59 protein-coding genes and 1 pseudogene (1 of these 60 cut by a window edge) are annotated in these 55,024 nt (G+C 56.7%); 29 read left to right on the forward strand and 31 right to left on the reverse strand.

Features of this window, described 5'->3' with window-relative positions; genetic code table 11:
• On the forward strand, positions 1-649 hold a 649-nt coding region (locus tag RTP97_RS04230), incomplete at its 5' end, for an NAD(P)(+) transhydrogenase (Re/Si-specific) subunit beta (RefSeq protein ID WP_312411205.1).
• Between the two features lie 56 nt (positions 650-705).
• Here the strand turns inward: RTP97_RS04230 and uspE are convergent.
• The 3 genes from uspE to ogt all read right to left on the reverse strand — a co-directional run bounded on the left by uspE (position 706) and on the right by ogt (position 3,262).
• Positions 706-1,656: a universal stress protein UspE gene (gene uspE, locus RTP97_RS04235; RefSeq protein WP_312411206.1), complete on the reverse strand. Its 951-nt coding sequence runs from the start codon at positions 1,654-1,656 to the stop codon at positions 706-708.
• 143 nt (positions 1,657-1,799) lie between these two features.
• Positions 1,800-2,552, reverse strand: a complete 753-nt coding sequence (gene fnr, locus RTP97_RS04240) for a fumarate/nitrate reduction transcriptional regulator Fnr (protein ID WP_312411457.1) — start codon at positions 2,550-2,552, stop codon at positions 1,800-1,802.
• A 194-nt stretch (positions 2,553-2,746) separates the two neighbouring features.
• Complete coding sequence (ogt, locus tag RTP97_RS04245) at positions 2,747-3,262, reverse strand: methylated-DNA--[protein]-cysteine S-methyltransferase (RefSeq protein WP_312411207.1); 516 nt, start codon at positions 3,260-3,262, stop codon at positions 2,747-2,749.
• A gap of 410 nt (positions 3,263-3,672) precedes the next feature.
• Here ogt and smrA point away from each other — a divergent pair, with 410 nt between their 5' ends.
• Positions 3,673-4,236 carry a DNA endonuclease SmrA gene (smrA, locus tag RTP97_RS04250; RefSeq protein WP_312411209.1) on the forward strand — a complete coding sequence of 188 codons (564 nt, stop codon included), beginning with the start codon at positions 3,673-3,675 and terminating at the stop codon, positions 4,234-4,236.
• Positions 4,237-4,435: 199 nt separating this feature from the next.
• Here the strand turns inward: smrA and RTP97_RS04255 are convergent, their stop codons facing one another.
• The 3 genes from RTP97_RS04255 to RTP97_RS04265 all read right to left on the reverse strand — a co-directional run bounded on the left by RTP97_RS04255 (position 4,436) and on the right by RTP97_RS04265 (position 7,818).
• Positions 4,436-4,948, reverse strand: coding sequence for a DUF892 family protein (locus RTP97_RS04255; RefSeq protein WP_312213512.1), 513 nt, complete (start codon positions 4,946-4,948; stop codon positions 4,436-4,438).
• 99 nt (positions 4,949-5,047) lie between these two features.
• On the reverse strand, positions 5,048-6,883 hold the full coding sequence (locus RTP97_RS04260) for a glycoside hydrolase family 15 protein (RefSeq protein ID WP_312411211.1): 1,836 nt from the start codon (positions 6,881-6,883) through the stop codon (positions 5,048-5,050).
• 50 nt (positions 6,884-6,933) lie between these two features.
• Complete coding sequence (locus tag RTP97_RS04265) at positions 6,934-7,818, reverse strand: SDR family oxidoreductase (RefSeq protein ID WP_312411214.1); 885 nt, start codon at positions 7,816-7,818, stop codon at positions 6,934-6,936.
• A gap of 429 nt (positions 7,819-8,247) precedes the next feature.
• Between RTP97_RS04265 and RTP97_RS04270 the strand changes: the two genes are divergently transcribed.
• From RTP97_RS04270 to RTP97_RS04295, 6 genes and pseudogenes are all read left to right on the forward strand, one after another.
• Positions 8,248-8,487 carry a hypothetical protein gene (locus tag RTP97_RS04270; RefSeq protein WP_312411217.1) on the forward strand — a complete coding sequence of 80 codons (240 nt, stop codon included), beginning with the start codon at positions 8,248-8,250 and terminating at the stop codon, positions 8,485-8,487.
• 172 nt (positions 8,488-8,659) lie between these two features.
• Positions 8,660-9,091, forward strand: a complete 432-nt coding sequence (locus RTP97_RS04275) for a hypothetical protein (protein WP_312411219.1) — start codon at positions 8,660-8,662, stop codon at positions 9,089-9,091.
• Between the two features lie 64 nt (positions 9,092-9,155).
• Positions 9,156-9,293, forward strand: coding sequence for a hypothetical protein (locus tag RTP97_RS04280; protein WP_312213520.1), 138 nt, complete (start codon positions 9,156-9,158; stop codon positions 9,291-9,293).
• Positions 9,294-9,607: 314 nt separating this feature from the next.
• The gene (locus RTP97_RS04285) at positions 9,608-9,850 is read left to right on the forward strand and encodes a TA system antitoxin ParD family protein (RefSeq protein WP_312411221.1); all 243 of its coding nucleotides are present in this window, start codon (positions 9,608-9,610) and stop codon (positions 9,848-9,850) included.
• Complete coding sequence (locus RTP97_RS04290) at positions 9,813-10,148, forward strand: type II toxin-antitoxin system RelE/ParE family toxin (RefSeq protein WP_312411223.1); 336 nt, start codon at positions 9,813-9,815, stop codon at positions 10,146-10,148. The genes RTP97_RS04285 and RTP97_RS04290 overlap by 38 nt, the downstream gene beginning before the upstream one ends.
• Positions 10,149-10,323: 175 nt before the next feature.
• Positions 10,324-10,473: pseudogene (locus RTP97_RS04295) on the forward strand (EAL domain-containing protein); the annotation flags it as partial.
• Here the strand turns inward: RTP97_RS04295 and RTP97_RS04300 are convergent.
• The 6 genes from RTP97_RS04300 to RTP97_RS04325 form a co-directional block, all read right to left on the reverse strand.
• A complete protein-coding gene (locus RTP97_RS04300; protein ID WP_312411225.1) occupies positions 10,474-11,289 on the reverse strand; it encodes a serine protease in 816 nt (271 codons plus the stop codon).
• Positions 11,290-11,521: 232 nt separating this feature from the next.
• Positions 11,522-11,860 carry an acid resistance repetitive basic protein Asr gene (gene asr / locus RTP97_RS04305; RefSeq protein WP_312411227.1) on the reverse strand — a complete coding sequence of 113 codons (339 nt, stop codon included), beginning with the start codon at positions 11,858-11,860 and terminating at the stop codon, positions 11,522-11,524.
• 165 nt (positions 11,861-12,025) lie between these two features.
• A complete protein-coding gene (locus RTP97_RS04310) occupies positions 12,026-12,427 on the reverse strand; it encodes a type II TA system antitoxin MqsA family protein (protein WP_312411229.1) in 402 nt (133 codons plus the stop codon).
• A gap of 1 nt (position 12,428) precedes the next feature.
• A complete protein-coding gene (locus RTP97_RS04315) occupies positions 12,429-12,728 on the reverse strand; it encodes a type II toxin-antitoxin system MqsR family toxin (RefSeq protein ID WP_312411231.1) in 300 nt (99 codons plus the stop codon).
• Positions 12,729-12,827: 99 nt separating this feature from the next.
• Positions 12,828-14,312, reverse strand: coding sequence for a carboxypeptidase M32 (locus RTP97_RS04320; RefSeq protein WP_312411233.1), 1,485 nt, complete (start codon positions 14,310-14,312; stop codon positions 12,828-12,830).
• Between the two features lie 214 nt (positions 14,313-14,526).
• Positions 14,527-15,783 (reverse strand): MFS transporter, encoded by a 1,257-nt coding sequence (locus RTP97_RS04325; RefSeq protein WP_312411235.1) that lies wholly within the window; start codon positions 15,781-15,783, stop codon positions 14,527-14,529.
• A 109-nt stretch (positions 15,784-15,892) separates the two neighbouring features.
• Between RTP97_RS04325 and RTP97_RS04330 the strand changes: the two genes are divergently transcribed.
• From RTP97_RS04330 to bioD, 3 genes are all read left to right on the forward strand, one after another.
• Positions 15,893-16,813, forward strand: a complete 921-nt coding sequence (locus RTP97_RS04330; protein WP_312411238.1) for a LysR family transcriptional regulator — start codon at positions 15,893-15,895, stop codon at positions 16,811-16,813.
• A 107-nt stretch (positions 16,814-16,920) separates the two neighbouring features.
• Complete coding sequence (gene mlc / locus RTP97_RS04335; RefSeq protein ID WP_312411241.1) at positions 16,921-18,141, forward strand: sugar metabolism global transcriptional regulator Mlc; 1,221 nt, start codon at positions 16,921-16,923, stop codon at positions 18,139-18,141.
• Between the two features lie 125 nt (positions 18,142-18,266).
• Entirely contained in the window at positions 18,267-18,962 is a 696-nt protein-coding gene (gene bioD / locus RTP97_RS04340; RefSeq protein WP_312411244.1) for a dethiobiotin synthase, read from the forward strand.
• A gap of 4 nt (positions 18,963-18,966) precedes the next feature.
• On the opposite strand, the gene RTP97_RS04345 is transcribed toward bioD, so the two are convergent.
• From RTP97_RS04345 to atzF, 9 genes are all read right to left on the reverse strand, one after another.
• Positions 18,967-19,266 (reverse strand): DUF1161 domain-containing protein, encoded by a 300-nt coding sequence (locus tag RTP97_RS04345; RefSeq protein ID WP_312411247.1) that lies wholly within the window; start codon positions 19,264-19,266, stop codon positions 18,967-18,969.
• Positions 19,267-19,327: 61 nt separating this feature from the next.
• The gene (gene urtE, locus RTP97_RS04350; protein ID WP_312411250.1) at positions 19,328-20,026 is read right to left on the reverse strand and encodes an urea ABC transporter ATP-binding subunit UrtE; all 699 of its coding nucleotides are present in this window, start codon (positions 20,024-20,026) and stop codon (positions 19,328-19,330) included.
• A gap of 1 nt (position 20,027) precedes the next feature.
• The gene (urtD, locus tag RTP97_RS04355) at positions 20,028-20,819 is read right to left on the reverse strand and encodes an urea ABC transporter ATP-binding protein UrtD (RefSeq protein WP_312213553.1); all 792 of its coding nucleotides are present in this window, start codon (positions 20,817-20,819) and stop codon (positions 20,028-20,030) included.
• The gene (gene urtC, locus RTP97_RS04360; RefSeq protein WP_312411252.1) at positions 20,812-21,888 is read right to left on the reverse strand and encodes an urea ABC transporter permease subunit UrtC; all 1,077 of its coding nucleotides are present in this window, start codon (positions 21,886-21,888) and stop codon (positions 20,812-20,814) included. The genes urtD and urtC overlap by 8 nt, the downstream gene beginning before the upstream one ends.
• Positions 21,888-23,462, reverse strand: a complete 1,575-nt coding sequence (gene urtB, locus RTP97_RS04365; protein WP_312411254.1) for an urea ABC transporter permease subunit UrtB — start codon at positions 23,460-23,462, stop codon at positions 21,888-21,890. Before urtB ends, urtC begins: the two co-directional genes overlap by 1 nt.
• 59 nt (positions 23,463-23,521) lie before the next feature.
• A complete protein-coding gene (urtA, locus tag RTP97_RS04370) occupies positions 23,522-24,793 on the reverse strand; it encodes an urea ABC transporter substrate-binding protein (protein WP_312411255.1) in 1,272 nt (423 codons plus the stop codon).
• 34 nt (positions 24,794-24,827) lie between these two features.
• On the reverse strand, positions 24,828-25,514 hold the full coding sequence (locus tag RTP97_RS04375; protein WP_312411256.1) for a GntR family transcriptional regulator: 687 nt from the start codon (positions 25,512-25,514) through the stop codon (positions 24,828-24,830).
• Positions 25,515-25,516: 2 nt separating this feature from the next.
• Entirely contained in the window at positions 25,517-29,137 is a 3,621-nt protein-coding gene (gene uca, locus RTP97_RS04380; protein WP_312411258.1) for an urea carboxylase, read from the reverse strand.
• On the reverse strand, positions 29,130-30,932 hold the full coding sequence (gene atzF / locus RTP97_RS04385; RefSeq protein ID WP_312411261.1) for an allophanate hydrolase: 1,803 nt from the start codon (positions 30,930-30,932) through the stop codon (positions 29,130-29,132). The genes uca and atzF overlap by 8 nt, the downstream gene beginning before the upstream one ends.
• Before the next feature lie 258 nt (positions 30,933-31,190).
• Between atzF and RTP97_RS04390 the strand changes: the two genes are divergently transcribed.
• The gene (locus RTP97_RS04390; protein WP_312411264.1) at positions 31,191-31,901 is read left to right on the forward strand and encodes a YnfC family lipoprotein; all 711 of its coding nucleotides are present in this window, start codon (positions 31,191-31,193) and stop codon (positions 31,899-31,901) included.
• A gap of 2 nt (positions 31,902-31,903) precedes the next feature.
• Here the strand turns inward: RTP97_RS04390 and RTP97_RS04395 are convergent, their stop codons facing one another.
• A complete protein-coding gene (locus tag RTP97_RS04395; RefSeq protein WP_312411267.1) occupies positions 31,904-32,245 on the reverse strand; it encodes a DUF1283 family protein in 342 nt (113 codons plus the stop codon).
• A 91-nt stretch (positions 32,246-32,336) separates the two neighbouring features.
• Here RTP97_RS04395 and RTP97_RS04400 point away from each other — a divergent pair, with 91 nt between their 5' ends.
• The 5 genes from RTP97_RS04400 (at position 32,337) to RTP97_RS04420 (ending at position 38,110) form a co-directional block, all read left to right on the forward strand.
• Entirely contained in the window at positions 32,337-32,678 is a 342-nt protein-coding gene (locus RTP97_RS04400) for a YnfA family protein (protein WP_312411269.1), read from the forward strand.
• Positions 32,679-32,786: 108 nt separating this feature from the next.
• Entirely contained in the window at positions 32,787-34,001 is a 1,215-nt protein-coding gene (gene rspA, locus RTP97_RS04405) for a starvation-sensing protein RspA (protein WP_312411271.1), read from the forward strand.
• Positions 34,002-34,014: 13 nt separating this feature from the next.
• Positions 34,015-35,034 carry a Zn-dependent oxidoreductase gene (locus RTP97_RS04410; protein WP_312411273.1) on the forward strand — a complete coding sequence of 340 codons (1,020 nt, stop codon included), beginning with the start codon at positions 34,015-34,017 and terminating at the stop codon, positions 35,032-35,034.
• Positions 35,035-35,083: 49 nt separating this feature from the next.
• On the forward strand, positions 35,084-36,481 hold the full coding sequence (locus RTP97_RS04415; RefSeq protein WP_312210087.1) for an MFS transporter: 1,398 nt from the start codon (positions 35,084-35,086) through the stop codon (positions 36,479-36,481).
• A gap of 168 nt (positions 36,482-36,649) precedes the next feature.
• Positions 36,650-38,110 carry a mannitol dehydrogenase family protein gene (locus RTP97_RS04420; RefSeq protein ID WP_312411275.1) on the forward strand — a complete coding sequence of 487 codons (1,461 nt, stop codon included), beginning with the start codon at positions 36,650-36,652 and terminating at the stop codon, positions 38,108-38,110.
• A gap of 60 nt (positions 38,111-38,170) precedes the next feature.
• On the opposite strand, the gene RTP97_RS04425 is transcribed toward RTP97_RS04420, so the two are convergent.
• Both RTP97_RS04425 and ydfG read right to left on the reverse strand, forming a co-directional pair.
• Entirely contained in the window at positions 38,171-38,857 is a 687-nt protein-coding gene (locus RTP97_RS04425) for a GntR family transcriptional regulator (RefSeq protein ID WP_312210084.1), read from the reverse strand.
• 90 nt (positions 38,858-38,947) lie between these two features.
• On the reverse strand, positions 38,948-39,694 hold the full coding sequence (gene ydfG, locus RTP97_RS04430; protein ID WP_312411278.1) for a bifunctional NADP-dependent 3-hydroxy acid dehydrogenase/3-hydroxypropionate dehydrogenase YdfG: 747 nt from the start codon (positions 39,692-39,694) through the stop codon (positions 38,948-38,950).
• An 86-nt stretch (positions 39,695-39,780) separates the two neighbouring features.
• On the opposite strand from ydfG, the gene dcp reads away from it, so the two are divergent.
• A complete protein-coding gene (gene dcp / locus RTP97_RS04435) occupies positions 39,781-41,826 on the forward strand; it encodes a peptidyl-dipeptidase Dcp (protein WP_312411281.1) in 2,046 nt (681 codons plus the stop codon).
• 74 nt (positions 41,827-41,900) lie between these two features.
• On the opposite strand, the gene RTP97_RS04440 is transcribed toward dcp, so the two are convergent.
• Complete coding sequence (locus tag RTP97_RS04440) at positions 41,901-42,398, reverse strand: DUF6790 family protein (RefSeq protein ID WP_312411284.1); 498 nt, start codon at positions 42,396-42,398, stop codon at positions 41,901-41,903.
• 338 nt (positions 42,399-42,736) lie between these two features.
• On the opposite strand from RTP97_RS04440, the gene RTP97_RS04445 reads away from it, so the two are divergent.
• From RTP97_RS04445 to RTP97_RS04475, 7 genes are all read left to right on the forward strand, one after another.
• Positions 42,737-43,210 carry a hypothetical protein gene (locus RTP97_RS04445; RefSeq protein ID WP_312411286.1) on the forward strand — a complete coding sequence of 158 codons (474 nt, stop codon included), beginning with the start codon at positions 42,737-42,739 and terminating at the stop codon, positions 43,208-43,210.
• A gap of 123 nt (positions 43,211-43,333) precedes the next feature.
• Positions 43,334-43,891, forward strand: a complete 558-nt coding sequence (locus RTP97_RS04450; RefSeq protein WP_312411288.1) for a histidine phosphatase family protein — start codon at positions 43,334-43,336, stop codon at positions 43,889-43,891.
• Positions 43,892-43,980: 89 nt separating this feature from the next.
• Positions 43,981-44,319: a cupin domain-containing protein gene (locus RTP97_RS04455; protein ID WP_312411289.1), complete on the forward strand. Its 339-nt coding sequence runs from the start codon at positions 43,981-43,983 to the stop codon at positions 44,317-44,319.
• Positions 44,320-44,450: 131 nt separating this feature from the next.
• Entirely contained in the window at positions 44,451-44,894 is a 444-nt protein-coding gene (locus tag RTP97_RS04460) for an acetyltransferase (RefSeq protein ID WP_312411290.1), read from the forward strand.
• Positions 44,895-45,710: 816 nt separating this feature from the next.
• A complete protein-coding gene (locus RTP97_RS04465) occupies positions 45,711-45,887 on the forward strand; it encodes a hypothetical protein (RefSeq protein WP_312210075.1) in 177 nt (58 codons plus the stop codon).
• Positions 45,888-46,007: 120 nt separating this feature from the next.
• A complete protein-coding gene (locus tag RTP97_RS04470; RefSeq protein WP_312411293.1) occupies positions 46,008-46,415 on the forward strand; it encodes a hypothetical protein in 408 nt (135 codons plus the stop codon).
• 186 nt (positions 46,416-46,601) lie between these two features.
• Positions 46,602-46,892: a hypothetical protein gene (locus RTP97_RS04475; protein ID WP_409455922.1), complete on the forward strand. Its 291-nt coding sequence runs from the start codon at positions 46,602-46,604 to the stop codon at positions 46,890-46,892.
• A gap of 239 nt (positions 46,893-47,131) precedes the next feature.
• Here RTP97_RS04475 and ftrA read toward each other — a convergent pair whose 3' ends face one another.
• On the reverse strand, positions 47,132-48,118 hold the full coding sequence (gene ftrA / locus RTP97_RS04480; RefSeq protein WP_312411296.1) for a transcriptional regulator FtrA: 987 nt from the start codon (positions 48,116-48,118) through the stop codon (positions 47,132-47,134).
• 79 nt (positions 48,119-48,197) lie between these two features.
• Here ftrA and RTP97_RS04485 point away from each other — a divergent pair, with 79 nt between their 5' ends.
• Positions 48,198-48,596, forward strand: coding sequence for a rhodanese-like domain-containing protein (locus RTP97_RS04485; protein WP_312411299.1), 399 nt, complete (start codon positions 48,198-48,200; stop codon positions 48,594-48,596).
• 162 nt (positions 48,597-48,758) lie between these two features.
• Complete coding sequence (locus RTP97_RS04490) at positions 48,759-49,862, forward strand: cobalamin-independent methionine synthase II family protein (protein ID WP_312411301.1); 1,104 nt, start codon at positions 48,759-48,761, stop codon at positions 49,860-49,862.
• 33 nt (positions 49,863-49,895) lie between these two features.
• On the opposite strand, the gene ydeE is transcribed toward RTP97_RS04490, so the two are convergent.
• Entirely contained in the window at positions 49,896-51,092 is a 1,197-nt protein-coding gene (gene ydeE / locus RTP97_RS04495; protein WP_312411304.1) for an efflux MFS transporter YdeE, read from the reverse strand.
• Positions 51,093-51,282: 190 nt separating this feature from the next.
• Here ydeE and eamA point away from each other — a divergent pair, with 190 nt between their 5' ends.
• Positions 51,283-52,179, forward strand: coding sequence for an O-acetylserine/cysteine exporter (eamA, locus tag RTP97_RS04500; RefSeq protein ID WP_312411307.1), 897 nt, complete (start codon positions 51,283-51,285; stop codon positions 52,177-52,179).
• 43 nt (positions 52,180-52,222) lie between these two features.
• Here the strand turns inward: eamA and marB are convergent, their stop codons facing one another.
• From marB to marR, 3 genes are read right to left on the reverse strand one after another with little or no spacing between them, the layout of a single operon-like run.
• Positions 52,223-52,426: a multiple antibiotic resistance protein MarB gene (gene marB / locus RTP97_RS04505; protein WP_312411310.1), complete on the reverse strand. Its 204-nt coding sequence runs from the start codon at positions 52,424-52,426 to the stop codon at positions 52,223-52,225.
• 30 nt (positions 52,427-52,456) lie between these two features.
• A complete protein-coding gene (gene marA, locus RTP97_RS04510) occupies positions 52,457-52,840 on the reverse strand; it encodes an MDR efflux pump AcrAB transcriptional activator MarA (protein WP_312210134.1) in 384 nt (127 codons plus the stop codon).
• Between the two features lie 17 nt (positions 52,841-52,857).
• Positions 52,858-53,292, reverse strand: a complete 435-nt coding sequence (gene marR / locus RTP97_RS04515; protein ID WP_312411313.1) for a multiple antibiotic resistance transcriptional regulator MarR — start codon at positions 53,290-53,292, stop codon at positions 52,858-52,860.
• Between the two features lie 242 nt (positions 53,293-53,534).
• Here marR and RTP97_RS04520 point away from each other — a divergent pair, with 242 nt between their 5' ends.
• Positions 53,535-54,206, forward strand: coding sequence for a MarC family NAAT transporter (locus RTP97_RS04520; RefSeq protein ID WP_312411315.1), 672 nt, complete (start codon positions 53,535-53,537; stop codon positions 54,204-54,206).
• Between the two features lie 21 nt (positions 54,207-54,227).
• Here the strand turns inward: RTP97_RS04520 and RTP97_RS04525 are convergent, their stop codons facing one another.
• Positions 54,228-55,024: the 3' portion of a sugar transporter gene (locus tag RTP97_RS04525; RefSeq protein ID WP_312411317.1), read on the reverse strand. Its footprint extends 412 nt past the window's final position; the window shows 797 of its 1,209 coding nt (coding positions 413-1,209); its start codon lies beyond the right edge, outside the window; it ends in the stop codon at positions 54,228-54,230.

Genomic DNA, 55,024 nt, shown 5'->3' on the forward strand with positions numbered 1-55,024 from the left:
GGTGGGGTCGAGCGGTGCCATCCTCTCGTACATCATGTGTAAGGCGATGAACCGTTCGTTTGTTAGCGTGATCGCCGGTGGTTTTGGTACCGACGGCTCCTCAACCGGTGAAGAGGACGAGGTGGGCGAGCACCGTGAGATCAACGCAGAAGATACTGCTGACCTGCTGAAGAATTCACACTCGGTCATCATTACCCCTGGCTACGGCATGGCGGTGGCGCAGGCGCAGTATCCGGTTGCCGAGATCACCGAGAAGCTGCGCGCTCGTGGCATCAAGGTGCGCTTCGGTATTCACCCGGTTGCTGGACGTCTGCCGGGCCACATGAACGTGCTGCTGGCGGAGGCGAAGGTGCCGTACGACATCGTGCTGGAGATGGATGAGATCAACGATGATTTCGCCGATACCGATACGGTGCTGGTCATTGGTGCCAACGACACCGTCAACCCGGCGGCGCTGGACGATCCGCGTAGCCCGATTGCCGGAATGCCGGTTCTGGAAGTGTGGAAGGCGCAGAACGTGATTGTGTTTAAGCGCTCAATGAACACCGGCTACGCTGGCGTGCAGAACCCGCTGTTCTTCAAAGAGAACACCCAAATGCTGTTTGGCGATGCCAAGCAGAGCGTGGATGCGATCCTCAAAGCGTTATAAGAGACGCATTTAACAAAAAACCGCCGTAATGGCGGTTTTTTTATGCAATTAACGACTCAATCGTCTTCGTCATCGTCAATTTCAACCGGCGACCGGTAGTCATCGGGTTTGATAACCAGCAGGTCGCAGCGCAGGTGATCGATAACCTGCTCGGCGGTATTGCCCAGAAACGCGGCGGAGAGGCCGGTACGTCCGACCGTTCCCAGCACCACCACGCCTGCCTGCAGATGCTCTGTCAGGTCAGGGATCACCTCTTCAGGCAACCCTTTTTCGACGTGGGTCAGCTTCTCTGAAATACCAAACTTCTGCCGCAGAGCTTTCATCGCCAGCAGGTGTTGACCGCGGATGGCATCGTTGTAGACGGTAGGATCAAACTCCGGCAGCTCGATAGCAATATTAATCGGGGTCACAGGGTAAGCGCCGATCAGATGGACTTCCGTATGGTTTACCTGTTCGGCCAGCTGGATAGTTTCACGCACCAGCTTCTCGTTCAGCGCATTATGGTACGGCTCTTCGCTGGCCAGATTGACCGCCACCAGCGCTTTGCCGCCTTCGGGCCACGGCTGGTCTTTTACCATCCAGACCGGGCAGGGGCACTTACGCAGCAGATGCCAGTCTGTAGGGGTAAAGATCACCGATTCCAGCTTGTCGTGCTGGTGGGTCATCTTCAATACCAGATCGTGATGCCCGGTTAACACTTCCTGAATAATGGCTTCGAAGGGGCGGTTATGCCAGATCACCTTGATATCAATAGGCACCCCGGCATCGAGGTAGAATTTTGCCTGCTCGCGGATCCAGGCGCTCCGCTGGCTGATGACGCCCTGACGCATGGCGGTCCGTTCGTCGGGCGACAGAAGGGTGGTCATCTCGTATGAGAAGTCATAGATCGGCAGAAAAGCTTTAATGCGGCCGCCAATCTTCTGATGCAAATATACAGCGCGCCGTAGCGCAGGCTGGTCATCCTGATTGGGATCGATGGCAACCAGCATATTTTGATACATGGCCATACAGGGTCTCCTTACATCTGTCACCGCAGTCTGTAATTAAAAGAGTAACCTATATGTGCAGAATGAAACAGAGGCGAACCTTTGCCAGATCAACAAATCGGACTATTTTGCTGTCTGGCAAGGGCTTAATGGTGACGTAAACGTCAGGCGACGTTACGTGCGTGGCCGGCAAGCTCGGCAAGAATATCGCCGTTTTCGATGGTGATGTACTTACCTTTTACCGCCAGCATGCCGCTTTTCTGGAAACGTCCCAGCAGGCGGCTGATGGTCTCTACCGTCAGGCCCAGGTAGTTACCGATATCGCCACGGGTCATGGTCAGGCGGAACTCACGAGGTGAAAAACCGCGCTGGGCAAAACGGCGGGAGAGGTTATAGATAAAGGCCGCCAGGCGCTCTTCCGCATTTTTCTTGGACAGCAGCAGGATCATATCCTGATCGCCTTTGATTTCGCCGCTCATCAGACGCATCATCTGCTGGCGCAGGTTGGGCATCTTACCGGAGAGATCGTCCAGGGTCTCAAACGGAATTTCGCAGACCATTGAGGTCTCAAGCGCCTGAGCAAAGCTCGGATGTTGACCGGTACCGATAGCGTCGAAGCCTACCAGGTCACCCGCCAGATGGAAACCGGTGATCTGCTCATCGCCCTGTTCGGTAATGGTGTAGCTCTTAATGGTACCGGAGCGGATCGCATAGAGCGATTTCAGTTCGTCGCCCGCTTTAAACAGCGTTTGTCCTTTCTGAATCGGTTTTTTGCGCTCGATGATGTTATCAAGCTGGTCCAGCTCATGTTCATTGAGAGTAAACGGGATACAAAGCTGGCTGATGCTGCAATCCTGGCAATGGATAGCACAACCGCCAGATTGAATGCGTCGTATAATTCGCTTTTCCGGGATCATAAGTCTGCTCAGGCCGTAATTGATATTGGTCAATTTTAACATCTTTTTGCTGACCACGTAAGCCTGGTTAAACGTCAAACAGCGATTATTGGAATCATTGGAAAATCAATAAGTTTAACTCATTGAAATTCCTTAGTTTGATTAGGGGTTTAGCGAATAATCGCCCGTAAAAAGGCACAAAACGGCCTCTTTTTTCACAGTAAAAGATAACCCTCATGACGCAAAAGCCACTCTTTGCGCGGCACGCCGCCCGCATAGCCGGTCAGGGTACCGTTGCGCCCGATGACCCGATGGCAGGGGACAACAATGCTTACCGGATTAGAGCCATTTGCTGCGCCGACCGCCCGCGCTGCACCGGCCCGCCCCAGCAGGTCAGCCAGCTGACCGTAGTGAATAACCTGGCCGCAGGGGATCTCACGCAGCGCTTTCCATACCTCGCGCTGAAAAGGGGTGCCTGCGGTTTCGGTCGGCAGGTCCTCTATCACGCTAAGGTTGCCAGCAAAGTAGTCGTGAAGTTTATCGCTTAATCCGCCGGGGTTAGTCGTCGCTACCCGGCGATAGCCTGGCTTACGATAGTGAACGTTAAGCAGCAGCTCCATACGGTCGGCGTGCTCTTCCCACTCGACGGCGCGCAGGCGGTACTGTTCATCGCAGATGACCCAGAGTGGACCAAGGGGGGTATCAATTTTGTCTTCCAGCAGGGTTAACATGGGGGATCCTGAACATGCAGCATGGCAATATAGGATATTATCTTACCGTTTTTGGCGTAAAAAAATAGAGCCTGCCGACATCCGCCAGACTCTACAGTACACACAGCAGTGCATCCTTACCTTATTTTAACGCAACTATTCCTTGTGCGGGTTTATTTTAGTATAGACATCTTTAATACTAATTCCAGTAAAAATGAGTAAGAAGTTTGTCAGCGGATTAAGTTAAATCATTTTGTTTACTGTAATTGTGGTATTAGTTAAGGAGCGGTTAATGTACTTAAACCCGAGTACATTTTGCTGATTACGTCTCCTTTCAGGAATGTTCAAGAAATTAATCAACATCGTTGAGACCTGTCGCACAGGTGGCTATAGTAGCGCCTGTGCTGTCAAACGTTACACGAGGAGCGAGCATGAACCTTGACGACAAATCGCTATTTCTTGACGCCATGGAGGATGTCCAACCCCTGAAACGCTGTGCCGACGTACACTGGCAACCCAGCCGTAATACGCGCACGCCACCGCGTATCGATCTGTTGCAGCAGGAAAATTTTCTGACGACTGATTTCCTTGAGGTCGTGCCGCTGGCAGTGCCGCTTGAGTTTCGTCGTGAGGGGTTACAGAGCGGCGTCCTGGATAAGCTACGCCTCGGCAAGTACAGCCAGCAGGCAAGCCTGAACCTGTTGAAGCAGCCGGTAGAGCAGTGCCGCCAGATGCTGTTTAGTTTCCTGCACCAGGCAAGGCAGGATAACCTGCGCAATTTACTCATTATTCATGGCAAAGGGCGCGAAGATAAATCGCACGCTAATATTGTGCGTAGCTATCTTGCCCGTTGGCTACCCGAGTTTGAGGACGTGCAGGCATTTTGTCAGGCGCTGCCGCATCATGGGGGAAGCGGGGCCTGTTATATTGCGCTACGCAAATCTGCTCAGGCCAAACTGGATAATTGGGAACGGCATGCTAAACGCAGTCGTTAAGCATCAGTAAATATTATTGTAGCTATTTTTACTTATATTTACGTGCGGTAAAATATAAGCGATTTAATTAATTACGCGGCTTAACTAATACAAGTATATTATATTTGATGCCTGCATCAGGCGGCAAAAATTAGCGAAAATGCGCGTAGAAGGGGAAACTGCCCGCTTCAGAGCGAAACGGGCAGGAGGCCGGGCAGGATTAGCGTTTTGCTTCAGTATGCGGCTGAGCCGAGCGTGACAGGAACTGCTCGGTTACATCTGGCAGGTGGGTCTGGCACCAGTCGGCCATCGCAATTTCCTGCTCACGGATCTGGGCAAAAATTGCCGCGCCTTCATGGTCACCAGCCAGCTCGGCTGCGCTGATCAGCGAGGTGTAGCAGGCAATTTCAAAGTGCTCGAAGACGTAGCCGCTGATTGCGCCCTTAACCACTTCATCCGGCGTCATCATGCCGCCGATGGCCTGACCCATCGCAGAGAGTTTACCCATCGCATCTTTCAGCGTTGAGGTAGAGATGTTGTTGCGGGCCAGAACCTGATCAACCAGCTTCTGCTGCTGACGCGTCTCTTCAATATGCTGCACGATACGCGCCCGCAGATCGGGGTAGTGCTCCAGACGGCCTGCCATCTTCTCCAGCATGGACTCGGCCTGTTTCTCCATCGCATGAGCGTCGCGTAACCAGTCATGATAGTGTTCGGTATAGTTAGTCGCCATCGTTAATCACTCCTCGTAAGATCTAATAATTTATTGCTCTCTTCAGTGGATTTAACAGAGCACTTACGCTCTGAAGTATAGAAGCCTTGGTCGAATTCGTCAGACGTGCCACTGTTTTTCACCGTCACGGAAGCGTGACAGCGCGTCGGCAGCGCAGATCAGTGACAGATGGCTCAGTCCCTGTGGGACATTGCCGCGCCACTCGCCGGTGCGCACGTCAAACATCTCGTTAAAGTTCTCGACGTTACCTTTGTCGCACAGGCTGTCGAGAATGGTATCCATATACTCTGAGGCCTTAGCCGTGTCGCCCAGTCGCGCCCATGCCTCAACCAGCCAGAACGAGCAGGCTACAAAGGTGCTCTCCTCTTTCTCGACTTCGCTGTAGCGATAGAGCATCGGTGAATGGTGTCCCAGCTCTTCGTACATGGCGTGATAGGTCGATTTCATGCGTTCCGGGCTAACCTTCTTGCCGTAGTACCAGGCCAGGCACATAGCGGCGTCCAGATGGTCGCTACCCGCATAGAAGGTGTAGGCCTGCTTCTCTTCTGACCAGCAGTGGGTTTCAATCCAGTCGCTGATTCGGTCCCGCTCGCGCGTCCAGCGATTAACCCAGGTTTTTTCAATATGGCCGTCTTCCGCCAGCCGGACGGCAATATCCAGCGTGACCCAGCAGGCCATTTTAGAGTGAGTATAGTGGCGCCGTTCCGGAAGCTCCCAGATACCGCAGTCATCCTGGCGCCAGGTATCCGCACACTCATTCGCCAGCGAGGCCAGCAGACGGGCGGTAGTAAGATCCAGAATATGTCCGGCGTGAACAAACAGCAGGGCAGTATCCAGCATATCGCCATACATACTGAGCTGCTGCTGGCTCTGGGCGTTATTACCCACCCGTACCGGTTTTGACCCCTTATAGCCATCTAGCGGCAAATAGGTTTCATTTGGCACTACGTCGCCATCGAGGGTATAGCAGGCGCGCAGCTTGCCCTCATGACGCACGATGGTATGGGTCAGCCACGAGAACGCCGCTTTACACTCCTCAAGCGCGCCGATAAAGGCAAAAGCACGAATGATCAGGCAGGCATCGCGGATCCAGGCGTAGCGGTAGTCGTAGTTCTTCTCGCCGCCAATTCCCTCCGGAAGAGACGTGGTCGGCGCCGCGGCCAGCGCGCCGGTAGGCGAGTAGAGCAGAAATTTCAGCGCCAGCGCTGAGCGAACTACGTGCTGTTTATGTACGCCTTCATAGCTAAGGTGTTCCGCCCATGACGCCCAGTTTTTATCACTGACGTCGATACGCTCGTCGATTTTCTCCAGCGGCGGCACCGCCAGCGGTTCGTTGTCGCTCACCAGTAGCGCCACCAGCGAACGGGAACCCGCCTTAGCGGTGAAGGTGCCTTCAATCACCTTGTCATCAACAAGGGTAATCTCAATATCAGCGGTAGTGCGCAGCATCGCCATCAGATCGCCCACGTGGACAATCTGGCCGCGTGCTGATTCGCCTATCCAGGAGGAGCGCGTATAGGCGGCAGTGCCAGGCACAAAGACCAGCTTTAGCGTCACCTCGCCCTCTAATCCCTCTATGCGTCGAGCCAGTTCACACCAGGGCAGACGACCCGCATTGTTACTGTTGAGGGACTCGGTAAATCTGACTTTGCCCGTTTTGGTGGTGTAACAGGTCTCCAGCACGTTGCTGTTTTCCCGATACTGCCGCTGCATGCAGTAGTCATCGATCGGCTCGATCTGAAAATAGCCCCCAAACTGCGCATCAAGAATGCGATCGAACAGCGGCGGCGAGTCCATGTTCGGCGCGCACCACCAGTCGATGGCACCATCAGGCGCAATCAACGCTACCGAACGACCATCGCCAATGGCGGCATAGTCGCCAAGGCCAGCATAGCCGTCGATACGTTCGGTTCGGGGTAAAGGCTGATTCTTCATTAATGCTTATCCTGCAAAAATCAGTAAGGCAGGCGGGGCCTGCCTGCACATTACACGGTACCGGTGCCGCCGTCGGAGCACCAAACCTGGCCAGACGAGAAGGAGCTTTCGTCAGAGGCAAACAGGACATAGAGCGGGGCAATCTCGACAGGCTGACCCGGACGGGCAAGCGGAGCCGTTTCACCGAAAGCTTTCACTTTCTCCTGCGGCTGTCCGCCACTCACCTGCAACGGCGTCCAGTAGGGGCCGGGGGCAACGGCGTTGACGCGGATACCCTTCGGACCCAGCTGCTTCGCGAGCGCTTTGGTAAACGCTACGTTACAGGCTTTGGTCTGGGCGTAGTCCAGCAGAATGTCGCTCGGCTGGAAAGCCTGCACGGAGGAGGTATTAATGATTACCGCGCCCTCTTTCAGATGCGGGACAGCTGCCTTGGTGATCCAGAATGGCGCATAGACGTTAGTCTTAAAGGTCTCGTCAAAGGCTTCGGTGGTCAGCGTCTCGATAGATTCGCAGAACTGCTGGTGACCAGCGTTGTTAACCAGAATATCCAATCCGCCGAGTTTATTGATGGCCTCAACCACCAGCTGCTGACAGAAGGTTTCTGAGCGAATATCGCCGGGCAGGGCGACGGCGTTGCGACCTTCTGCCTTAATTAAGGCAATCACCGCTTCGGCATCAGACTCCTCTTCCGGCAGGTAGTTAATCGCGACGTCTGCGCCTTCACGGGCATAGGCAATAGCGACGGCGCGCCCAATACCGGAGTCGCCGCCGGTGATAAGCGCTTTTTTCCCTGCCAGCCGGCCCGAACCGGTATAGCTGGTTTCACCATGATCGGGGATCGGCTTCATTTCTGACGCAAGCCCCGGCACTTTTTGAGTTTGCTCTACAAAAGGAGGGCGTGGATAGTGTGGCAGGTTGTTATCTTGTGTCGTCATAATTATCCGTCTCGTTTGAATGAACCAGTAATAACCGTAGACAGCAATACGCCGATCCGCTATTTTTTTTAAAAATTATGCTGATACTTTAAAAACTTTACCTGGTACGTTATTTTTACGTTGAAATTATGCTACCTGATTGAATTTTGACTATTTCGCGTAATTTTCTGGTATTCAGTTAAGTCTGTGCTAAATAAAATGCGGGAAAGTGCAAATCATACGAAAGTACTGTTAACGTCATGCAGGAAATGCTTCAGAATGCTCCTGGTTACAAGGTTATAGCCCTTAATTCTTAGGGTCGGCTTGTGTCTGCCTGACGGTAAGCTAAACTGAAAATTCCGCTGGTGAGTTTAAGATGAATCTTAAGCCGCGCTGACGAGATTGGCTGCAAAGGTTACATTATGCATCACGTTTATAAGGAGATTTAGGATGAGCAAAGAGCCCGTATTTCCTGCGTTTCCAGTCATTGGCTGGCAGGTAGGCCCGGTGGAGGATCATAACGGTGTGGTGGTTCAATTCGGCTTTAGCGCCTCTCCGCATGCAGCGGGGGCCAGCACGTTTGATTCACAGTTCTTCCAGCTATCACCAGAAATGGTAAAAAGTCTGATTTACGATCTGCAGCTCAGTCTGCGCCAGTGTGAAAGTCCTGTAGCGGAAAAAGTTGCCTAAGCCTGCTCCACTTTCCAGCCGCAGTAGCGCGTATTTCTTTGGCTGCTGCGGAAACCCCCGCCCGATCGTCTCTACTATTTGATAAAACCTGTTTGATAAAAATAGTTGCGGCTGCGTTTTCATTGCTAATCTTGATTTAACGCGGTAGCTAAGAGTGGTCGTAGGGGCATACATGAATTTTGTCTATTTTAAGGCTGAATATCCCAACTACCTGGGATCCCATTCAGTTAATCTGGTTTTGAAAGCATTAACGCTGCTTCGCGATGGTGAAATTATCGCTGACGTAGGTGATTTAAAAATAACCAGCCTGCCGTTTTATTTTTTCAGCACGGCCTCTACCGGCTTTCGTAAAATTGAATACGCCGTCAATGCGCCGCCGATGCGCAGAATACGTTATTCGTGTGGTTATTTACCGAGCGGAAAATATATCGTTAATACCCCTGAGGGCGAGATACAGCTTGCGTTTAATGCATTAACGGGGCTGTGGCAAGGGCAACAGCGGGGTGCAAGGTCTATCGATAACCGTGAGTTTGTTGCGCTGGGCTATACGCTTATTCGTCCGGTACGCGGTAGAGGCGGAAACCGTGCTTCATCGCTGCCTTAGATTCTGTTACCCGGATGATGAATCGTTGACTAAACTTCAGGTGTGGTAATAACAGGAGACCATAATGACGGACAAATACGCTTCCCCCCTGAAAGCTGAAGAGACCAAGCCGGTTAAGGACAACCCTGCCAAGCAGGGCGAGCTTCCCCGTAAACGGGATGACAGTGAGGACGATCATAAAGATCCGTTCAAAGCCAGCTAGCGTCACGCCCATCCGCTGCACCAAAGCCTTTTCGCTGCTAATGATGATGTCGTAGCCCTGGCGAACTAAGCAAGAAAGCAAACAAGAGAGATGGGAAGTATGTTAGAGGCCGCCAGAAATGGCGGTTTTTTATTTGCGCTAAAACGTTGCATATAGCGACAAATTGTCGCATACTTGGATTGGCTTGATTTTTGACGCTTTGACTATTTGCATTCAAGCTGGCGATTGCTACCGATTGGCTTCTACACAAGGCCAAACGTTGCGGGGACGAGCACCACTATAATTAAAGCCCAAAAGGGCAAAGGACATAACCGATGGCTACGAGCATCAGATTAGATGATGACTTCGTGAGCGACGTTAAGGTATACGCAGATGCGGCTAGCCGCAGCATTCCGAAGCAAATCGAGCATTGGGCCAAGATTGGCCGCATTGCTGAAGATAATCCGGATCTGCCGTTTAGCTTCATCCAAGAAATCTTAATAGCGCAAGCAGAAGTCGCTAACAATAAGGTTTCCCGGTATGAACGAAGGACAAGAAGAAAATCAGTCACAGATTGACGTGTACCAGACCCGCAGGTTTGAAAAGGCGCTAGATAAATTGCCTGAAGCACTTCAGGAAGAAGTCGAGGACGAGGTTGACCGCATCATCGCTAACCCGGAGATCGGGGAACGCAAAAAGGGCGATCTGTCTCACCTGTGGGTACATAAGTTCCGCCTCAATGGTCAGCTTACGCTGTTAGGCTATACCTGGATTGAGGTTAAGATAGAGCTTTACTTGCTTAGCGTAGGTTCGCACGAGAACTTTTACGATGAGCAGAAGCAGCACCGTAAAGCCGATTTGAAGTTGATTAGTTGATTAGTTGATAAGAAGCCCGCTTAAGCGGGCTTCTTTATGCCTTTAAAGCAGTTTTTTAACCACTGGCGCGCCCCAATCGACCGGACCATCGCGGTTCTCTCTGGGTTCGCGATGACCTGATACGCAACGAATTTGACGTCTGGTATCAGCCAATTGTTAATGCTCGCAGCCAGCGGGTATGGCGGTGGTTGCTGAAGGGGTCGAGAACGAGAAGCAGATGAAACTCCTGCGCCTCGCCGGTTGCGATCGGCTTCAGGGGTTCTTCTTTAGCGTGCCGATGCCCATTGACGCGCTACGGCAGCACCGTCAGCGCCGCCAGGGTTAGCTACTGCGCCTGCGCCAGGGCGTCGAGCCGATCGCGAAAGCCGGTGATAGCAATGGCCCGGTTATCGGCGCGCCAGCGATCTTTTGCTCCCGGCGCGGAGCTTTGCACGGCAATCAGCCGCCAGCCGTCTTCGGTTTTGAGCATCAGCGGAGAGCCGCTATCGCCAGGCAGCGTATCGCACTGGTGGGAGAGCACGCTATCCTGCGCCCAGCCGGTCACCACGCAGTTTTGATGGCTATAGAGATCGTCCAGATGATCCTGAGGATAGCCGGACTGCGTCACCTTACGGTCGGCAACTTTAAGTGCAGCGGTGAGCGCATCGCGATCGCCTTCAAATAGCGGCAGAGGCGTAATGCCCGACGGGGGATAGCGCAGCACAATCAGACCAAAATCCCACGGTGCGGCGGCGGGCGGCACGATCCACCCCTCACCGTCGGGTTTCAGGCGCTTACCAAGCGTTGACTCAACCCGTCCCTCAATACCGTGTATCTCATAGCGCCAGCTGCCGTTCTGCGCCACAAAGCGCAGCGCTACGGCTTTATCGGCCTTGCCTCGGGGCGGCGTCAGCAGGCAGTGTCCGGCGGTTAACGCCAGATGCGGAGAGATCAGCGTGGCGGTGCAGAGATTGCCGCTGGCGGTCTCCAACTGGCCAATAGCATCCCATGGTGACTGGGTCGGATTACTTACCCGGACCCGGTCATCATGGTTAAAAAACAGCGTCTTGATCTCAGCAGCTGCGGCAGCATCATCATCGGCATGGCTGTAAAAAGAAAGTAAGCAAAACGAACCCAATAGCAGAATACCGAATTTATGCATATCACACTCTGGTGGGGCATTAATGATTATTCAAACCCTAAGCAACAACTATAGACGGGACGGGAGGAAAGGGGGAGTAAAATCAGCGTACTACATTCAGGAAAGATAGAAGCGGAGTGACACCAGCGCGCAGACAATCAGCATAAGCAAAATCAGCTCGAAACGGTAGCGTTGCAGCATGGCTCCCCCTAAAAACAGCGCCCGGGGGCGGGCGCTGTGGCAAACGTAAAACTTAAGCAGCTGGCTGGGCAGCCGGTTTAGCAGCCGTGTGTTTTACTGCTTTTTTGTGGTGTTTTTTTGCAGCCTGGGCTTTCTGGTCAGCAGCGGGTTTGGCTGCGTTCTGGTCAGCGGCCGGTTTAGCGGCTTTTTTGTGGTGCTTTTTAGCAGCCTGCGCTTTCTGAGCAGCGGCTTTCTGGTGTTTTTTGTGGTGCGTGGTTTTAGCAGCCGGAGCAGCGCTCTGAGTCTGAGCGGTGGCTGCTGGCGCAGCGGTGGTCGCAGCGGTATCAGCAGCGAACGCAGCAGAAGAGAGACCCATAGCAGCGGCAACAACCAGAGCTAATACTTTTTTCATTCTGATATCCTCGAATTGGTTTCATCATTCAACCCCACTGCGGGGCCGGTGAAGAGACTATATGCTTCTCAATGCGAGGCTTCCGTGAGTGATTGGTATCGCTGTGTAACGGTATGTACTAAACGCGTAGTTTTTGCCAAAGACGCCCCTGTCCGGGGCGTTTGACTATGCTTGCTTCAGTTCTTCAAAAATTTCAGGGTGCTTATCCAACGCTTTAAACAATAAAATCAAGGGACGTGGAGGCGCTACGCGTCCGGTCTCATAACGACTGAACGCGTTAGCCCCGCCACCGAAAATATCCGCCGCCTGGCGTTGATCTAAATTCAGGCGTTTACGGACGGCGGCAATAAATGCCGGATCGACTTCCTGAGCATTTACTTTTTTGGTAAATGCAGAAATTGCCGCCATATATTTGTCTCCAGCCTCTTTTCCTAATACACCCTCTCCGCACTCACTGCAAAAATCGCCAGCGATGCCCTGAACGATAGTTTTTTGGCCTTTGTACTCATACTCAATATCTCGGATATCGTGCTTCAGTTCTGCACCGCCACAATCTGGACATTTCATTTTACTTCTCCTTAAATGAGACGATGACAACATTGTCTTTTACTAGAAACTTTAGATAAATCCACTGGCCGTTGTATACCGGGCGGTAAACCTCTTGCCAGTAACCAGGATCTTTATTCGCTTCCATAACCTTATAAAAATCTGAAGGTTTTAGAGCGTAAATGACCTCAAAGATCTCATCTTGACACGTAAACCCTAGCTCATTTGCACCATTCAAGGCGCTAATTTTTACAGCAACTTTTCCGTTGCGCACCATACCCTGGACGGTGCTTAAATCAGTAGGTTCTTTTCCTTGTGCCATAGTATTACCCTAAATGCAAAATTATGCAAATAGGGTAATGCTTGCGTTTCGGAAAAACAACAGCAAAAATAAGGGTATTCTCTAAAAGGAATGAGTCAGCTACAGATAACGGGCTGTTAGATGCTGGCGGAAGTAGCGACTGTTCAGCGCTTCGCCGGTTGCGGACTCAATCAGCTGGGCGGTGGTAAAACGGCTGCCGTGCTGCCAGATATTCTGCCGCAGCCACTCAAACAGCGCGCTGAAATCACCTTCGGCAATGGATGCATCAAGATTAGGCAGCGCGGTGCGTGCGGCATGGAACAGCTGCGCGGCGTACATCGCACCCAGGGTGTAGGAGGGGAAATAGCCAAAACCGCCGTCGGTCCAGTGAATGTCCTGCATGCAGCCGTCGCGGTAGTTGCCCAGGGTCGAGATGCCCAGCCAGTGCTGCATCTTCTCATCCCACAGGGCCGGAATATCCTCGACCTCAATCTCACCGTTGATTAAGGCGCGCTCAATCTCATAGCGCAGGATCACATGCGCGGGGTAGCTCACCTCGTCAGCATCGACGCGGATGAGGCCAGGCTGCACCTGCTGGTTCCAGGCGATGAAGTTCTCTTCGGTAAACGCGGGCTGCGCGCCGAAACGTTCGATTACCGCGGGCAGGAGACGCTGTAAAAACGCCTTGCTGCGGCCAAGCTGCATCTCAAAGAACAGACTCTGCGATTCATGCACCGCCATCGAGCGGGCCTCGGCTACCGGCTGTCCCAGCCAGGTGCGGGGCAGGTTCTGCTCGTAGCGGGCGTGGCCGGTTTCATGCACCACGCCAAAGAGGGCACCCAGCAGATCGTTCTCGTCATAGCGCGTGGTGATGCGCACGTCCTCCGGTACGCCGCCGCAGAAGGGGTGGGCGCTGATATCCAGGCGGCCTGCGTCAAAATTAAAGCCGAGGGTACGCATTGCCGTTAAACCCAGCTCGCGCTGCTTCTCCACCGGGAACGGCCCGACCGGGGCGATAAGCTGGCGCTGGGCCTGCTTTGCTACCGCCTGATTCAGCAGGTCCGGGAGCCAGGATTTCAGATCGGCAAACAGCACGTCGAGCTTCGCAGCGGTCATATCCGGCTCATAGAGATCCAGCAGCGCGTCGTAGGGGGTACAGCCCTTAGCCGCCGCACGCAGCGTTGCCTCCTCACGGCTCAGCTTTACCACCTCTTTAAGATTGGCGGAAAAACCGTCCCAGTCATTCGCCGGGCGCTGGCTACGCCAGGCGTGCTCACAGCGGCTGCCCGCCAGTGATTTCGCCTCCACCAGCGATTCCGGCAGCACTGCCGCCTGCTGGTAGTGGCGGGTCATCTCTCGCAGGTTGGCCTGCTCAACGTCGTTCAGATCTTCCTGCGCTGCGGCTTCCAGCCACTGAGCCACTTTTTTATCCGTCAGGATCTGGTGTTTCAGGACGCTGATCTCCGCCAGCGCTTCGCCACGGGCGGCGCTCCCGGCAGAGGGCATCATGGTCATCATGTCCCAGCCGGCAATAGATGAGAGGTGGGAGAAACGGTAAAGACGCTGGAAGGTGCGGGTCAGCTGCTGGTAGTTGCTGGTGTCCATTGTGCCTCGTGTTGTGTTGATATTATTTGCTTACATTTCAAGATAACAGGACGCTTGCGCTGATACCACTGTGAGACATTGCCTGGCACGAGTTGAGCAGCCGGGGTTATCTGTTGCCCGGCGGCGCTACGCTTGCACGGGCCTACGGTAGGGCGCTGTTTGTAGGCTGGGCAAGCGTAGCGCCGCCCGGCATGTTCAGGCAGGATACATTTAGCTATGCCGAAAGACGGCGGTGCAGGCTGCGGCCCACCAGCAGCGCGGCCAGCAGCATCACGGCGATAAAACCGCCGACGCCGTTCCAGCCATAGCTGTGCCAGAACAGGCCGCCTGCCGTCCCTGCCAGGCTCGATCCCAGGTAGTAGCTGAAGAGATAGAGCGAGGAGGCCTGGCCCTTTGCCCGACGCGCCCGCGGCCCGATCCAGCTGCTGGCGACGGAGTGAGCGGCAAAGAAGCCAGCGGAGAAGAGCAGCATCCCGGCAAAGATCAGCCCCAGCGACGAGAAGAGGGTCAGCAGCACGCCCCCCAGCATAATTCCCGTCGAAACGAGCATCACCGGCCCGCGGCCAAAGCGTGCGGTCATCGCCCCGGCTTTAGGTGAACTCCATGTCCCGGTCAGGTAGGCCACCGAGAGCAGGCCCACCACCGCCTGGCTCAGCTGCCACGGGGTCTGCATCAGGCGGTAGCCAATGTAGTTAAACAGGGTGACGAACGATCCCATCAGCAGGAAGCCGGTAACAAACAGCAGCGGCAGGCCACGATCGCGCCAGTGCAGGCGGAAGTTGATCATCAGCGAGCGGGGTCGCAGGGAGGCGGGGCGAAAATGACGCGACTCAGGGAGAATTTTCCAGAACATCAGCGCCGAGGCAAGGGCAAAGCAGCCGATAACCGCCAGGGCGATGCGCCAGCTAAAGAAGTCGGTAAACACGCCGCTGAGCAGGCGACCGCTCATGCCGCCGATAGAGTTACCGCTGATGTAGAGACCCATCGAAAAGGCCACCACGCTGGGGTGGATCTCTTCGCTCAGGTAGGTCATCCCCACCGCCGCCACGCCGCTCAGCGACAGGCCCACCAGCGCACGCATAATTAAAATGCCGTGCCAGCTGGTCATCATCGTGGAGAGCAGCGTACAGCACGAGGCCAGCAGCAGAGCGGTGACCATCACCGGCTTGCGGCCTATGGCATCCGAGAGCGGGCCGGTGAAGAGAAGGCCGACCGCCAGCATGGCGGTAGAGATCGAAAGCGAGACACTGCTGCTGGCGGGCGAAACACCAAACTCATGGGAGAGCACCGGCAGAATCGGCTGCACACAGTAGAGCAGGGCGAAGGTGGCGAGTCCGGCAGAGAAAAGCGCCAGCGTGACGCGCATAAACTGTGGCGTGCCGCGTTTAATATAGGGGGTGGCGGGAATAGCGGTAGTCTGCACGTCGGCATCGCTCGCCGGGGCGATGTCAACGACGGTAGTACGGCTCACGGAGGATCCTTAGTGGTGGGTTGCTGCGATAAAGCGATTACCGACAAGGGTAGGAAATTGTAAATATTCTGTCTAATATATTAATAATCTCAAATAATACATTAAACATATGAATATCGAGCTGCGTCATCTGCGCTACTTTATTGCCGTGGCGGAGGAGCTGCATTTTGGCCACGCGGCGGCCCGGCTGAACATCTCTCAGCCGCCGCTAAGCCAGCAGATCCAGCTGCTGGAGCAGCAGGTTGGCGCCCGACTGCTGGCGCGGACCAACCGCAGCGTAGCCCTGACCCCGGCGGGAAAACAGTTTCTGCTCGACAGCCGCCAGATCCTTACCCAGGTCGATGACGCTGCCGCTCGCGCCGCCCGCCTGCATCAGGGGCAGACCGGTGAACTGCGGGTCGGCTTTACCTCCTCCGCCCCCTTTATCAAAGCGGTTTCGGATACCCTGTCGAGCTTCCGGCGACGTTATCCGGATGTGCATCTGCAAACCCGGGAGATCAATACCCGCGAGCAGATCGCCCCTCTGCATGAGGGGACCCTGGATCTGGGCCTGATGCGCAATACTACGCTGCCGGAGACGCTGGCGTGGGAGGTGATCCTGCGCGAACCGCTGCTGGCGATGGTTCCCCGCGATCACCCCCTGGCGGCGCAGCCTGCGGTGACCCTGAGCCAGCTGGCGAGAGAGCCGTTTGTTTTTTTCGACCCGCATGTCGGAACCGGACTGTACGACGATATCCTTGGCCTGCTGCGCCGCTACGGGCTGGTGCCGCGTATCGCCCAGGAGGTGGGCGAGGCGATGACCATTATTGGCCTGGTGGCGGCGGGACTGGGAGTATCGATCCTGCCCGCGTCGTTTTGCCGGGTGCAGCTGAGCGAGATGCGCTGGCTACCCATCGCCGAAGCCGATGCGGTCTCCCAAATGTGGCTGGTCTGGTCGAGGCACCATGAGCAGGGCGCTGCGGCGCTGCATTTCAAGCAGCAGCTGTTGGAGAGCGTTAAAAGCGACCAGAATGGGCCCCGTAGAGGGTGAAATTGTGCGGTAAATCACAAGGCTAATCAAAAATTTGACGGCCTCAAGGAACTGCTTCACCATAGCCAGAAGTTTATTTCGAAGCGCGAAAATAAAGGGAGCACGAGGTGGTTGCTGATAGTACGCCCGGCCATATTGATCAGATTAAGCAGACCAATGCAGGAGCCGTTTACCGGCTTATCGATCAGCTAGGCCCGGTTTCACGTATCGATCTGTCGCGTCTGGCGCAGCTTGCTCCCGCCAGCATTACTAAGATTGTCCGTGAAATGCTCGAAGCACACCTTGTGCAGGAGACGGAGATCCAGGAGCCGGGCAGTCGTGGGCGTCCCGCCGTAGGGTTAATGGTGGAAACCGAAGCCTGGCACTATCTCTCGTTGCGCATTAGCCGGGGTGAGATCCATCTCGCCCTGCGTGATCTTAGCAGCAAGCTGGTAGTCGAGGAGCAGCGTGAGCTGCCTCTACACTCCCACGCTCCCTTTGTCAGCCGCGTTATTCATCATATCGACCAGTTCTTTATCCGCCACCAGAGCAAGCTCGAGCGCCTGACTGCCATCGCCATTACCCTGCCAGGCATTATCGATACCGAGAACGGCATCGTGCACCGGATGCCGTTCTATGAGGATGTCAAAGATATGGCGCTGGGGGAGGCCCTTGAGCGCCATACCGGCGTGCCGGTCTATATTCAACACGACATCAGCGCGTGGACCATGGCGGAGGCGCTGTTTGGCGCTTCCCGTGGCGCGCGGGACGTTATTCAGGTAGTGATCGACCACAACGTCGGCGCGGGAGTGATCACCGACGGACGCCTGCTGCATGCGGGCAGCAGCAGCCTGGTTGAGATCGGCCATACTCAGGTCGACCCCTATGGCAAGCGCTGCTACTGCGGCAATCACGGCTGTCTCGAAACCATCGCTAGCGTAGAGAGCGTGCTGGAGCTGGCGCAGCAGCGCATGAGCCAGTCGATGAGCTCGCAGCTGCACGGCCAGCCGCTCACCGTGGCCTCGCTCTGCCAGGCCGCGCGGGAGGGGGATAGGCTGGCGACGGATATCATTACCGGCGTAGGCACCAACGTCGGGCGCATCCTGGCGATCATGGTAAACCTGTTCAATCCGCAAAAAATTCTTATTGGCTCCCCCTTGAGCCAGGCCGCAGATATTCTCTTTCCAGCCATCAGCAGCTGCATCCGCCAGCAGTCGCTGCCTGCCTACAGCCGACATATCACCGTAGAGAGCACGCAGTTCTCTAACCAGGGCACGATGGCGGGTGCAGCGCTGGTAAAAGACGCGATGTATAACGGTTCGTTGTTGATTCGACTGTTGCAGGGTTAACAAATTCTCACAGTTGTAGGAAAAATTGCGCTACCTCAAATTGGGCCATGACGACTTAACTTAGACTTTCTCCTCTGAATTATTTTCCTGGTGTATATTTTCGCGGCAAAACGGTGGAGTGAGTGATGCTTAAGCGTTTCTTTATTACGGGTACCGATACGGCTGTCGGGAAGACAGTGGTCTCCCGCGCACTTTTGCAGGCGCTGGCGGCCAGCGGCAGAAGCGTGGCTGGCTATAAGCCGGTGGCGAAGGGGAGTAAAGAGACGCCAGAGGGCCTGCGCAACAGAGATGCGCTGGTGCTGCAAAGCGTCTCGACGTTGGCGCTGCCTTACGAGGCGGTGAATCCTATCGCGCTGAGCGAAGAGGAAAGCAGCGTCGCCCACAGCTGCCCCATCAACTACGGTCTGCTCTCGAAGGGGCTGGCGCATCTTAACGACTGCGTCGACCATGTGGTGGTCGAAGGGACCGGCGGCTGGCGTGGCCTGATGAACGATCTGCGTCCGCTCTCTGAGTGGGTGGTCCAGGAGCAGCTTCCGGTGATCATGGTAGTGGGGATCCAGGAGGGGTGTATCAACCATGCCCTGCTGACCGCCCAGGCCATTGCCAGCGACGGCCTGCCGCTCATCGGCTGGGTCGCTAACCGCATCAATCCCGGCCTTGCCCACTATGCTGAGATCATTAACGTGCTGGGCAAAAAGATCCCCGCGCCGCTGATTGGCGAGCTACCCTATCTGCCGCGCGCCGAGCAGCGCGAGCTGGCCCACTATATCGACATCACCCTGCTGACCCGGACGCTGATCGCCGATCGCGTGCTGGCCTAATCGACTACTGCGGCTCGGTACGGGAGCCGTCCGGCGCAGAACCGGCGGCGGGCACGTTGCCGCTGCTGGTGCGGGTATAGAGGATCTTATAGGTATCGTTAGCGCAGTGGCCAACCACGTGCGTATCAGGCTTATCCGCCTGGTCTGCCGGAACAATATTGAGCGTAAACGCCGTCTCCGGCAGGCCGTTGGCCATAATGCGCTGCTTGATCTCACGTCTGACTTTTTCGCAATACTCCGGCGCGGCCAGCGCCGGGGCGGCGGCAAACAGTACGAGGGTGATGAGCAAACGGGACGCTTTCATACGCGGCTCCTGTTTTCAGGGGTATAGCTCTAGTCTAGCAGCCGCATCCCGGCAGTAAGGGCTAAATCGCTACCAGATTGCGCACGCCGTGACTCTCCATCTCTTCGCCTCTGCCGCGCTGAACGATTGCCCCCCTGGACATCACCAGATAGCTGTCCGCCAGCTCGGCGGCAAAATCATAAAACTGCTCCACCAGCAGGATCGCCATGTCGCCGCGCGCGGCCAGAGTTTTGATCACTACGCCAATCTCTTTGATCACCGAGGGCTGGATCCCCTCCGTTGGCTCATCAAGGATCAGCAGCTGTGGCCGACAGGCCAGCGCCCGGCCTATGGCTAACTGCTGCTGCTGACCGCCGGAGAGATCGCCCCCGCGCCGCTGCTTCATCTCCCGCAGCACCGGGAAGAGGTCGTAGATTTCATCGGGAACCCGCTTCGCCTGCGAACCAGTAAAGCGCGCCAGGCCCATCAGCAGGTTCTCCTCTACCGTCAGCCGGGGAAAGATCTCCCGCCCCTGCGGCACGTAGGCCATGCCGCTGCGCACCCGCTGGTGCGGCTTCTGCTGATTGATGGTCTTTCCTTGCCAGCTAATAGTGCCGGATTTGGCCGGGATCAGCCCCATCAGGCACTTCAGCAGGGTGGTTTTCCCCACCCCGTTGCGCCCCAGTAGACAGGTTACCTCGCCGGGATGCGTCGCAAACGAGAGGCCGCGCAGGATATGGCTGCCGCCGTAGTATTGATGCAGTTCATTCACTTCCAGCATGTTAGCGCCCCAGATAAACGTCTATAACCTGTTCATTCGCCTGCACCTCGCGCAGGGAACCCTCGGCCAGCACCTGGCCCTGATGCAGCACCGTAACGTGGTCGGCAATGGTATCGACAAAGCCCATATCGTGCTCCACCACCATCAGGGAGTGTTTCCCTGCCAGGGTGCGAAACAGCTCGGCGATATACTCGGTCTCGGCGTCCGTCAGTCCGGCGGCAGGCTCGTCGAGCAGCAGCAGGTGCGGCTCCTGCACCAGCAGCATGCCGATCTCCAGAAACTGCTTCTGGCCGTGGGAGAGCAGTCCCGCCTGACGCTGGCTCTGATTTGCCAGCCGCAGCAGCTGAAGGGTCTCATCGATGCGATCCCGCTGTTCGCCGCTGAGCGTCGCACGCAGGCTGGCCCAGACCGATTTATCGGTTTTCAGGGCGATTTCCAGATTCTCCGCCACCGTTAGCGCCTCAAACACCGTCGGCTTCTGAAATTTACGCCCGATGCCCGCCCGGGCAATCTCTACCGGGGAGAGCTGGGTCAGGTCGATATTCTGGTCGTAAACCACGCTGCCGCTGTCCGGGCGGGTCTTGCCGGTGATCACATCCATCAGCGTGGTTTTGCCCGCGCCGTTGGGGCCGATGATGCAGCGCAGTTCGCCCACGCCAATCGCCAGCGTCAGGTCGGTGAGGGCACGGAAGCTGTCGAAGGAGACGTTGATCTTCTCCAGCAGCAGTACCGGATCGGTGGTCTCCCGGAAGCGATCCTGCGGCAGCGGCTGGGTGAAAAGGGTGTCAGTCATGCTTTCTCCGCTTCAGCAAACCAATAACGCCGCGCGGTAAAAACAGCGTGACGAGGATAAACATCAGGCCCAGGAAAAAGAGCCAGTACTCCGGGAAGGCGACGGTGAAAAAGCTCTTCGCCCCGTTAACGATGCCTGCGCCTAGCAGCGGCCCGATCAGCGTCCCGCGCCCGCCCAGCGCTACCCATATGGCGGCCTCGATAGAGTTAGTGGGCGACATCTCGCTCGGGTTGATAATGCCTACCTGCGGCACGTAGAGCGCCCCGGCGAGACCGCACAGCACGGCGGAGAGTGTCCAGACAAAGAGTTTGAACCCCTGCGGATCGTAGCCGCAAAACATCAGCCGGTTCTCGGCGTCGCGCACTGCTGTAAGCACCCGGCCAAACTTGCTGCGCGCCAGCGCCATGCCAATGCCCAGCGCGGCGACCAGCAGCAGCACGGTGGCGATAAACAGGCCGATGCGCGTTCCGGTGGCAGTGACCGGAAAGCCGAGCAGGGTGGTAAAACCGGTGAAGCCGTTGTTACCCCCAAAGCCGGTTTCGTTGCGGAAGAAGAGCAGCATCCCCGCATAGGTCAGCGCCTGGGTCATGATTGAGAAGTAGACGTCTTTGATCCGCGAGCGGAAGGCGAAGTAGCCAAACAGCAGCGCCAGCAGGCCCGGCAGCAGGACGATCAGGCACAGCGCCCACGCAAAGTGCTGCGTACCTGTCCAGAACCACGGCATCTCGCTCCACGAGAGAAAGGTCATAAAGGCCGGGAGGCCGTCGCCCGCTGCCTGACGCATCAGGTACATCCCCATCGCGTAGCCGCCGAGGGCAAAGAACAGACCGTGCCCCAGCGACAGCAGGCCAGCGTAGCCCCAGACCAGATCCAGCGCGACGGCGACGATGGCGTAGCAGAGGATCTTGCCCACCAGCGTCAGGGTATAGGCGGACATCGCCAGAGGGTGATCCTGGGGCAATAGGGCCAGAAACGGCAGGGCCAGCAGCAGGGCGATAACGCCCAGCGTCAGGGTGCGTGTCAGACGGGGCGCACGCTGCGCCAGCGTCAGGGTTATAGGTTGGCTCATCAGTCGATCACTCGCCCCTTAAATGCGAACAGCCCCTGCGGCCGTTTCTGGATAAACAGCACGATCAGCACCAGAATGGCGATTTTGCCCAGCACCGCGCCAATCTGCGGCTCCAGCAGCTTGTTGATGATGCCGAGGCCAAAGGCCGCCACCACCGTACCTGCCAGCTGGCCAACGCCACCCAGTACCACCACTAAAAATGAGTCGATGATATAGCCCTGGCCCAGCTCAGGGCCGACGTTGCCCAGCTGCGACAGCGCCACGCCCCCCAGCCCGGCGATGCCGGAGCCCAGCCCAAAGGCCAGCATATCTACCCGCCCGGTGGGCACGCCGCAGCAGTCGGCCATCCGCCGGTTCTGGGTGACCGCCCGCACGTTCATCCCCAGCCGGGTTTTGTTGAGCAGCAGCCAGGTCAGGGCCAGCACCAGCAGCACGAAGACGATCACCGCGATGCGGTTGTAAGGCAGGATCAGGTTGGGCAGCACCGCCCAGCCGCCGGAGAGCCAGCCGGGGTTAGCTACCTCAAGGTTCTGCGCCCCAAAGAGCAGGCGCACCAGCTGGATCAGCATCAGGCTGATGCCCCAGGTCGCCAGCAGGGTCTCCAGCGGACGGCCATAGAGATGGCGAATGATCAGCCGCTCCAGCGCCATGCCCATCGCGGCGGTAATGAAAAAGGCCACCGGCAGGGCGACGATGGGGTAGAGGGACAGCCACTGCGGTGCAAGGCGGACAAAGAGATCCTGTACCAGCCAGGTGGCGTACGCTCCCAGCATCAGCATCTCGCCGTGGGCCATGTTGATCACCCCCAGCAGACCGTAGGTGATCGCCAGGCCGAGGGCGGCCAGCAGCAGGATCGATCCCAGCGACAGGCCGCTAAAGGCCTGCCCCAGCCAGTCACCCCAGCGCAGGCGCTGCTGGATCTGCTTCAGGCTGTCGGCAGCGGCAGCGCGCACGCTGGCATCCGGTTCGTTTTGCGGCTGGGTCAACCGCTGCAGGCTGGCCTGGAGCTGCGGGGCGCTGCTTTCACCCAGCTGTCTAACCGCCAGCAGGCGCACCTGCGGATTAGCATCGGCGAGCTGGAGAGTGGCGACGGCCAGCAGCAGGGCCGCCTTCACCTCGTCATCCTGCTCCTGGCCTAGCCGCTGCTGAATCAGAGGAAGCTGCTCTGCCGTGGCGTCATTTTGCAGATTTTGCGCGGCGGCGAGACGCAGGGTGCGATCGTCACTGACCAGCTGGTGGGCGGCAAGGGCATTCGCCACCAGGGTGCGGATGCGGTTGTTCATAAACAGCTTGCGCGGGTTGCCTTCGGGGGCCGCGTTGCCCTCCAGCGGCGTCAGAGTCTCTCCTGACTGGGTAAAGAGCTGGCCGCGCTTATCGACGACCACGTTCTCCTGGCGAAGCGCCTGAAGCAGGGGCAGACGCGACGCATCGGGCGCTGCGGACCAGGTTTGTAAAAGCTGTGCCTGCTGGGTCCGGCTGGCAGCGCCGTACTCGCTGGCCGGTCCGGCAGAGGCCGTGCCGATGAACAGCAGGCAGCAGGCAAAGAAGAGGCCGAAGCGCGTGACTATTTTCATGGTCGCTCATTCCGCTGATGGGGTCATTGCCCGGCAGCCCATGCCGCCGGGCGTCTGGGTTACTGCCCGGAAGATTTCACCGGCGTATCCGGCTTCTTATCGTTACCGGCGATAAACGGGCTCCACGGCTGGGCCCGAACCGGCTGCTCGGTCTGCCAGACGACGTTGAACTGGCCGTTGTCTTCGATCTCGCCGATCATCACCGGCTTGTGCAGGTGATGGTTGGTCTGATCCATGGTCAGGGTGAAGCCGTCCGGCGCTTTATAGGTCTGCCCGGCCATCGCCGCGCGCACTTTATCTACGTCGGTGGTGCCCGCTTTCTCTACCGCCTGGGCCCACATATGCAGCCCGACGTAGGTCGCCTCCATCGGATCGTTGGTTACAACGGTGTCGGCGTTTGGCAGGTTATGCGCTTTGGCATAGGCCTTGTAGTCGGCAACAAATTTGGCGTTGGTTGGGTTATCTACGGACTGGAAGTAGTTCCATGCCGCCAGGTGGCCCACCAGCGGCTTGGTGTCGATCCCGCGCAGCTCCTCTTCACCCACCGAGAAGGCCACGACCGGCACGTCGGTAGCCTTGATACTCTGGTTAGCCAGCTCCTTATAGAACGGCACGTTGGAGTCGCCGTTAATGGTCGAGACCACGGCGGTTTTGCCCCCGGCGGCGAACTTCTTAATATTGGCGACGATGGTCTGGTAGTCACTGTGGCCGAATGGGGTGTAGACCTCGTCGATATCTTTATCCTGTACGCCTTTGCTGTGCAGGAAGGCACGCAGGATCTTATTGGTGGTACGCGGGTAGACATAGTCGGTGCCGAGCAGGAAGAAGCGTTTAGCGCTGCCGCCGTCCTCGCTCATCAGGTACTCTACCGCCGGGATCGCCTGCTGATTCGGGGCCGCACCGGTATAGAAGACGTTCGGCGACATCTCTTCGCCCTCGTACTGCACCGGGTAGAAGAGCAGGCCGTTCAGCTCTTCGAATACCGGCAGCACCGATTTGCGCGACACCGATGTCCAGCAGCCAAACACCGCCGCGACCTTATCCTGAGAGATCAGCTGGCGGGCTTTCTCGGCGAACAGCGGCCAGTTAGAGGCGGGATCGACCACCACCGGCTCCAGCTTTTTCCCCAGCACGCCGCCGTTGGCGTTGATCTCATCGATGGTCATCAGCGCGACGTTTTTCAGCGGCGTCTCGGAGATCGCCATGGTGCCAGAGAGCGAGTGCATAATGCCGACCTTGATGGTATCGGTGGCCCAGGCTTGCCAGGAGATCCCCATGCCGACCATGGTGGCGGAGAGGGCAAAGGCTTTAATTAACGAACGTCTTTTCATCATCAACCCCTAAAAGTGTAAGAGAATCATTGCGTTATATCTGGGATGAAACCGGCGCTAGCCGCGATTGCTGAAGCCTGTGTAGTGTGATTTTTCTGACCACCGCTTTGCTCTGTAATATGTGGTCGGTCAGGATCCGCTGCGCCTCCTCTGTCTGCTGTGTCAAAATGGCGCGTAGCACACGCCCGTGTTCTTGATAGGTCGCCGCCACCCGATCTTCACGCGTAAAGTCGAGATGGCGAATAATGCGTATCTTCTCCGTCAGGTCGACGTGAACTCGCGCCATCTCGCCGTTGCCCGTTGCCGCCACCAGCGCGGTGTGGAACTGCTCGTCATGGGGCGAGACCGCCAGCCCGTCTTCCAGCGGCGGGGCATCGACCCAAAACGCAATTAGCGGGGCGAGATGCTCGGCGCAGGTGCCGGGGGGCATGCCGCACAGGCGGCGAACCGCCTCGCGCTCCAGTACGATCCGCAGATCGTACAGCGCCTCGAACCAGGCGAAATCGAACGGCTTCACCTGCCAGCCGCTGCGCGAGGCCACCTCGACGTAACCCTCGTGCTCCAGCCAGTAGAGCGCCTGGCGCACCGGGGTTCGGCTGGCAGCCATCCGTCCGGCAACCTCGCTCTCGCTAAAGCGATCCCCCGGCATCAGCTGAAATGTGAAAATCTCATTCTTCAGCGCGCGATAGATGCGCTCCGCCAGACCCGGCTTGCCGCTCATGCTCACGGCTCAAGCCACAGCAGGGCATCGCCAGGCGTTACCGGACGGCCCGGCTGACAGCTGATGCGCTTGATGCGGCCCGCCAGCGGGGCGTGGATCGCCAGCTCCATCTTCATCGCCTCGACAATCACCAGCGGCTGGCCTGCGATAACCTCATCGCCTGCCTGGACCAGCACCTTCCAGATGTTGCCGTTCATGTCGGCGTTCACCGCCAGCGCGCCGTCGTCCACCGCGTCGACTATGGGCAGGACAATCTCTTCGGGCTGGGCCTGCTCATCCAGCTGCCAGCGGGCAACCTCCACGCTAAAGGCGGCGGCCTGACGCTCGCGGAACTGGGCAATCTCAGGCGCGTTCTGCGCAAGGAAACGCAGATGCTCGGCGTAGTCGAAAACCGTCTCCTCGATACGGATAGTGGCCCGGCCTTCGCGGAAATCATCCCGCAGGCGATCCAGCTCCTCCTCGCTGACCGGGTAGAAACGAACCTGGTCAAAGAAGCGCAATAGCCACGGCTCATCCTGTTTGAACTGGCTGTTTTTCAGGAACTTGTTCCAGATAGGCAGGGTGCGGCCCACCAGCTGGTAGCCGCCGGGCGAGTCCATGCCGTAGATGCACATATACATCCCGCCGATGCCTACCGTGCCTTCGGCGGTGAAGGTGCGCGCCGGGTTATATTTCGAACTCAGCAGACGGTGGCGAGGATCCACCGGAACGGCGCAGGGCGCGCCCAGATAGACGTCGCCGAGACCGAGGATCAGGTAGCTGGCGTCAAAAATCGTGTCGCGCACCGCGTTACGATCCTCCAGGCCGTTAATGCGCTGGATAAAGTCAACGTTGTTCGGCAGCCACGGGGCGCTGGCCCGCACCGTATCCTGGTAGCGGCTGACCGCCCCAAGGGTGGCGCTGTCCTCAAAGGCCATCGGCATCCAGACGATACGCGACGGCACCTTCATGTCGCTGACGTCTCCCAGACGGCTCTCAATCTCCAGCAGCATGCTCACCAGCGACGACTGGTCGATCGCCAGGCTGTCGTAGCGGATCTGCAGCGAGCGCACGCCGGGGGAGAGCTCTTTAATCCCCGGATGGGCCAGCGCCTGAAGCTGCTCCATCAGCAGGCTGACGCGCAGGCGCAGGGCCAGATCGAGGACGTTCTCGCCATACTCAATCAGGATGTAGTTATCACCCGCCTGGCGATAGCAGATGGCGGGTGTTGTGCCGCTGGCTGGAATAGAGACCAGCGCGGCGGCGGAGATCCCGTCGCGATCCGCCAGCGACGGGGTAGCAAACGCGGGCAGCATTTCGGCCGGCTCCAGCGTCTCGACGATGCGGTGCTGGGTCTTCTCCAGGGCTACCGCCTCCTCAACGCTAATCGGGTAGAAGCGCAGGCGATCCCCAGGTTTCACCTGGCCTACTTTCCACAGCTCCGCTTTGGCGATGGTCACCGGGCAGACAAAACCGCCAAGGCTCGGGCCGTCGCGGGTGAGGATCACCGGGAAGTCGCCGGTAAAGTTGATCGCGCCGATTGCGTACTCGCAGTCGTGGACGTTGGACGGATGCAGGCCCGCCTCACCGCCGTCGGGCCGGGTCCAGGAGGGTTTCGGTCCGGTAAGACGTACGCCCAGACGGTTAGAGTTGTAGTGCCCCTGCCACTCGCTGGCGAAGAACTCGTCTATTGATTCCTGGGTGAAGAAATCCGGCGCGCCGTGCGGCCCGTAGAGCACGCCAATGTGCCAGCTCTCCCCATACTCCGGGATCAGCCCGGCGGCCAGCGGCTGCGGATCCCGCTCCGGTGCAGGCGTAGTGCAGGCGGCCAGCTCGGGGCGGGAGACAGGCAGCAAATCGGCCACCTTCAGCGTGCGTCCGGCGTGGCCGCCAAACTGGCCGAGGGCGAAGGTCGCGCGGCTACCGAGATAGCAGGGCACGTCGATACCGTTGCGCACAGCGAGATAAGTGCGGCAGCCGGACTGGGCGCGGCCCAGGACCAGCGTCTGCCCGGCCTTCACCGCGACCGGCTGCCAGTACGCGACCGGCTGGCCATCAAGCTGTGCCTGACAGTCCGCCCCGGTCAGGGCGATAGTGGTATCGCTGTGGAACAGCAGCGTCGGGCCTTGCAGGGTAAACTCCAGCCCGGCGGCGGCGGCGTGGTTGCCCACGATGCGGTTAGCCAGGCGGAAGGCAAAATCGTCCATCGGGCCGGAGGGCGGAACGCCGACGTCCCAGTAGCCCGGACGACCGGGGTAGTCCTGAACGCTGCTCCATGTGCCAGGCTGCAATACCTCAATGGCCCCCGTGGCGGGGGTAAAGGTATCGAGCATCCGCGTCCAGACGCTGCCCTCAACAAAGGCCTCGCTGGCAACGATCTGCCGCAGATAGTCGAGGTTAGTGGCGATGCCGTGCAGCTGAGTGGCGTCCAGCGCCTCGCGCAGCGTGAGCAGGGCCTCCTCGCGCGTATCAGCGTGGACGATCAGCTTGGCGATCATCGGATCGTAGAAGGCGGAGACCTCGCTGCCGGTGATTACGCCGCTGTCGACGCGCACGTTCTCCGGGAAGCTAACGTGGGTCAGTGCGCCAGGGCTTGGCTGGAAATTCTTTAGCGGGTTTTCGGCATACAGCCGCACCTCAATCGCCGCACCCTGCGGTGGGCGCTGGAGCCGCGCCCAGTCGATGGTATCTCCGGCAGCAACGCGCAGCATGCACTCCACCAGATCGAGACCGGTCACGGACTCGGTGACCGGATGCTCCACCTGGAGGCGGGTGTTGACCTCCAGGAAGTAGAACGCATCCTTCGCGGCGTCGTAGATATACTCTACCGTGCCCGCGCTGCGGTAGTTCACCAGCTTGCCCAGCTCAACGGCGGAGGCTAACAGCGCGGCGCGGGTGGATTCCGGTAATCCCGGCGCAGGGGTCTCTTCTACAACCTTCTGATTGCGGCGTTGCAGGGAGCAGTCACGCTCGCCGAGCGCCACGACGTTGCCCAAGCCGTCGCCGAAAATCTGCACCTCGACGTGGCGGGCGCGATCGATGCAGCGTTCTATAAATACCCCCGCGTCGCTGAAGAACTGCTCGCCCAGACGGCGGACGCTCTCCCACGCCTGCCGTAACGCCTCGGCGTCGGCGCAGCGGGTCAAACCGATCCCACCACCCCCCGCGGTGCTTTTTAGCATTACCGGGTAGCCAATCTCCTGTGCGGCCAGCAGCGCCTCGTCGAGAGTATTCAGCAGGCCGGTGCCCGGCGTCATCGGCACGCCAGCCTGGGCGGCCAGCTCGCGCGCCCGATGCTTGAGGCCAAACTCGCCAATCTGCTGCGCCGTCGGGCCAACAAAGACAATGCCCGCCTGCTCGCAGGCGTCGGCAAAGGCCAGGCTCTCTGAGAGAAAGCCGTAGCCGGGCCAGATAGCCTGGGCGCCGCTTTGCTTCGCGGCATCGATAATGCTGTCGATGCGCAGATAGCTGTCGCTGGCCTTCTCACCACCCAGCGGCAGGGCAACATCCGCCGCCTTGACGTGCTCGGCGTTTTTATCCGCGTCGGAGTAGACGGCGATGCTCACGATCCCCAGACGCCGCAGGGTGCGGATGGCGCGGCAGGCGATTTCGCCCCGGTTGGCAATCAGTACGCGATCAAACATGCTGGGTCTCCTTGCTGGCGAGCCAGTGCCGCCAGCCTTTGTAAGCCGTAATGTCCTGCGCGTCGCCAAGCGCCGCACCCTCACAGATAAAGCCTTTCACCCAACGGCCATCCGCCAGCTGCAGGGAGCCGATCCCCAGCGGGGCCGGGATCTCAGCGACAAACTCACCGAAGCGCGCCAGCGGGATATCCCACAGCTCGACCTGAATGGATTCGCCGCTGCTGGCTCGGGCCAGACCCGGTTTCGCCGGCTGGGTATTGGCCAGGGCATAGAGGCGGTAGCAGGCCGCGGTTTCGCTGGTCTCGACAAACACTGCGTGGCGGTTAATCAGCTGGTGGTTAAGCGGCATGCCGCGCAGATGCGCCCCGACCACCGCGATACGCACGTGATCCTGGGAGAGGGGCAGCGCCGTTTCGCCTGCGGGGAGCCGGTTGCCGGTTGCCCCCAAAGTCAGGCCGCTCTGCTGCTGCCAGCGGATGCCGAAGCTGGCGAGGGCGCGATCGTGCCAGGCGGGGGCAAGCAGAGTGATCCCGGCAGGCAGGCCGTCGGCGCGGAACGGTGCGGGCAGGGCCAGGGCGCTGAGATCCGCCAGGTTGGTAAAGTTGGTATAGGTGCCAAACTCCGAGTTGTAGCGGACCGGCTCCTGCTGCATCTCCTCTTTAGTGCGGATGGTCGGCGAGGTAGGCACGACGAGCGCGTCGACCTCGGCAAGCGTCTGCTGAATTTCACGGGCAAGCTCGGCGCGCAGGTACTCGGCCATGTACGCCTCCACCGCGCTGTAGCGACTGCCTCCGGCGACGATCTGATACACCGTCGGATCCATCTCCTCCGGGCGGTTGATTATCTCGCCTACGGCAGCGGTACGTTCGGCAACCCACGGCCCCTGATAGAGCTGGGCGGCCAGTTCGGCGAACGGGGTGAAGTCGATGGTTTTCAGCGTTACGCCACAGACGCGCAGCTGCTCAAGAGCGCGCTCCCACGCCTCTTCGGCCTGGGCGTCGCCAAAGAATTGCAGCGTGTCGGGAACGGCAAACACCGGGCGATCCGGCAGCGCGGCGGGGGCGGTGGCCGGTGCGCGGCGGGAGTAAGCGTCGCGGGCGTCATAGCCTGCCGCTGCGTCGGCGATAGTCCATGCGTCGCTGACCGTCAGGGCAAACACCGACACGGTATCGTTAAGGCGGCAGGCCGGAACCACGCCGCGGGCGGAGAACCAGCCTTTGGTGGGCTTCAGCCCAACGATGTTATTAAATCCGGCGGGCACCCGGCCGGAGCCAGCGGTGTCGGTGCCGAGGGAGAAGGGCACCAGGCCGCGCGCCACCACTGACGCCGAGCCGGAGCTGGAGCCGCCGCTGACGTAGGCCGGGTTGAAGCTATTGCTCACCGCTCCCCACGGAGAGCGCGTGCCCACCAGACCGGTAGCAAACTGATCGAGATTGGTTTTGCCAATAACAATCGCTCCGGCGGCTTTAAGCTGCGCAACCGTGGTCGCGTCCTGCTCGGCGATATAGCGAAAGGCCGGGCAGGCCGCGGTGGTGGGAAATCCGGCCGCATCGATATTGTCTTTGACGGCAAAGGGGATGCCATACAGCGGCAGCGACGCCGGATCCTGTTGATAGCGAGGCGTTAACGCTGCCAGCTGGGCAGCAATTTGTTCAGGTGTGGCGAGGGTAATCCATGCATTGTCATCGGCAGAGAGGGTTGCCAGGTGCGCCGTCAGCAGAGATAAAACGTCGCCGCGCTGCTGCTGGATCTGCTGCTGCCACCCGCTCAGGGTCTGGCCGGTCATTATTGTCATAGTGAGCAATTCCATCTGGTATACAAGATGGAATTCAAATAGCAAGCGGCGTGCCAGTTTTTAATCTATTGTTTAATAATAATATTTTAATAATGTGCAGCTAGCGTGGAGCGGCGGCTGCACTCGGTCTGCGCAGCGTTGAGCAAAAAAGGTGCGCCCCGTCACAGCGCAGCGAACAAGCTAATGCGAAGGGATGATGTTACATAAATGACTGAATTTGCTAAGATGCTTTAATAAGGTGCAACGCGTGGGGTAGGTATGAAAAAATTAATGATGCTGGCAGCCGTTGCGGCAGTGCTTGCTGGGTGCGATGACGGCAAAGCGCCGGTTTCGTTTACACCAGAGATGGCCAGTTTCTCCAATGAGTTTGACTTTGACCCACTGCGTGGCCCGGTGAAAGACTTTAGCCAGACGCTGCTCAATGACAAGGGGGAAGTATCCAAGCGCGTGACCGGCACGCTCTCGCAGGAGGGATGCTTTGATACGCTGGAGCTTCACGACGTAGATAACAACACCGGCTTAGCGCTGGTGCTGAACGCCAACTTTTACGTCGATGCCGTGACCCATGAGAAGCGCCTGCGTTTACAGGGTAAATGCCAGCTGGCAGAGTTCCCGTCGGCGGGCGTGACCTGGGATACGGATGAGAAGGGCTTTGTGGTGCTTGCCCGCGGCAAGGAGCTGCAGATCAACTACCAGTACGATGCGGAAGGCTACCCGCTCGGCAAATCGACCACCAGCAAGGAGATGCATCTGTCCGTGGAATCAACGCCCTCATCGGACAGACGCAAGAAGCTCGACTACACCGGCGTCAGCACGCTAAACGATAAACCTATCGGCAGCGTGAAGCAGGCCTGTGAATACGATCGCCACGACAACCCGGTGAGCTGCACGCTGACCATCGTTGATGAAAGCGTAACCCCAGCCGTTGAGCATCAGTATGCGATCAAAAACACCATCGCCTACTACTAGGCTTACTGTCCGATCGGCCGCCCGGTGCGGCGATCGAGGCAGCGCAGGGTATTCTCTTCCCAGTAGGCGTTAACGTTAGCGCTCTTCTGGCAGTTATCGCGGGCATCAAAGGCCACATCGCTCTTATCAAACTCTTTTTCCACGCGGGTGTTCACCTTGTTGCGCAGGCTGCGGGTATCATTCCACTGCTCTTTTTCCATTGCAGCCTGCTGGCGGCTCTGGGCGCTGTCGCCGGACTCAATGATAAGCTTATTGGTATCGGCATTGGCTGCGGAACTCATCATGCCAGCACCCAGCGTCAGCATAGCCGCCAGGCAGAGGCGTTTACTAAAGGTCATGTTCATTGTTATTCCTCGGTTCGCCAGGGAGGACGTGGCTCATTACTCACGCTATTCTACACCATTCTTCTTAGCCGATATAAGGCCGTCATCTTTAATGTTTAATATCGCCATTCTCAATACCACGCTGCTCTTTTTCATTACCGCGCTGTGCGAAATTCTCGGCTGTTTCCTGCCCTGGCTGTGGCTAAAGCGGGGTGCCAGTCCGCTGCTGCTGATCCCGGCCGGGCTGGCGCTGGCGGCCTTTGTCTGGCTGTTGACCCTACACCCGGCGGCCAGCGGGCGCGTTTACGCCGCCTACGGCGGGGTTTATGTCTGCACCGCGCTGATCTGGCTGCGGGTCGTGGATGGCGTCAAGCTCAGCGTTTACGACTGGCTCGGGGCGCTGGTGGCGCTCTGTGGGATGCTGATTATCGTGGCAGGATGGGGGCGCGCATAGCGCCTTTTTTTGTGATCCAGCGAAGGTTTCTTGATCATCATACTTGTATGGTAGTAGTTCAGTTGCGTAGATTCTCTACATCACAACCGAGATGTAAAGGATCAGAAGATGAAGATTGTAGGGGCTGAAGTATTTGTTACCTGTCCGGGGCGCAATTTTGTCACCCTCAAAATTACCACCGACGAGGGGATTGTCGGTCTGGGCGATGCCACGCTAAACGGACGCGAGCTCTCCGTGGCCTCCTATCTGAAGGATCACCTCTGCCCGCAGCTGATTGGCCGCGATGCCCATCGCATCGAAGATATCTGGCAGTTCTTCTATAAAGGCGCTTACTGGCGTCGTGGTCCGGTCACCATGTCCGCTATCTCGGCTATCGACATGGCGCTGTGGGACATCAAAGCCAAAGCTGCCAACATGCCGCTCTATCAGCTGCTGGGCGGCGCCTCCCGGGAAGGGGTGATGGTCTACTGCCACACCACCGGCCACAGCATTGATGACGTGCTGGAAGATTACGCCCGCCATAAAGAGATGGGCTTCAAAGCCATTCGCGTTCAGTGCGGCGTGCCGGGAATGAAAACCACCTACGGCATGTCTAAAGGTAAAGGACTAGCCTACGAACCTGCCACCAAAGGCCAGTGGCCGGAAGAGCAGCTCTGGTCAACGGAGAAGTATCTCGACTTCACGCCGAAGCTGTTTGACGCGGTGCGCAGCAAGTTTGGCTTTAACGAACACCTGCTGCACGACATGCATCATCGCCTGACGCCAATTGAGGCGGCGCGCTTCGGCAAGAGCATTGAAGAGTTCCGCATGTTCTGGATGGAGGATCCGACTCCGGCCGAGAACCAAGAGTGCTTCCGCCTGATCCGCCAGCACACGGTGACCCCGATTGCCGTAGGTGAGGTCTTCAACAGCATCTGGGACTGTAAGCAGCTGATCGAAGAGCAGCTGATTGACTACATCCGTACCACTATTACCCACGCGGGCGGCATCACCGGCATGCGCCGTATTGCCGACTTCGCCTCGCTCTATCAGGTGCGTACTGGCTCTCACGGCCCGTCGGATCTCTCGCCGATCTGCCACGCGGCGGCGCTGCACTTCGACCTGTGGGTACCGAACTTCGGCGTGCAGGAGTACATGGGTTACTCCGAGCAGATGCTCGAGGTCTTCCCGAACAGCTGGACCTTCGACAACGGCTATATGCACCCTGGCGAGAAGCCTGGCCTCGGCATTGAGTTTGACGAGAAGCTGGCGGCGAAATACCCCTACGATCCTGCCTATCTGCCGGTAGCCCGCCTCGAAGACGGCACGCTGTGGAACTGGTAAAGAGGAGTTGATGATGAAAAGCATTGTTATCCAGAAACCGAACGAGCTGGTCATTGAAGAGCGGCCGGTGCCGACGCCAGCCGCAGGGGAAGTGCGGGTCAAAATCAAACTTGCCGGGATCTGTGGTTCAGACAGCCACATCTATCGCGGGCATAACCCGTTTGCCAAATACCCACGGGTGATCGGCCATGAATTTTTCGGCGTCATCGACGCGGTGGGAGAGGGCGTTGACGAGGCGCGCCTGGGGCAGCGGGTCTCCGTTGATCCGGTGATCAGCTGCGGTCACTGCTATCCCTGCTCCGTCGGCAAACCCAACGTCTGTACCTCACTGGTGGTGCTCGGCGTCCATCGTGACGGTGGCTTTAGCGAGTACGCGGCGGTGCCGGCAAAGAACGCCTGGGTTATTCCCGACGCCATTCCGGATAAGCATGCCGTGATGGTAGAGCCGTTTACTATCGCCGCCCAGGTGACCGGGCATGTCAGCCCCACCGAGCAGGATGTAGCCCTGGTCTATGGCGCAGGCCCGATGGGTCTGACCACCGTCCAGGCGCTGAAGGGCGTGTACAACGTTAAGCAGGTCATTGTCACCGATCGCATCGAAGAGCGGCTGGCGATGGCGGAAAAAAGCGGCGCGGACTGGACGATCAATAACGGTAAAACGTCGCTGCAGGAGGCGCTGGAAGAGAGGGGCGTTAAGCCAACGCTGATTATTGACGCGGCCTGCCATCCGTCGATTTTGCAGGAGGCGGTGAACCTGGCATCACCAGCGGCGCGCATTGTCATGATGGGTTTCTCAAGCGAGCCGAGCCAGATTGTTCAGCAGGGGATCACCGGCAAAGAGCTGTCGATCTTCTCCTCACGCCTGAACGCTAACAAATTCCCGGTCGTCATCGACTGGCTGGAGAAGGGGTTAATCGATCCAGATAAATTGATTACCCACGCTTTTGACTATCACCACGTCACAGACGCAATCGAACTGTTTGAAAAAGACCAGCGGCAGTGCTGCAAGGTTCTGCTCACGTTCGGGGAATAACAATTACTGCGATACGTGGTCCACATCTTACCCTGTAGAGATAGCCATTATGACTCAAGCACAACATGAAAGATCGACCTCAGACCTGGTGAAAGCGGCCGTCTCCGGCTGGCTCGGCACCGCGCTGGAATTTATGGACTTCCAGCTTTATTCCCTGGGGGCAGCGTTAGTATTCCATGAGATCTTCTTCCCGGAGCAGTCTGCCGCTATGGCGTTGATTCTGGCGATGGGGACCTACGGCGCAGGCTATATTGCCCGCATTGTTGGGGCATTTATCTTTGGCAAAATGGGCGACCGGGTTGGGCGTAAAAAGGTGCTGTTTATCACCATCACCATGATGGGGATCTGCACCACGTTAATCGGCGTTCTGCCAACCTATGCGCAGATCGGTATTTTTGCCCCGATCCTGCTGGTTACCCTGCGTATCGTTCAGGGGCTGGGCGCGGGCGCGGAGATCTCCGGCGCAGGCACCATGCTGGCTGAGTATGCCCCGAAAGGGAAGCGCGGCATTATCTCATCGCTGGTGGCGATGGGCACTAACTGTGGCACGCTGAGCGCCACGGCTATTTGGGCGGTAATGTTTTTCTTCCTCGATCGGGAAGAGCTGGTTGCCTGGGGCTGGCGTATTCCGTTCCTCGCGAGCGTGGTGGTGATGATCTTCGCTATCTGGCTGCGTATGAACCTCAAGGAGAGCCCGGTATTTGAGAAGGTCAGCGAAGGGGAAGCCCCTGCGCAAGCCAATCCGCAGGAGAGCTCTCTGGGCGCGATGTTTAAGAGCAAATCCTTCTGGCTGGCAACCGGTCTGCGCTTCGGCCAGGCAGGCAACTCGGGTCTGATTCAGACCTTCCTCGCCGGTTACCTGGTTCAGACTCTGCTCTTTAATAAAAGCATCCCCACCGATGCGCTGATGATTAGCTCTATCCTTGGGTTTATTACTATCCCGCTGCTGGGTTGGCTGTCGGATAAGTTCGGGCGTCGTCTGCCCTATATCCTGCTGAACATCTCGGCGATTATCCTCGCTTACCCGATGCTGTCGATTATCGTGGATAACAGCTACACCCCAGGCGTAATTATGATGTCGATCATCATCATCCATAACTTTGCCGTGCTGGGTCTGTTCGCCCTGGAAAATATCACCATGGCGGAGATGTTTGGTTCCCGTAACCGCTTTACCCGAATGGCGATTTCGAAAGAGGCGGGCGGTCTGGTGGCGGTCGGCTTTGGCCCGGTGCTGGCAGGTATCTTCTGTAACATGACCGGTTCCTGGTGGCCAATCGTGGCGATGATGATCTGCTACTCCCTGATCGGTCTGGTCTCTGCATTCCTGATGCCAGAAGTGCGCGACCGCGATCTGAGCACGCTGGAAGACGCCGCTGAGCCGCAGGTTAAACAGGGCTCACTGGGTAACCACAACGCCTATGCTGCGGCATCCTCTCGCCGTCATTAACAGGTATGACAATGTGGTCTGATAGCTTTTAAAAGATATCAGACCAATTAAGCAAAAGTTAATACAAATCAATATAAATGCCGTCGCTTCACGTATCTTTGTGGCAGACGGCATCTTTTCTCTACTGCCATTCTAGTCAGTGTAGTCAACCAATTAACGAGTCTTATCATGGAAAACCGGCTATTAGAAGCAAAAGCAACTCTTCCTCAGTACGATCGGTCAAAACTGGTTCCGCGTATCGTCCATTTAGGTTTTGGTGCATTTCACCGCGCCCATCAGGGCGTCTACACGGACATCCTGGCGGCAGAGCATAACAGTGACTGGGGATACTGCGAGGTCAACCTGATCGGCGGCGAGCAGCAGATCGCCGATCTTAAGCAGCAGGATAACCTCTACACCGTGGCGGAGATGTCCGCTGACGCCTGGACGGCGCGCGTCGTCGGGGTGGTAAAACGCGCGCTCCACGCTCAGGTCGACGGTCTGGAAACCGTCTTTGCCGCGCTGTGTGAGCCGCAGGTGGCGATTGTCTCTTTAACCATTACCGAGAAGGGCTACTGCCACGCGCCCGCCACCGGGGAGCTGATGCTCGATCACCCGCTGATCGTCGCCGATCTGCAAAACCCGCAGCAGCCAAAATCTGCGCCGGGCGTTATCGTTGAAGCGCTGGCCCGCCGTAAAGCTGCCGGTCTGCCGGCCTTTACCGTGATGTCCTGCGATAACATGCCGGAAAACGGCCACGTGGTGCGCAACGTAGTCTGCGCCTACGCTCGGGCAGTGAATGCGGAACTGGGCGACTGGATCGCGCAGCACGTCACCTTCCCGTCAACCATGGTGGATCGCATTGTTCCGGCCGTTACGGCCGATACGCTGGATAAGATTGAACAGCTGACCGGGGTACGCGATCCGGCGGGTGTGGCCTGCGAGCCGTTTCGCCAGTGGGTTGTAGAGGATAGCTTCGTTGCCGGCCGTCCTGAATGGGAAAAAGCGGGCGCGGAGCTGGTTGCCGACGTGGTGCCGTTCGAAGAGATGAAGCTGCGAATGCTCAACGGCAGCCACTCGTTCCTTGCGTACCTTGGCTATCTGGCCGGTTACCAGCACATCAACGAGTGTATGGAGGACAAAAACTATCGCCGCGCCGCTCACGCGCTGATGTTAAACGAGCAGGCACCGACCCTGAAGGTGAAGGGCGTCGATCTGGCTCACTATGCGGATCTGCTCATTGCCCGCTACAGCAACCCGGCGCTGCGCCACCGCACATGGCAGATTGCCATGGACGGTAGCCAGAAGCTGCCCCAGCGGATGCTGGACTCCGTGCGCTGGCATCTGGTGCACAACAGCGATTTCTCACTGCTGGCTTTGGGCGTGGCGGGCTGGATGCGCTACGTCGGCGGCGTGGATGAACAGGGGCAGGCGATTGAGATCAGCGATCCGCTGCTGCCAACCATTCAGCAGGCAGTTAACGGCAGTGAAGAGAGGGAATCCCGCGTCTTAGCGCTGCTGGGCATTGAAGGGATCTTTGGCAAGGAGCTGCCGCAGGAGCGGGCTTTCGTGGATCAGGTGCAGCAGGCCTATCAGCAGCTGCTGGCGCAGGGGGCGAAAGCCACCGTGGCGCAGTACGTTCAGCGTTAAGCAATAAAAATGCCGCCATCAAGGCGGCATTTTCGATTCATATTCCCGGTTCGCGCGCTTTTACTCTTCGCTAAACCAGTCGCTGTTCTCCTGGCGGATCAGCTGTACCGTCTCGCCGATCTCCTCCAGATGCGCGGTCATCGCTCTATCCACGCCCTCGACATCGCGCTTTGCCAGCGCATCAAAGATAGCCTGATGCTGGCGCAGCAGCTTCTCGGGCGGGGAAACGTGATCGAGACTCATATAGCGTACCCGGTCAATGGTGGCCTTGATGTTCTCCACCGTATCCCACGCCAGCTGGCAGTCGGCAATCAGCGCCAGCTTCTGGTGAAACTCATCGTCAAGCTGGAAGAAGTCATCAAGCTGCTTGTGGTCGATAGCGATCCGCTGCTGGTGCAGATTCTGCTCCAGCTGATAGCGCTGACCGTCGGTGATCAGCGTCGCGGCCCGGCGAGCCACGGCGCACTCAATCGCCTGGCGAACAAAGCAGCCGTTGCGGACTTGGGTCATGGAGATCTTATTCACGTAGCTGCCGCGCTGGGGACGGATCTGAATCAGACCGTTCTCCGCCAGCTTAATGAAGGCCTCACGAACCGGCTGGCGCGAGACGTCAAACCGCACCGACACCTCTTTCTCCGACAGCGGCGTGCCGGGAGGGATCAGGCAATGTACGATATCCTGACGCAGGATACGGTAAATTTGCTGATTGACGGGCAATACAGGATTAAGGTGGGTTTCGACGGCCATGCGCTCATACTTAATAAAATAGTGACTGGCCTACCATACCATCTATTTGATCTGCATCCCATACCCGGCCCGCAGGCCGGGAGGGAAATATCAACCGCGGTGCACGCTCAGGCCAGCCCATGTCTGGCTAACCGGCATCATCTCAAGGGTGTTGATGTTAACGTGCTTCGGCAGGGTCGCTACCCACCAGACGGCTTCACACACATCTTCTGCGCTCAACGCGTTGGTATTCTCGTAGGTTTTGCCAGCTTTGTCGTCGTCGCCTTTGAAGCGTACGTTGGAAAACTCCGTTCCGCCCACCAGACCCGGCTCAATGTTGGTGACGCGCACCGCCGTACCGTGCAGATCGGTACGCAGGTTGAGACTGAACTGCTGCACAAAGGCCTTTGTTGCACCATAGACGTTACCGCCCGCATAGGGCCAGCTGCCGGCCGTGGAGCCAATATTGATAATGTGGCCGCGGTTGCGCTCAACCATACCCGGCAGCACGGCGCGGGTCATGTAGACCAGCCCCTTGTTATTGGTGTCGATCATCGTCTCCCAGTCCTCTACGCTGGCCTTATGCGCAGGCTCGAGGCCCAGCGCCAGACCGGCGTTGTTGACCAGCACGTCAATGTCGCGCCATTCGGCAGGCAGGGAGGTGAGCGCCTGCTCGATAGCGGCGCGGTTGCGCACGTCTAATTGCAGGGTCAGAACGCTATCGCCCAGCTCATCCTTCAGGGTCTGCAGACGCTCCTGACGACGGCCGGTAGCAATCACTTTATGACCGTTCTCAACGAAACGGCGGGTGATGCTTTCGCCAAACCCTGCCGTTGCCCCGGTTACTAAAATAATCATCATTCTGTTCCTCAACGCTTTTTGTGTGTTATTACGATAGCATGGGTTAAGAGCCTGCGGTAAACGACAATGTTTAAGGAGTTGAAATGTCGCTAACAAATCCTTTATTAAGTGAAAGCACGCTGCCCTATCTGGCTCCGCGTTTTGATCTGATCGAAGATAGCCACTATCGCCCCGCCTTTGACGAAGGGGTACGGCAAAAACGCGCTGACGTCAGCGCCATCTCCCAGGCGACGACGGCAGCGGATTTTAATAACACTATTCTGGCGCTGGAGCAGAGCGGGCAGCTTCTGACTCGGGTTACCAGCATCTTTTTTGCTATGACCTCCGCCCACACTAATGACTATCTCCAGCAGCTTGATGAAGCCTTCTCCACGGAGCTGGCCGAGCTGGCGAACGATATCTATCTGGATGAGGCACTCTTCTCGCGTATCGATGCCGTCTGGCAGCAGCGCCATGCCCTCGGACTGGACGCAGAGTCCGTCCGGCTGACGGAGATCGTCCACCAGCGCTTTATTCTGGCGGGAGCAACCCTGGGTACCGCCGAGAAGCAGGCGCTGAAAAGTTTGAATACCGAGGCGGCGGCGCTCACCAGCCAGTTTAACCAGCACCTGCTGGCGGCGGGCAAGGCGGGTGGGCTGATCGTAGAAAGCGAGCGGCAGCTTGATGGCCTGAGTGAGGCGGAGAAAGCCCAGGCGCGGGCGGCGGCCGAGGAGCGGGACCTGCCGGGGCGCTGGCTTATCCCGCTGCTAAACACCACCCAGCAGCCAGCGCTGGCGGAATTGCGCGATCGCCAGACCCGGGAAAAACTCTTCAAAGCGGGCTGGTCGCGTACGGAAAAGGGCGATGAAAACGATACTCGCGCTATCGTGCTGCGCCTGGCCAAAATCCGCGCCGAGCAGGCCGCGCTGCTGGGTTTCCCTGACTATGCGGCATGGAAAACCGCTGACCAGATGGCGCAAACCCCCGCCGCAGCGCTGACGTTCATGCGTAATATCGTTCCGGCAGCGCGCGCCCGTGCGGAGCAGGAGCTGGCGGATATTCAGCAGGTGATTGATCAGCAGCAGGGCGGATTTAATGCCGAGGCGTGGGACTGGGCATGGTACGCCGAGCAGGTGCGCCGGGAGAAGTTTGCCCTCGATGACGCGCAGATTAAACCCTACTTTGTCCTCAATACCGTGCTGGTTGAGGGGGTGTTCTGGACTGCAAGCCAGCTGTTTGGCCTGACCTTTGTCGAGCGTTTCGATCTGCCGGTCTATCACCCGGACGTGCGCGTTTGGGAGATTTTTGACGCTGACGGCACCGGCATGGCGCTCTTCTACGGCGACTTCTACGCCCGCGACAGCAAAAGCGGCGGGGCATGGATGGGGAACTTCGTTGAGCAATCCGCGCTACAGGGAACCCGGCCGGTTATCTATAACGTCTGCAACTACCAGAAACCCACCGCAGGCGGCCCGGCACTGATTTCATGGGATGATGTCATCACGCTATTCCATGAGTTCGGCCACACCCTGCACGGTCTTTTTGCCAGCCAGCGCTACGCCACGCTCTCAGGCACCAATACGCCGCGTGATTTCGTCGAGTTCCCGTCGCAGATTAACGAGCACTGGGCCAGCCATCCTGACGTTTTCGCCCGCTATGCTCGCCACTATCAGACCGGAGAGCCCATGCCAACGGCGCTACAGGAGAAGATGCATCGGGCTGCGCTGTTCAACAAAGGTTACGACATGACGGAGCTACTGAGCGCCGCGCTGCTGGATATGAACTGGCATAGCCTGACATCACAAACCCCAGTGAGCGATGTTGCTGCCTTTGAAGCCGAGGTGCTTAAGCGGGAAGAGCTCGATCTTGCTGCCGTGCCGCCGCGCTATCGCAGCAGCTATTTCGCGCATATTTTCGGCGGGGGCTACGCTGCGGGCTACTACGCCTATATCTGGACGCAGATGCTGGCCGATGACGGTTACCAGTGGTTTGTGGAGCAGGGCGGATTGAACCGCGAAAACGGGCAGAAATTCCGTGAGGCGATTTTATCGCGCGGGAACAGCACTGATTTAGCTGAACTTTATCATTCCTGGCGTGGGCAAGCTCCAAAGATTGAACCGATGCTGGTGAATCGCGGGTTGAGCGCGTAGGGCGTATTTAGGTTGGAGACAGAACCGGGCGCGATGCCCGGTACCCAGTCGAGACCGCGAGCTCAAAGGAGACGCTAAGGCTCTTTTCGCCATTTCTTATAGGCCGAAATCAAGAGCAGGGGCAGCAGTATAACATGGACGATCGTTAACCCGAGTAGTATCCCGGCATTACCTGCATGATGGTCCCCTGTCGTTGAAAGTTGGTGAAAGTGCCCATAAATAAGCCCGGCAAATTCAATCGAAACCCACATCACGACTGCTGATTTGAATTCAAGCGAACGCCAGAAAGACACAATGGCAACGATCCCCAAAGCAATATCGGACATTCCCATTTCAAACTGAAAGGGGCTACTCTGCCAGCCAATGAATTCAGCTGCGGTTGCGGGCCATATCGTATGGTAAAGGCCTGCCCACAGGGATGTGACACCTATCGATAACAGTAGCAACCAGGATAAATAGCTCTCAGCAGAATTGCCGGACTTTCTCTTTTTTATCAATGGGATAATTAATGCGAGAATAAACATAAACAACGGAATATTAGTTACTATCAAGCGAATAAGGCTCGCAATCATAATGATTCCTCTCTTAAAAAATCATTACCCAACATGTGAATAGAGTAGTGAGTCAAGGAAGATCAGATTTTTTGTCGCATCGGTATATAATATTCTAAAACCTACCTTGCTCGTATCTAATGCAAATGGGTGATTGTAACGTCCGCCTCTGGCAAAATACGCCCCGATGAGTAACGCTGAAGTTTGGCCCGGCAATTAAGTGCGGTCCACACTCTTGAGCCTCCCACTTCCGTCCTTTCTGCTATCTCAGATCATTCAACTATACTGACTATTGCCGTTGAATACACCCCAATAAAACGTAAGAAATAATAATATTCTGTTTATCCGGGAGATAAGTAATGAAAATAACAAAGTTTGTTTATTCCGCTTTAATTGGCGTTGTCGCCAGCTGCCGGTCTATGACGCCGATGGCGGCCCTCGCTGCAGCACGCCTTGCCAGGCGCGACACACCGGGCAGCCTCATGCTGCTGGACCGTCCGTTATTCAAATATGGCGCGTTAGCGATGGGTGTAGGTGAGCTGTTTGGCGACAAGATGAAGTCAGCGCCAGACCGCACCGTGTTTTTGGGCTTGTCAGCACGGGTGGCCAGTGCAGGGATTGCGGGCGCCGCGTTGGCACCTGCGGGAGAAGAAAAAACCGGGGCAACGATCGCTATCTCTGCCGCTGTGCCACTTGCCTATGCCACACTTGCGGCACGCAAAAAAGCTATGGCAGAAATTGGGCAGACCAGAAGTGGCATAATTGAAGATACGCTCATCGTCGCTATCGGAGCAGCCGTTGTCTTCTTCGCAACACGGCCAAAACGTATTTAAACGTTTTTGCCGGTCAAGAAGTTAAGTAGGGCAGCAGTGTCAACCTTAGATATGGTAGTCGTGCGTCCTGTCTTTATTGCGTTAGTCTGTCTGCCTGGAAAGGACCACAACAAGAAGCTCTGTATGGAAATTATTTTAATGCGTCATGGAAAGCCCGCTTTTACAGGATCTGCGAAAGTAACGAGCCGTGAAATGTCCAACTGGATTGCAGAATATGATCTTTCTGATACAGGAGAAGATATACCGCCTGAGTCCAGTAACGCATTAGCATTCAGCGCATCGCGAATCATAAGTAGTCCTCTTCCCAGAGCACTTTCTTCCCTAAAAGCATTAGGGCTTGAACCGGATGTTATTGATGAGGTTTTCAGAGAAGCAGATCTGCCGGTATTTCACATGCCCGGTTTCAGGTTATCCCCGTCCGTATGGGCTGCTTTTTTCCGCGTCATGTGGTTATGCGGCATATCCCATAATGCGGAGCGCGTGAAAATAGCAAAGAAACGTGCTGTTCAGGCTACGAATATCCTCATAGCGTTTGCAAAAAGATCTGACGGCTCCGTGCTGCTTATGGGACACGGGGTAATGAATCGGCTAATTGCAAGGGAACTAAGGTCGTTGGGTTTCAAAAAATATTGTTGTCAGGGTAATGGTTACTGGAACGCGAGTATCTACAGGCTTCAGTAAGCAGATATCTTGAATACATATCCGGCGTCTGCAGGCATTGGCCTTAGCATCAGTTCTAAAATTCTTAATCGAGTAACAGGTAAAAAACAATGATTTCTAAGGCTAATGCTGAGCATTACGTATGGGGTGACAAGTGCGATGGTTGGTATCTGGTAAACCGACAAGACATGCTGGTTATTCACGAAAAGATGCCGCCAAAAACGTACGAAAAGCGACACTACCATTCCGTATCGAGACAGTTTTTTTTCGTTCTTGATGGGGTTCTGGTCATGGAGCTGGAAGGGAAAGAATATCGGATCGTCGCTCAGCAGGGCATTGAAATTCCCCCAGGCTCAAAGCATCAGGCCAGAAATGACTCTGATTCTGCGGTCGAGTTTATCGTCATCTCACATCCAACACCGCGCGGGGATCGAACAGACCTTACCTGACAGTGATTTAACAAAGAGTCATTGGCCGCGAAACTAAATCACTATTGTGAATATAATTTCACTATAGTAAATTTTGACGGACTCATTTTGTATGTAAATACATAAGGTCAAGATCAATTTAAGGTAGAAAAATGCTAAAAATCAGGATGTCACGACCGACTGAAGCACCTGACATCATAAAAATTTGGAAGCGTTCAGTAGATGCAACACATGATTTTCTGACAGCACATGACCGACAAGAGATTGAAAAAGAAGTTGTCGGCTTTTTTTCAGAAATTCCTGTATGGGTTGCTACAAATCAGGATGACCAGCCACTAGGATTTATGTTTTTGCATGATGGTCATCTGGAAGCACTTTTTGTGGATGCTTCTGCTCGCGGACTTGGCGTCGGCAAACGGTTAATCTCACATGCACTGACCCTGCATCATGATCTAAGCGTCGATGTAAATGAACAAAACCAGCAAGCTGTAGGATTTTATCAGCATATGGGTTTTCATGTTTCAGGGCGTTCCGAGCAGGATAATCAGGGGAGGCCATATCCCCTGTTGCACCTAAGTAAAGCTAAGGGGATGTAGTTATTGCGGCAGCATAATATTGTTGATTTCTTGGCTAAAAGCGACGATGTAAGAACAACCCTGCTCACTATTTACATGAGGCATTGGTCATTATTTCCATTCAAATCTTGTCGTTCGAGGGTTGAAAACGATCGCGGCATAGGTCCACTTTTGACCTGAGAGAATCTGTTCAATGCAGTTAGTCGCATAGAGGTCGTCTGGCGGGGAAAATCTCGCGTACTCTGACTCTTCAGTAAGCTTAAACTCGTGAGAGACATTTACTGTCTGGTGACCTTCACTATTCACACTGCACTGACACGTAACCCTTGCTTCATAAAACGTATCCGGAAGTCCCTCTAGCATGCAGCCCGTGGCCCACTGTAAAAGCTGTTCATGTGAATATTCTGGCTGAGCGGTTGGTGCTTCTTGCTGATTGTTTATTAGTCGCTTTAATGTGTTAAGAAAGGAAAACATCTTATCTCCTTGTTTTTTCCAAGCATAGCATAGTCCGGTTACTGAACCGATGCTGAAAACCGTGGCTTAGAGAACGCGGAGCAGGGAAGGTGACACTGTAACTTATAGGGCGGGGGTATTGGGGCTGGTTCACCGCGTTGCCGCCTCGCTGGTGGTATCGAAAAAGCTTACCTATACTCCAGGTGCAGCAAAAGCTGTCACCTTACCTGGAGTTACCCATGAAAAGCGTTAACCTGAACGTTTCTAAAGACCAGCCAAAAAATTCTGATAAGCGGTCTGGGTCTGACAACAAAAAGCCAAAACAGGATAAAAAGTAGCGTTTCGCTAACATCCTTTACTGCAGTTTATCGTGCTGGAGGTTCTATGTCCGAACGCCCCGATATTGTTGATCCGTTACCTTCTGACAGACCGGACCGGGACGATCCCGACCGTTATCCGCCAGATGATATTGACCCTATCGACCCTGACGATCCCGATTTTGACGATCCTGATATCGACAACCCTGATATCGACGATCCCGATCGCACAAGGCCTCTCTAAGAATAGCCGCCTACGGGCGGCTTTTTGCTGAACACGGTTTCACGCCGCTGTCATAAAAAACGTTTATGTTAAGAACCGCTAATTAAGGTAGTTACATTCTCTGCTAATAAGGAGAATACTATGCGGCGCGTGTTTCTGTTAGAAAATAGGCTTTTCAAAATGAAAAGAAAAATGCTGTTATCGTTACCGCTCATTCTGGCGGCGGGCGCGGTATGTACCGGTTTTATGTACAATAATAAGCCGGCTTACATTACGAAAGCTGAATCCCGAGTCGACTCTTATCTCTCAAACAGCTACGGTCCGGGCCAGTGCGGCATTGCGCAAGCAGAGAAAGGGCACTGGAATATGGAGTGCCAGCGCCATGGCGGTCAGCTGGTGTTTAAATATGCAGTTTATCCCGCGGATAAAGCGCCCTATGCGATCGCAACAGATTACTATCTGGTAGCCGCTAATGACGAAGCTAAAAAGAGCGCGACCGTAGGGCTGATGCGCTATCTGAAGATCGATACCGGAACGCAAAAAGGTTAATATCGTAGGCCGGGCAAACGCAGTGTCGCCCGGCATGGCAGCGTCAGCACAGTAACGCCTGAAGGCGCTGCGCTTATCAGGCCTACGTGTTTTCATGCAACCACTCTGTCTTTTGTCATTAATCAATATTTATTAATTAACACCGCTTTATTGTTAATGCTCTCTTCTCCTTTTAGAGCAATACCCATGATAAAAAAATGCTGCTTAGTCAGCCTGCTGGCTGGCATGACTTTCCTTGCGAGTAATATAGCGCTTGCGAAAGGCCCAGCTATTTCAGATGCCGAGGTAAAAGAAAATATCATTAAAGAGTCTATTGCCGAGTATCCGGGGACCTGTGCCTGCCCATTTAACCGGGCACGCAACGGCAGCTCATGCGGCAAGCGGAGTGCGTGGAGCAAGGCCGGTGGCTATTCACCTATTTGTTATAAAGATGAAGTTACCAAAGAGATGATCAAAACCTGGCGAGAGAGCCGGTAAAAACCGCACTGTGCGCCCGGCATTGCGGTGTCAGCCCGGCAACGCCCGGTGGCGCTGCGCTTACCGGGCCTACCTACTTTCTTCATAGTTATTACGCCGCGTTGTTTAACCTCTGTTAAGAAATGCTGTGCGATGATAGTGACGATCGGCTATCCCAACTGATAAACCTCGGGATAACGTACAGAGCAAAATAGATCTATCCATGCAAGCATTTACCGCCAGTATCACTGGCGGTTTTTTTATGCCTGATTTTTACGATAGTCACGGGGTGACAGGGCGAAACGCTGGCGAAAATGGTGGCGCAACGAGGCGGCGGTAGCAAAGCCTGCCTGCGCAGCGACCTCCTCCATAGTGAGATCGGCGTTATCCAGCAGCGTCCGGGCGCGCGCCAGCCGCTCCTGTAAAATCCATCGCGCGGGCGTGGTTCCCGTCGCCTCATCAAAACGACGTAAAAAGGTTCTTGGACTCATACCGGCGAGCTTCGCCAGAGAAGCCACAGAGTGCTGGTTTGCAAGCTGGCTGTGAAGATAATCGAACACCTGCCCGAGTCGCTGACTCTCACGCGATCTGGCGACCGGCCGGGCAATCTGCTGGCTTTGCGAACCATCACGATGCGGCTGCACCACCAGCCGACGGGCAACGTTGTTCGCCACGTCGATACCGTAGTCCAGACGAACCAGGTGCAGACAGAGGTCGATCCCGGCCGCGCTGCCCGCCGAGGTTAGCACGTTGCCGTCATGATAATAGAGCGCATCCTCAAGCACCTCGATGGTGGGGTAGCGCTCCCGCAGCAGCGGCGTATAGCGCCAATGGGTGGTAGCCCGCTTTCCGTTAAGCAGCCCGGCGGCGGCCAGCACAAAGACCCCTGAACAGATAGACATGATCCGGCAGCCGCGGGCATTAGCCTCGCGCAGCGCCTGGCACAATGCCTCCGGCACCGGACTTTCAGCGCCGCGCCAGCCGGGAATAATAATGGTATCGGCCTGCGCCAGCAGCCCTAAGCCGCCGTCGGCCACCAGCCGGATGCCGCCGGTAGCGCGCAGCTCACCCTCATCTACCGATGCCACGGCAAAACGGTACCAGTTCTCGCCCAGTTCAGGGCGTGGCAGGCCAAAAATCTCCACGGCAATACCGAATTCAAAGGTGCAAAGGCCATCGTAGGCGACGGCCACCACCAGCGGGCGGGGGGAGGGTAAGGTTGTCATTATCCTGGCGTTTTCTGGCATAGCGGTAGGCGGTGGGCCGATAAGTTTTACGTTAGCTTAGTGTTAACACAATCGTTAACACAATCAAGGAGAAAGCACCATGAGCTACGTAAGCGAATATCCCGCCGCCCCCGCCGAGCAGGCCGCCCGCCATTTTCTGCAGCGTCTGAGCGTTGAAACCGACTGCGCTGATGTCCACCATGCCTTATCTCATCAGCAGCAGGATTTTGCCCTGCTGCACGTTGTTGGTAGCCCGCAAGCCTATGCTAACCGTCATCTGCCTGGGGCGGTGCATCTGCCCCACAGCCAGATCACCGAGGAGAAGATGCGCGAGTGGCCTGCCGGGACGCTGTTTGTTGTCTACTGCGCCGGTCCGCACTGTAACGGTGCCGATCGCGCCGCGCTAAAGCTGACGACGCTGGGCCTGCCGGTGAAGATTATGATCGGCGGTATTACCGGCTGGGAAGATGAAGGATTTGCATTCGTCAGCGGGGATTAACGCGGCAACATGAAAGTTTTTCACGTCTCGTGAATTATTCTCGGTTGCATCGGGACGAGGAGTGTGACATATTTTTAGACATATAGCCGTCCAGAAGGCTAAAATGTTTAAATCATGAACTATCACGTCAGGTTATCATTACCCGACGGCAAGGAGATTACCATGCAGCGTCACCACTCCCCGTTCCGCGCCGATGTTGTCGGCAGTTTCCTGCGCCCGGATGCTATCAAGCAGGCACGCATTCAGTTTGCCGCAGGCGAAATTGATGCGGGCCAGCTGCGCGCGGTTGAAGACAGCGCGATCCGCAAAGTGGTTGAGCAGCAGTGCGCCTGCGGCCTGCACGTCGTCACCGACGGCGAATTCCGCCGTGCCTGGTGGCACTTTGACTTCTTTGATGGCCTGCAGGGCGTAGAGCGTTACGATTCTGATGCGGGCATCCAGTTCAACGGCGTACAGACCAAAGCACACGGCGTACGCGTGACCGGCAAGCTGGGCTTCGGCGATCACCCGATGCTGGAGGATTTCCGCTTCCTGCAGAGCATTAGCGGCAGCGCCCAGCCGAAGATGACCATCCCTAGCCCGAGCGTGCTGCACTTCCGCGGTGGCCGTAAGGATATCGACAGCACGGTCTACCCGCAGCTGGACGCCTACTTCGACGATCTGGCGACCACCTGGCGCGACGCTATCCACGCCTTCTATGAGGCAGGCTGCCGTTACCTGCAGCTGGACGATACGGTCTGGGCCTACCTCTGCTCAGACGATCAGCGTCGTCAGGTTCGCGAGCGCGGTGAAGATCCTGACGAGCTGGCACGCATCTACGCCCGGGTTCTGAACAAGGCGCTGGAGGGCAAGCCGGAGGATTTAACCATCGGCCTGCATGTCTGCCGCGGTAACTTCCGTTCAACCTGGATCTCTGAAGGCGGCTACGAGCCGGTGGCGGAAGTGCTCTTCGGCCAGGTCAACGTCGATGTCTTCTTCCTGGAGTATGACAACGACCGCTCCGGCGACTTTGCTCCGCTGCGCTTTATCCGTCCGGGCAAGCAGCAGGTAGTGCTGGGGCTGATTACCACGAAAAACGGCGAGCTGGAGAACCCGGAAGGGATTCAGGCACGCATTCAGGAAGCGGCGCAGTATGTGGATATCAATCAGATCTGCCTCAGCCCGCAGTGCGGCTTCGCCTCTACGGAAGAGGGCAACAGCCTGACCGAAGCCCAGCAGTGGGATAAGGTCCGCCTGGTGACACGCATTGCCGAACAGGTCTGGTAAGCGTTAAGAGGGGCAGATTTCCTGCCCCTTTTTTTATGCTTTTGCCGCGCTCAGTCCGCTGTCCCACGGCCTGACCTGCATCCCGCGCAGCATCATCAGCCAGGCCAGAACGATGATTGCCGCCAGGATCGCAAACAGCGTCCAGCCTGGGAGCGTGGTCAGAATGATGCCGGTGGCGAGTGGGTTCATCGCCGCGCCGAGCCAGCCGAGGGCCTGGGCCGAGAAGTAGCTGGCTTTCATCCCCGGCGGGGCAATATGATCTATCAGCATGTATTCCCCTGGTGCATAGACAATCTCCCCAACCGTAAATACGGCAGCGGAGACGCCCCACAGCCAGAGCTGGCTGCCGGAGATCATAAAGCCCAGCAGCCCGATCACGAAGCAGAGCGTCCCGATGGCCATCATCGGACGAATATTGTTGGCCTGCAGATAGCGGCCAATTACGTACTGGAACATGACCACGATAACCGCATTCACCGGCAGCACCAGCGCCACCACCTTCTGCGCGAAGGCGTTATCGGCCACGGCCATGACGTACTGCGAAATGCAGGAGGCAAAGGAGCCGCTGACGAAGGAGGCCAGCAGGCCGGAGAGCGTGAACCACAGCAGCGCTTTATCGTGCAGCAGAACCGAGGGCGACCAGGGCTGGATGGCATCTCCCTCACTCTTCACCCTAACGCGCTGCACCCAGAGTTGAATAAACACCAACGGGAAGGCCGCGCAGCCAGCAGCAAGCCAGAACGGCAGCTGGCTGTTCTGCATCACCAGCAGCGTGCCCAGCGGCGGGCCGACCGTCCAGCCAATATTCAAGAATGAGTAGTTAAGCGAGAAAACCTTTGATTTCGCCGCCGGAGCCAGGGTATCGGAGAAGTAGGCTTTAACGACGGTGGCGAAGACCGAATAGGCACAGTTAATTACCGAGAAGAAGAGCACCACCAGCACCGCATTATGGCTAAGAGGAATGCCGATAAAGCTCAGTACAAAGGTGGTGATAGCGATCAGCATGTAGCGCTTCTTATCAAATTTATCGGCAAGAATGCCGAAGCCGAGGCTAAAGAAGACGCCGACGGTCATTGCCACGGTCATGGCAAAACCCACCTGATCTACGGCCATGCCATACTGGCTGTTGAGATAGATGGTCATAAAGGGCAGCGTAGCGCCGCGGCCGATGGTTAGCAGCAGTGATGAAGCGAGTAGTGCGATGATGGAGCGTTGTTGAGTTGTGATCATGTTGTATCCGACAGTGCGTAGTTTTTTATTTTTGCTTTCGCTATCAGCAATAACATGCCAAAAGCGCACTGTATAGCGACCAGATCTATGACATGGCACAGGCTGACCTACCGAATATTGTGATCTGTCTCTCGACAGATTTTTACGATAACGTAATATTTTTACAAAAGCTTAAACTTCAGGGGCAGGTATGACGCGGAAAGACGGGCTGCTGGCATTACTGGTGGTGGTGGTTTGGGGACTTAATTTTGTCGTCATTAAGGTCGGGCTGCACAATATGCCCCCCCTAATGTTGGCAGGTCTGCGCTTTGTGCTGGTCGCCTTTCCAGCGCTGCTGTTTGTCGCCCGGCCAAAGGTGCCGCTGCGCCTGCTGTTGGGCTATGGCCTGACCATCAGCTTTGGCCAGTTTGCCTTTCTGTTTAGCGCCATCAAGTTTGGTATGCCCGCTGGGCTGGCCTCGCTGGTATTGCAGGCGCAGGCTTTCTTTACCATCGTCCTTGGGGCGGCAGCCTTCGGCGAGCGGCTTCAGCTTAAGCAGGTGCTTGGGATCACCCTTGCCGTTTTTGGCGTGCTGGTGCTGGCCGAGTCCAGCCTGAACGGCCAGGACGTTACTCTGCTGGGCTTCATGCTCACCCTGGCGGCCGCGTTGAGCTGGGCCTGCGGCAATATCTTTAACAAAAAGATCATGCAGCACCCGTCGCGTCCGGCGGTCATGTCGCTGGTGGTCTGGAGCGCCCTGATCCCCGTGGTTCCCTTTATGGTCGCCTCGCTGATTTTTGATGGCCCGGCGTTGATGGTGCAAAGTCTGGTACAGATCGATATCACCACCGTGCTGTCGCTGATCTACCTGGCGTTTGTCGCCACTATCATCGGCTATGGGATCTGGGGAACGCTGCTCGGACGCTACGAAACCTGGCGCGTCGCGCCGCTCTCGCTGCTGGTGCCGGTGGTGGGCATGGCCAGCGCTGCGCTGTTGTTGGGTGAGACGCTGAACGGTTTACAGCTACTGGGTGCTGCGCTGATTATGGCGGGCCTCTATATCAATATCTTTGGCTTTCGCCTGCGTTCATCGTTGGCGGCACGCTAAAAAAAGCCCCGCACGGTGCGGGGCAAGAACGTATTAGCCGTGCTTAGTTGTAATAAGGCACGCCTAACTCGTCGGATTTATCACTCCCGGAGCCCATGTGGTTAAAGTCAAAAGGTGACTGGTCATGGGCGGAAGGCATAATCATCGCGTCGCGCTGGTTTTGATCGGTAGGGCGCGGCTGCTCCGCAAAGCTGTTGCCAGAAAACAGCGCCAGCAGGGTAAGGGCGGCGGAGACGGTAAACTTCATGATTTCCTCGATACGTCTTAAAACAGGCGATTAATGGTTGTAATGGTTTAGCGGCAGCAGATAACGGGCTTCGCCATGCATATTGGTAATGCGGTACTTATGCGGCGGCACGTCGAAATAGTTTTTAAAGGTTCGGGTCAGCGTCTGCTGTGACTCAAAGCCGTAGCGCTCTGCCAGATAGAGAATCGGCTCGTTGCTCTGCTTAAGCTTCTGTGCGATTTCAGTAAGCTTGCGGCTGCGGATATAGTGACCTAAAGAGTGCCCGGTCTCTTTCTTAAACATCCGTTGCAGGTGCCATTTTGAATAACCCGAACGCTCGGAAACCTTCTCCAGCGACAGCGGTGACTCCAGGTTATCCTCGATCCAGTCCAATATGCTATGAATAGTAATGGCGTCATTATTGCGTCTGGACATCATTATACCTCTTCTGTTTACGGCAGTATTTTCTTGAGCAAATACTCAAGGGTTGCCACTTCATCTGCCGTTAAGTTTTTTGTTAGTTCCTGATGCAGGTCTTGCCCCACTAATTTATGGCCTTGCTCACAAAGCGCTGCGCCGTCGGTGGTGAGCTGAATCAGCACGCCGCGCTTGTCGTGCGGATTGGGCTGGCGTTCAATCCAGCCTTTGCATACCAGTCGATCCAGCATTCGGGTCAGCGCCCCGAGATCGACAGACAGCACTTTTTTCAGCTCCACCGGCGTAATACAGCTTGCGCAGCGGATAGAGCAGAGCACCTTAAATTGCGTCGCCGTGATATCCAGCGGCGAAAGGTAATCGTTTAATAAGCGATCTTTTTTCTGGTTGACCATGTGGATCAAGCGGCCCAGTGGGATAATTTCATTGAACAGGTCACTGGTGCTTTTCACGATGGTTGCCCCGGCAAGTAGATTAGTCACGGCAGATATTATTGCCGGGGCAACTATAAGTCAACTGAATGCATTAGCTTATGCCACAATTTGCTAAAACGTTTCATGCACTAATTTTTTAGCAATAACTAATAAATTAATAACTGTAGGTTATACATTGGGTTAGGATGATATCCTCTGCACGGGCAGGGGCTTTGTAGGTATAATGAACGCTGACAATTTCGCTTCGAGGAGTGCCGCTTATGCAGGATCTGTTCAGGGCTATTGGATTAGGGCTGGTGGTATTGCTCCCGCTGGCAAACCCGTTAACTACCGTCGCGCTATTTCTTGGGCTGGCGGGCAACATGAACAAGGCTGAACGCGATCGCCAGTCGCTGATGGCGTCCGTTTACGTCTTTGCCATTATGATGGTTGCCTGGTATGCCGGGCAGGTAGTGATGAATACCTTCGGCATCTCTATTCCCGGGCTGCGTATTGCAGGTGGGTTAATCGTCGCTTTTATTGGATTCCGGATGCTGTTTCCCCAGCAGAGAGCGCATGAGTCGCCCGAGGCCAGCACTAAATCAGCCGAGCTGATTGAAGAGCCGGATACCAATATCGCTTTCGTCCCGCTGGCCATGCCCAGCACCGCCGGGCCGGGAACCATCGCCATGATCATCAGTTCGGCCTCAACTCTGCGTCACAGCTCCACCTTTCCGGAGTGGGTGATACTGATTGCGCCGCCGCTCATCTTCCTGATCGTGGCGGTGATCCTGTGGGGCTGTCTTCGCAGTTCAGGGGCGGTGATGCGGCTGGTAGGGAAAAGCGGTATCGAAGCAATCTCAAGGCTGATGGGTTTTCTGCTGGTCTGCATGGGCGTGCAGTTTATTATCAATGGGGTGCTGGAGATTATCTCCAGCTACCCACTCTCGTAGCAGTGCCACCCGGCGTAAACGCTATTGGCTCTGCTCTTGAAGCTCAGCGTGCTCTTCCAGCACCGTGGGCCAGCGGCGGAAGATCACCACCGACCAGACCAGCGCCGCCAGCGCAGGCACTGCACCCACGTAGCCCACGTTGGCCATCGACCAGTTCAGGCTCACCTGGTTGCCCACCAGCGCGCCCGCGCCGATGCCGAGGTTAAAGATGCCAGAGAAGAGTGACATCGCCACGTCGGTGGCATCCGGAGCCAGCGACAGGACTTTCACCTGCATACCCAGTCCGATAATCATAATGGCGATGCCCCAGAAGACGCCGAGCACGGCGAGGTACGTCGTGCTGTGGGAGGCGGGCAGCATCAGTATCAGTGAGATCGTCAGCACGGCAATCGCACTGCTCACCAGCGTGGAGGCGTGCTGGTTGCCTAGCTTGCCAAACAGGATGCTGCCAATAATGCCCGCGCCGCCCAGGATCAGCAGCAGAACGGTAGCGAAGCTGGCGCTCAGGCCCGCCACGTGATGTACAAACGGCTCGATGTAGCTATAGGCGGTATAGTGTGCGGTCACCACCACAACCGTCAGCAGATAGATGCTCATTAGCGCCGGACGGCGGATCAGCAGCGGCAGGCTCTTGAGCGAACCGGAGTGCTCGCTCGGCAGCTTAGGCAGCAGCTTCGCCAGGCAGAGCAGGGTGATCAGCGCCCCGAGGCCGATGATAAAGAAGGTGGTGCGCCAGCCAAAGTATTGCCCGACGATGCGGCCAATTGGCAGCCCGAGCACCATCGCCAGCGCCGTACCGGTGGCCAGCAGGCTAAGCG

The organism is Pseudescherichia sp. (assembly GCF_031998825.1).
Taxonomy (GTDB): domain Bacteria; phylum Pseudomonadota; class Gammaproteobacteria; order Enterobacterales; family Enterobacteriaceae; genus Pseudescherichia.

Excerpts from the sequence above, each read along its gene's own strand:
- RTP97_RS04455 (WP_312411289.1), top strand. The coding sequence starts at position 43,981 with ATGATTTCTAAGGCTAATGCTGAGCATTACGTATGGGGTGACAAGTGC.
- rspA (WP_312411271.1), top strand. The coding sequence starts at position 32,787 with ATGAAGATTGTAGGGGCTGAAGTATTTGTTACCTGTCCGGGGCGCAAT.
- smrA (WP_312411209.1), top strand. The coding sequence starts at position 3,673 with ATGAACCTTGACGACAAATCGCTATTTCTTGACGCCATGGAGGATGTC.
- RTP97_RS04395 (WP_312411267.1), bottom strand. The coding sequence starts at position 32,245 with ATGAACATGACCTTTAGTAAACGCCTCTGCCTGGCGGCTATGCTGACG.
- dcp (WP_312411281.1), top strand. The coding sequence starts at position 39,781 with ATGTCGCTAACAAATCCTTTATTAAGTGAAAGCACGCTGCCCTATCTG.
- RTP97_RS04520 (WP_312411315.1), top strand. The coding sequence starts at position 53,535 with ATGCAGGATCTGTTCAGGGCTATTGGATTAGGGCTGGTGGTATTGCTC.
- RTP97_RS04260 (WP_312411211.1), bottom strand. The coding sequence starts at position 6,883 with ATGAAGAATCAGCCTTTACCCCGAACCGAACGTATCGACGGCTATGCT.
- RTP97_RS04490 (WP_312411301.1), top strand. The coding sequence starts at position 48,759 with ATGCAGCGTCACCACTCCCCGTTCCGCGCCGATGTTGTCGGCAGTTTC.
- RTP97_RS04275 (WP_312411219.1), top strand. The coding sequence starts at position 8,660 with ATGAATTTTGTCTATTTTAAGGCTGAATATCCCAACTACCTGGGATCC.
- bioD (WP_312411244.1), top strand. The coding sequence starts at position 18,267 with ATGCTTAAGCGTTTCTTTATTACGGGTACCGATACGGCTGTCGGGAAG.
- RTP97_RS04290 (WP_312411223.1), top strand. The coding sequence starts at position 9,813 with ATGAACGAAGGACAAGAAGAAAATCAGTCACAGATTGACGTGTACCAG.
- RTP97_RS04285 (WP_312411221.1), top strand. The coding sequence starts at position 9,608 with ATGGCTACGAGCATCAGATTAGATGATGACTTCGTGAGCGACGTTAAG.
- eamA (WP_312411307.1), top strand. The coding sequence starts at position 51,283 with ATGACGCGGAAAGACGGGCTGCTGGCATTACTGGTGGTGGTGGTTTGG.
- uspE (WP_312411206.1), bottom strand. The coding sequence starts at position 1,656 with ATGGCCATGTATCAAAATATGCTGGTTGCCATCGATCCCAATCAGGAT.
- uca (WP_312411258.1), bottom strand. The coding sequence starts at position 29,137 with ATGTTTGATCGCGTACTGATTGCCAACCGGGGCGAAATCGCCTGCCGC.
- RTP97_RS04420 (WP_312411275.1), top strand. The coding sequence starts at position 36,650 with ATGGAAAACCGGCTATTAGAAGCAAAAGCAACTCTTCCTCAGTACGAT.
- RTP97_RS04470 (WP_312411293.1), top strand. The coding sequence starts at position 46,008 with ATGCGGCGCGTGTTTCTGTTAGAAAATAGGCTTTTCAAAATGAAAAGA.
- RTP97_RS04345 (WP_312411247.1), bottom strand. The coding sequence starts at position 19,266 with ATGAAAGCGTCCCGTTTGCTCATCACCCTCGTACTGTTTGCCGCCGCC.
- RTP97_RS04460 (WP_312411290.1), top strand. The coding sequence starts at position 44,451 with ATGCTAAAAATCAGGATGTCACGACCGACTGAAGCACCTGACATCATA.
- urtD (WP_312213553.1), bottom strand. The coding sequence starts at position 20,819 with ATGACTGACACCCTTTTCACCCAGCCGCTGCCGCAGGATCGCTTCCGG.
- RTP97_RS04475 (WP_409455922.1), top strand. The coding sequence starts at position 46,602 with ATGATAAAAAAATGCTGCTTAGTCAGCCTGCTGGCTGGCATGACTTTC.
- marA (WP_312210134.1), bottom strand. The coding sequence starts at position 52,840 with ATGTCCAGACGCAATAATGACGCCATTACTATTCATAGCATATTGGAC.
- RTP97_RS04400 (WP_312411269.1), top strand. The coding sequence starts at position 32,337 with ATGTTTAATATCGCCATTCTCAATACCACGCTGCTCTTTTTCATTACC.
- RTP97_RS04485 (WP_312411299.1), top strand. The coding sequence starts at position 48,198 with ATGAGCTACGTAAGCGAATATCCCGCCGCCCCCGCCGAGCAGGCCGCC.
- ftrA (WP_312411296.1), bottom strand. The coding sequence starts at position 48,118 with ATGCCAGAAAACGCCAGGATAATGACAACCTTACCCTCCCCCCGCCCG.
- ydeE (WP_312411304.1), bottom strand. The coding sequence starts at position 51,092 with ATGATCACAACTCAACAACGCTCCATCATCGCACTACTCGCTTCATCA.
- marB (WP_312411310.1), bottom strand. The coding sequence starts at position 52,426 with ATGAAGTTTACCGTCTCCGCCGCCCTTACCCTGCTGGCGCTGTTTTCT.
- urtE (WP_312411250.1), bottom strand. The coding sequence starts at position 20,026 with ATGCTGGAAGTGAATGAACTGCATCAATACTACGGCGGCAGCCATATC.
- RTP97_RS04280 (WP_312213520.1), top strand. The coding sequence starts at position 9,156 with ATGACGGACAAATACGCTTCCCCCCTGAAAGCTGAAGAGACCAAGCCG.
- RTP97_RS04270 (WP_312411217.1), top strand. The coding sequence starts at position 8,248 with ATGAGCAAAGAGCCCGTATTTCCTGCGTTTCCAGTCATTGGCTGGCAG.
- fnr (WP_312411457.1), bottom strand. The coding sequence starts at position 2,552 with ATGATCCCGGAAAAGCGAATTATACGACGCATTCAATCTGGCGGTTGT.
- urtA (WP_312411255.1), bottom strand. The coding sequence starts at position 24,793 with ATGAAAAGACGTTCGTTAATTAAAGCCTTTGCCCTCTCCGCCACCATG.
- RTP97_RS04265 (WP_312411214.1), bottom strand. The coding sequence starts at position 7,818 with ATGACGACACAAGATAACAACCTGCCACACTATCCACGCCCTCCTTTT.
- urtC (WP_312411252.1), bottom strand. The coding sequence starts at position 21,888 with ATGAGCCAACCTATAACCCTGACGCTGGCGCAGCGTGCGCCCCGTCTG.
- RTP97_RS04375 (WP_312411256.1), bottom strand. The coding sequence starts at position 25,514 with ATGAGCGGCAAGCCGGGTCTGGCGGAGCGCATCTATCGCGCGCTGAAG.
- atzF (WP_312411261.1), bottom strand. The coding sequence starts at position 30,932 with ATGACAATAATGACCGGCCAGACCCTGAGCGGGTGGCAGCAGCAGATC.
- RTP97_RS04450 (WP_312411288.1), top strand. The coding sequence starts at position 43,334 with ATGGAAATTATTTTAATGCGTCATGGAAAGCCCGCTTTTACAGGATCT.
- RTP97_RS04465 (WP_312210075.1), top strand. The coding sequence starts at position 45,711 with ATGTCCGAACGCCCCGATATTGTTGATCCGTTACCTTCTGACAGACCG.
- RTP97_RS04310 (WP_312411229.1), bottom strand. The coding sequence starts at position 12,427 with ATGAAATGTCCAGATTGTGGCGGTGCAGAACTGAAGCACGATATCCGA.
- urtB (WP_312411254.1), bottom strand. The coding sequence starts at position 23,462 with ATGAAAATAGTCACGCGCTTCGGCCTCTTCTTTGCCTGCTGCCTGCTG.
- RTP97_RS04255 (WP_312213512.1), bottom strand. The coding sequence starts at position 4,948 with ATGGCGACTAACTATACCGAACACTATCATGACTGGTTACGCGACGCT.
- RTP97_RS04300 (WP_312411225.1), bottom strand. The coding sequence starts at position 11,289 with ATGCATAAATTCGGTATTCTGCTATTGGGTTCGTTTTGCTTACTTTCT.
- ogt (WP_312411207.1), bottom strand. The coding sequence starts at position 3,262 with ATGTTAACCCTGCTGGAAGACAAAATTGATACCCCCCTTGGTCCACTC.
- RTP97_RS04440 (WP_312411284.1), bottom strand. The coding sequence starts at position 42,398 with ATGATTGCGAGCCTTATTCGCTTGATAGTAACTAATATTCCGTTGTTT.
- ydfG (WP_312411278.1), bottom strand. The coding sequence starts at position 39,694 with ATGATTATTTTAGTAACCGGGGCAACGGCAGGGTTTGGCGAAAGCATC.
- asr (WP_312411227.1), bottom strand. The coding sequence starts at position 11,860 with ATGAAAAAAGTATTAGCTCTGGTTGTTGCCGCTGCTATGGGTCTCTCT.
- RTP97_RS04320 (WP_312411233.1), bottom strand. The coding sequence starts at position 14,312 with ATGGACACCAGCAACTACCAGCAGCTGACCCGCACCTTCCAGCGTCTT.
- RTP97_RS04330 (WP_312411238.1), top strand. The coding sequence starts at position 15,893 with ATGAATATCGAGCTGCGTCATCTGCGCTACTTTATTGCCGTGGCGGAG.
- RTP97_RS04415 (WP_312210087.1), top strand. The coding sequence starts at position 35,084 with ATGACTCAAGCACAACATGAAAGATCGACCTCAGACCTGGTGAAAGCG.
- RTP97_RS04315 (WP_312411231.1), bottom strand. The coding sequence starts at position 12,728 with ATGGCACAAGGAAAAGAACCTACTGATTTAAGCACCGTCCAGGGTATG.
- RTP97_RS04390 (WP_312411264.1), top strand. The coding sequence starts at position 31,191 with ATGAAAAAATTAATGATGCTGGCAGCCGTTGCGGCAGTGCTTGCTGGG.
- RTP97_RS04445 (WP_312411286.1), top strand. The coding sequence starts at position 42,737 with ATGAAAATAACAAAGTTTGTTTATTCCGCTTTAATTGGCGTTGTCGCC.
- RTP97_RS04410 (WP_312411273.1), top strand. The coding sequence starts at position 34,015 with ATGAAAAGCATTGTTATCCAGAAACCGAACGAGCTGGTCATTGAAGAG.
- RTP97_RS04425 (WP_312210084.1), bottom strand. The coding sequence starts at position 38,857 with ATGGCCGTCGAAACCCACCTTAATCCTGTATTGCCCGTCAATCAGCAA.